The 57,671-nt window shown below is 39.6% G+C and carries 57 protein-coding genes and 4 tRNA genes (2 of these 61 cut by a window edge); 11 read left to right on the forward strand and 50 right to left on the reverse strand.

The features are described 5' to 3' along the window. From map to KMW37_RS19235, 41 genes are all read right to left on the reverse strand, one after another. Positions 1–87, reverse strand: partial view of a type I methionyl aminopeptidase gene (gene map, locus KMW37_RS19035; protein ID WP_215226242.1) — the 5' end (the start) only. Its footprint begins 687 nt before the window's first position; the window shows 87 of its 774 coding nt (coding positions 1–87); the start codon lies at positions 85–87; the stop codon falls past the left edge of the window. Position 88: 1 nt separating this feature from the next. After that, positions 89–1,405, reverse strand: a complete 1,317-nt coding sequence (gene secY / locus KMW37_RS19040) for a preprotein translocase subunit SecY (protein ID WP_215226243.1) — start codon at positions 1,403–1,405, stop codon at positions 89–91. A 3-nt stretch (positions 1,406–1,408) separates the two neighbouring features. Beyond that, entirely contained in the window at positions 1,409–1,855 is a 447-nt protein-coding gene (gene rplO, locus KMW37_RS19045; protein ID WP_215226244.1) for a 50S ribosomal protein L15, read from the reverse strand. 2 nt (positions 1,856–1,857) lie between these two features. Continuing rightward, a complete protein-coding gene (gene rpmD / locus KMW37_RS19050) occupies positions 1,858–2,037 on the reverse strand; it encodes a 50S ribosomal protein L30 (protein ID WP_186754541.1) in 180 nt (59 codons plus the stop codon). 4 nt (positions 2,038–2,041) lie between these two features. Next, positions 2,042–2,560, reverse strand: a complete 519-nt coding sequence (gene rpsE, locus KMW37_RS19055) for a 30S ribosomal protein S5 (protein ID WP_215226245.1) — start codon at positions 2,558–2,560, stop codon at positions 2,042–2,044. Between the two features lie 6 nt (positions 2,561–2,566). Beyond that, positions 2,567–2,917 carry a 50S ribosomal protein L18 gene (gene rplR / locus KMW37_RS19060; RefSeq protein WP_215226246.1) on the reverse strand — a complete coding sequence of 117 codons (351 nt, stop codon included), beginning with the start codon at positions 2,915–2,917 and terminating at the stop codon, positions 2,567–2,569. A gap of 7 nt (positions 2,918–2,924) precedes the next feature. Beyond that, the gene (gene rplF / locus KMW37_RS19065) at positions 2,925–3,482 is read right to left on the reverse strand and encodes a 50S ribosomal protein L6 (RefSeq protein WP_215226247.1); all 558 of its coding nucleotides are present in this window, start codon (positions 3,480–3,482) and stop codon (positions 2,925–2,927) included. Positions 3,483–3,492: 10 nt separating this feature from the next. Continuing rightward, positions 3,493–3,888 (reverse strand): 30S ribosomal protein S8, encoded by a 396-nt coding sequence (gene rpsH, locus KMW37_RS19070; protein ID WP_186754533.1) that lies wholly within the window; start codon positions 3,886–3,888, stop codon positions 3,493–3,495. Positions 3,889–3,969: 81 nt separating this feature from the next. Then, a complete protein-coding gene (gene rpsN, locus KMW37_RS19075) occupies positions 3,970–4,239 on the reverse strand; it encodes a 30S ribosomal protein S14 (RefSeq protein ID WP_186754531.1) in 270 nt (89 codons plus the stop codon). A gap of 2 nt (positions 4,240–4,241) precedes the next feature. Beyond that, on the reverse strand, positions 4,242–4,802 hold the full coding sequence (gene rplE, locus KMW37_RS19080; protein WP_215226248.1) for a 50S ribosomal protein L5: 561 nt from the start codon (positions 4,800–4,802) through the stop codon (positions 4,242–4,244). Next, positions 4,795–5,139, reverse strand: a complete 345-nt coding sequence (gene rplX, locus KMW37_RS19085; protein ID WP_215226249.1) for a 50S ribosomal protein L24 — start codon at positions 5,137–5,139, stop codon at positions 4,795–4,797. The genes rplE and rplX overlap by 8 nt, the downstream gene beginning before the upstream one ends. A gap of 2 nt (positions 5,140–5,141) precedes the next feature. Further along, the gene (gene rplN, locus KMW37_RS19090) at positions 5,142–5,510 is read right to left on the reverse strand and encodes a 50S ribosomal protein L14 (protein WP_015264107.1); all 369 of its coding nucleotides are present in this window, start codon (positions 5,508–5,510) and stop codon (positions 5,142–5,144) included. A gap of 2 nt (positions 5,511–5,512) precedes the next feature. Next, the gene (rpsQ, locus tag KMW37_RS19095; RefSeq protein ID WP_186754520.1) at positions 5,513–5,773 is read right to left on the reverse strand and encodes a 30S ribosomal protein S17; all 261 of its coding nucleotides are present in this window, start codon (positions 5,771–5,773) and stop codon (positions 5,513–5,515) included. A 7-nt stretch (positions 5,774–5,780) separates the two neighbouring features. Beyond that, positions 5,781–5,975, reverse strand: a complete 195-nt coding sequence (gene rpmC / locus KMW37_RS19100) for a 50S ribosomal protein L29 (protein WP_186754518.1) — start codon at positions 5,973–5,975, stop codon at positions 5,781–5,783. Positions 5,976–5,983: 8 nt separating this feature from the next. Next, on the reverse strand, positions 5,984–6,403 hold the full coding sequence (gene rplP / locus KMW37_RS19105; RefSeq protein WP_215226250.1) for a 50S ribosomal protein L16: 420 nt from the start codon (positions 6,401–6,403) through the stop codon (positions 5,984–5,986). 24 nt (positions 6,404–6,427) lie between these two features. Next, positions 6,428–7,156: a 30S ribosomal protein S3 gene (gene rpsC, locus KMW37_RS19110; RefSeq protein ID WP_215226251.1), complete on the reverse strand. Its 729-nt coding sequence runs from the start codon at positions 7,154–7,156 to the stop codon at positions 6,428–6,430. 9 nt (positions 7,157–7,165) lie between these two features. Continuing rightward, positions 7,166–7,555, reverse strand: a complete 390-nt coding sequence (gene rplV / locus KMW37_RS19115) for a 50S ribosomal protein L22 (RefSeq protein WP_215226252.1) — start codon at positions 7,553–7,555, stop codon at positions 7,166–7,168. Between the two features lie 2 nt (positions 7,556–7,557). Then, a complete protein-coding gene (gene rpsS, locus KMW37_RS19120) occupies positions 7,558–7,836 on the reverse strand; it encodes a 30S ribosomal protein S19 (RefSeq protein WP_018475621.1) in 279 nt (92 codons plus the stop codon). A gap of 2 nt (positions 7,837–7,838) precedes the next feature. Next, positions 7,839–8,663: a 50S ribosomal protein L2 gene (gene rplB, locus KMW37_RS19125; RefSeq protein WP_215226253.1), complete on the reverse strand. Its 825-nt coding sequence runs from the start codon at positions 8,661–8,663 to the stop codon at positions 7,839–7,841. A gap of 13 nt (positions 8,664–8,676) precedes the next feature. Further along, positions 8,677–8,964, reverse strand: coding sequence for a 50S ribosomal protein L23 (rplW, locus tag KMW37_RS19130; RefSeq protein WP_186754500.1), 288 nt, complete (start codon positions 8,962–8,964; stop codon positions 8,677–8,679). A 4-nt stretch (positions 8,965–8,968) separates the two neighbouring features. Beyond that, on the reverse strand, positions 8,969–9,598 hold the full coding sequence (gene rplD / locus KMW37_RS19135; protein ID WP_215226254.1) for a 50S ribosomal protein L4: 630 nt from the start codon (positions 9,596–9,598) through the stop codon (positions 8,969–8,971). Between the two features lie 4 nt (positions 9,599–9,602). Beyond that, the gene (gene rplC, locus KMW37_RS19140) at positions 9,603–10,235 is read right to left on the reverse strand and encodes a 50S ribosomal protein L3 (protein ID WP_215226255.1); all 633 of its coding nucleotides are present in this window, start codon (positions 10,233–10,235) and stop codon (positions 9,603–9,605) included. Positions 10,236–10,485: 250 nt separating this feature from the next. Beyond that, on the reverse strand, positions 10,486–10,791 hold the full coding sequence (gene rpsJ / locus KMW37_RS19145; RefSeq protein ID WP_015264118.1) for a 30S ribosomal protein S10: 306 nt from the start codon (positions 10,789–10,791) through the stop codon (positions 10,486–10,488). A gap of 12 nt (positions 10,792–10,803) precedes the next feature. Continuing rightward, a complete protein-coding gene (gene fusA / locus KMW37_RS19150) occupies positions 10,804–12,924 on the reverse strand; it encodes an elongation factor G (RefSeq protein WP_215226256.1) in 2,121 nt (706 codons plus the stop codon). 6 nt (positions 12,925–12,930) lie between these two features. Beyond that, on the reverse strand, positions 12,931–13,398 hold the full coding sequence (gene rpsG / locus KMW37_RS19155) for a 30S ribosomal protein S7 (protein ID WP_215226257.1): 468 nt from the start codon (positions 13,396–13,398) through the stop codon (positions 12,931–12,933). Between the two features lie 21 nt (positions 13,399–13,419). Then, entirely contained in the window at positions 13,420–13,800 is a 381-nt protein-coding gene (gene rpsL, locus KMW37_RS19160) for a 30S ribosomal protein S12 (protein WP_186754486.1), read from the reverse strand. 96 nt (positions 13,801–13,896) lie between these two features. Further along, a complete protein-coding gene (locus tag KMW37_RS19165; protein ID WP_215226258.1) occupies positions 13,897–14,226 on the reverse strand; it encodes a DUF3467 domain-containing protein in 330 nt (109 codons plus the stop codon). A 62-nt stretch (positions 14,227–14,288) separates the two neighbouring features. Further along, complete coding sequence (gene rpoC, locus KMW37_RS19170) at positions 14,289–18,602, reverse strand: DNA-directed RNA polymerase subunit beta' (protein WP_215226259.1); 4,314 nt, start codon at positions 18,600–18,602, stop codon at positions 14,289–14,291. Positions 18,603–18,653: 51 nt separating this feature from the next. Next, positions 18,654–22,529, reverse strand: coding sequence for a DNA-directed RNA polymerase subunit beta (gene rpoB, locus KMW37_RS19175; RefSeq protein WP_215226260.1), 3,876 nt, complete (start codon positions 22,527–22,529; stop codon positions 18,654–18,656). A gap of 154 nt (positions 22,530–22,683) precedes the next feature. Continuing rightward, the gene (gene rplL, locus KMW37_RS19180) at positions 22,684–23,061 is read right to left on the reverse strand and encodes a 50S ribosomal protein L7/L12 (protein ID WP_186754478.1); all 378 of its coding nucleotides are present in this window, start codon (positions 23,059–23,061) and stop codon (positions 22,684–22,686) included. Between the two features lie 51 nt (positions 23,062–23,112). Beyond that, a complete protein-coding gene (gene rplJ, locus KMW37_RS19185; protein WP_215226261.1) occupies positions 23,113–23,649 on the reverse strand; it encodes a 50S ribosomal protein L10 in 537 nt (178 codons plus the stop codon). A 2-nt stretch (positions 23,650–23,651) separates the two neighbouring features. Next, positions 23,652–24,350: a 50S ribosomal protein L1 gene (gene rplA / locus KMW37_RS19190; RefSeq protein WP_215226262.1), complete on the reverse strand. Its 699-nt coding sequence runs from the start codon at positions 24,348–24,350 to the stop codon at positions 23,652–23,654. Positions 24,351–24,360: 10 nt separating this feature from the next. After that, positions 24,361–24,804, reverse strand: a complete 444-nt coding sequence (gene rplK, locus KMW37_RS19195; RefSeq protein WP_215226263.1) for a 50S ribosomal protein L11 — start codon at positions 24,802–24,804, stop codon at positions 24,361–24,363. Positions 24,805–24,807: 3 nt separating this feature from the next. Then, a complete protein-coding gene (gene nusG, locus KMW37_RS19200; RefSeq protein ID WP_186754470.1) occupies positions 24,808–25,365 on the reverse strand; it encodes a transcription termination/antitermination protein NusG in 558 nt (185 codons plus the stop codon). 18 nt (positions 25,366–25,383) lie between these two features. Beyond that, positions 25,384–25,572, reverse strand: coding sequence for a preprotein translocase subunit SecE (secE, locus tag KMW37_RS19205; protein ID WP_215226264.1), 189 nt, complete (start codon positions 25,570–25,572; stop codon positions 25,384–25,386). Between the two features lie 18 nt (positions 25,573–25,590). Continuing rightward, a tRNA-Trp gene (locus KMW37_RS19210) sits at positions 25,591–25,661 on the reverse strand. 111 nt (positions 25,662–25,772) lie between these two features. Beyond that, positions 25,773–26,960: an elongation factor Tu gene (gene tuf, locus KMW37_RS19215; protein WP_215226265.1), complete on the reverse strand. Its 1,188-nt coding sequence runs from the start codon at positions 26,958–26,960 to the stop codon at positions 25,773–25,775. A 60-nt stretch (positions 26,961–27,020) separates the two neighbouring features. After that, positions 27,021–27,092 (reverse strand) — tRNA-Thr (locus KMW37_RS19220). 36 nt (positions 27,093–27,128) lie between these two features. Beyond that, positions 27,129–27,201: transfer RNA gene (locus tag KMW37_RS19225), tRNA-Gly, on the reverse strand. A 225-nt stretch (positions 27,202–27,426) separates the two neighbouring features. Further along, a tRNA-Tyr gene (locus KMW37_RS19230) sits at positions 27,427–27,509 on the reverse strand. A gap of 167 nt (positions 27,510–27,676) precedes the next feature. Continuing rightward, the gene (locus KMW37_RS19235; protein WP_215226266.1) at positions 27,677–30,259 is read right to left on the reverse strand and encodes a M1 family aminopeptidase; all 2,583 of its coding nucleotides are present in this window, start codon (positions 30,257–30,259) and stop codon (positions 27,677–27,679) included. A gap of 49 nt (positions 30,260–30,308) precedes the next feature. Here KMW37_RS19235 and KMW37_RS19240 point away from each other — a divergent pair, with 49 nt between their 5' ends. From KMW37_RS19240 to frr, 3 genes are all read left to right on the forward strand, one after another. Beyond that, complete coding sequence (locus KMW37_RS19240; RefSeq protein ID WP_215226267.1) at positions 30,309–30,803, forward strand: acetyl-CoA carboxylase biotin carboxyl carrier protein subunit; 495 nt, start codon at positions 30,309–30,311, stop codon at positions 30,801–30,803. A 100-nt stretch (positions 30,804–30,903) separates the two neighbouring features. Beyond that, positions 30,904–31,614, forward strand: coding sequence for a UMP kinase (gene pyrH / locus KMW37_RS19245; protein WP_215226268.1), 711 nt, complete (start codon positions 30,904–30,906; stop codon positions 31,612–31,614). Positions 31,615–31,627: 13 nt separating this feature from the next. Then, positions 31,628–32,188 (forward strand): ribosome recycling factor, encoded by a 561-nt coding sequence (frr, locus tag KMW37_RS19250; protein WP_215226269.1) that lies wholly within the window; start codon positions 31,628–31,630, stop codon positions 32,186–32,188. Between the two features lie 52 nt (positions 32,189–32,240). Here frr and KMW37_RS19255 read toward each other — a convergent pair whose 3' ends face one another. Continuing rightward, the gene (locus tag KMW37_RS19255; RefSeq protein WP_215226270.1) at positions 32,241–34,871 is read right to left on the reverse strand and encodes a DUF5686 and carboxypeptidase regulatory-like domain-containing protein; all 2,631 of its coding nucleotides are present in this window, start codon (positions 34,869–34,871) and stop codon (positions 32,241–32,243) included. 705 nt (positions 34,872–35,576) lie between these two features. Between KMW37_RS19255 and KMW37_RS19260 the strand changes: the two genes are divergently transcribed. The 4 genes from KMW37_RS19260 to KMW37_RS19275 all read left to right on the forward strand — a co-directional run bounded on the left by KMW37_RS19260 (position 35,577) and on the right by KMW37_RS19275 (position 45,409). Next, positions 35,577–38,750: a SusC/RagA family TonB-linked outer membrane protein gene (locus tag KMW37_RS19260; protein ID WP_215226271.1), complete on the forward strand. Its 3,174-nt coding sequence runs from the start codon at positions 35,577–35,579 to the stop codon at positions 38,748–38,750. An 18-nt stretch (positions 38,751–38,768) separates the two neighbouring features. Then, the gene (locus KMW37_RS19265) at positions 38,769–40,634 is read left to right on the forward strand and encodes a RagB/SusD family nutrient uptake outer membrane protein (protein ID WP_215226272.1); all 1,866 of its coding nucleotides are present in this window, start codon (positions 38,769–38,771) and stop codon (positions 40,632–40,634) included. Between the two features lie 99 nt (positions 40,635–40,733). Next, positions 40,734–44,063 (forward strand): VCBS repeat-containing protein, encoded by a 3,330-nt coding sequence (locus KMW37_RS19270; RefSeq protein WP_215226273.1) that lies wholly within the window; start codon positions 40,734–40,736, stop codon positions 44,061–44,063. Positions 44,064–44,095: 32 nt separating this feature from the next. Then, the gene (locus KMW37_RS19275; RefSeq protein WP_215226274.1) at positions 44,096–45,409 is read left to right on the forward strand and encodes a vanadium-dependent haloperoxidase; all 1,314 of its coding nucleotides are present in this window, start codon (positions 44,096–44,098) and stop codon (positions 45,407–45,409) included. Positions 45,410–45,463: 54 nt separating this feature from the next. Here KMW37_RS19275 and nadD read toward each other — a convergent pair whose 3' ends face one another. The 4 genes from nadD to KMW37_RS19295 are packed head-to-tail and all read right to left on the reverse strand — an operon-like array spanning position 45,464 to position 47,512. Next, a complete protein-coding gene (gene nadD, locus KMW37_RS19280) occupies positions 45,464–46,030 on the reverse strand; it encodes a nicotinate (nicotinamide) nucleotide adenylyltransferase (RefSeq protein WP_215226275.1) in 567 nt (188 codons plus the stop codon). A gap of 6 nt (positions 46,031–46,036) precedes the next feature. Further along, on the reverse strand, positions 46,037–46,606 hold the full coding sequence (gene gmk, locus KMW37_RS19285; RefSeq protein WP_215226276.1) for a guanylate kinase: 570 nt from the start codon (positions 46,604–46,606) through the stop codon (positions 46,037–46,039). Between the two features lie 12 nt (positions 46,607–46,618). After that, on the reverse strand, positions 46,619–46,891 hold the full coding sequence (locus KMW37_RS19290; protein ID WP_215226277.1) for an anti-sigma factor: 273 nt from the start codon (positions 46,889–46,891) through the stop codon (positions 46,619–46,621). Positions 46,892–46,921: 30 nt separating this feature from the next. Then, on the reverse strand, positions 46,922–47,512 hold the full coding sequence (locus KMW37_RS19295) for a sigma-70 family RNA polymerase sigma factor (protein WP_215226278.1): 591 nt from the start codon (positions 47,510–47,512) through the stop codon (positions 46,922–46,924). 136 nt (positions 47,513–47,648) lie between these two features. Between KMW37_RS19295 and KMW37_RS19300 the strand changes: the two genes are divergently transcribed. From KMW37_RS19300 to murA, 4 genes are all read left to right on the forward strand, one after another. Next, complete coding sequence (locus tag KMW37_RS19300; RefSeq protein ID WP_215226279.1) at positions 47,649–48,488, forward strand: lysophospholipid acyltransferase family protein; 840 nt, start codon at positions 47,649–47,651, stop codon at positions 48,486–48,488. Positions 48,489–48,553: 65 nt separating this feature from the next. After that, positions 48,554–50,815, forward strand: coding sequence for an ATP-dependent helicase (locus KMW37_RS19305; RefSeq protein ID WP_215226280.1), 2,262 nt, complete (start codon positions 48,554–48,556; stop codon positions 50,813–50,815). A 121-nt stretch (positions 50,816–50,936) separates the two neighbouring features. After that, positions 50,937–51,605, forward strand: coding sequence for a DUF4290 domain-containing protein (locus tag KMW37_RS19310; protein WP_215226281.1), 669 nt, complete (start codon positions 50,937–50,939; stop codon positions 51,603–51,605). After that, complete coding sequence (gene murA, locus KMW37_RS19315) at positions 51,605–52,912, forward strand: UDP-N-acetylglucosamine 1-carboxyvinyltransferase (RefSeq protein WP_215226282.1); 1,308 nt, start codon at positions 51,605–51,607, stop codon at positions 52,910–52,912. Before KMW37_RS19310 ends, murA begins: the two co-directional genes overlap by 1 nt. A 74-nt stretch (positions 52,913–52,986) precedes the next feature. On the opposite strand, the gene KMW37_RS19320 is transcribed toward murA, so the two are convergent. The 4 genes from KMW37_RS19320 to gldF form a co-directional block, all read right to left on the reverse strand. Continuing rightward, the gene (locus tag KMW37_RS19320) at positions 52,987–53,805 is read right to left on the reverse strand and encodes a hypothetical protein (protein WP_215226283.1); all 819 of its coding nucleotides are present in this window, start codon (positions 53,803–53,805) and stop codon (positions 52,987–52,989) included. A 176-nt stretch (positions 53,806–53,981) separates the two neighbouring features. Beyond that, the gene (gene dnaN / locus KMW37_RS19325; RefSeq protein WP_215226284.1) at positions 53,982–55,106 is read right to left on the reverse strand and encodes a DNA polymerase III subunit beta; all 1,125 of its coding nucleotides are present in this window, start codon (positions 55,104–55,106) and stop codon (positions 53,982–53,984) included. A gap of 225 nt (positions 55,107–55,331) precedes the next feature. Next, positions 55,332–57,041, reverse strand: coding sequence for a gliding motility-associated ABC transporter substrate-binding protein GldG (gene gldG, locus KMW37_RS19330; protein ID WP_215226285.1), 1,710 nt, complete (start codon positions 57,039–57,041; stop codon positions 55,332–55,334). Then, positions 57,038–57,671: the 3' portion of a gliding motility-associated ABC transporter permease subunit GldF gene (gene gldF, locus KMW37_RS19335; protein ID WP_215226286.1), read on the reverse strand. Its footprint extends 89 nt past the window's final position; 634 of the gene's 723 nt are visible here — the last part of the coding sequence; its start codon lies beyond the right edge, outside the window — the gene reads right to left on this strand; its stop codon occupies positions 57,038–57,040. Before gldF ends, gldG begins: the two co-directional genes overlap by 4 nt.

Here is a 57,671-nt window from a genome sequence, read left to right on the forward strand (position 1 = left end):
TTTGGCCACTTCTCCGTGAGCCTTACCTAATATTTGAGCACTTTCTTTTATTAACTGGACTTCCTCTGAAGTCTTATAATGTATCATATTATGCTACTGCGTAATTTGAAGGATTGTTTTTCATGTTGCCACTCTTCATCATTCCTTCATAGTGCCTCATCAGTAGATAGCTTTCTATTTGTCTCAAGGTATCCATGATCACACCCACCATAATCAGTAAAGATGTACCACCATAGAAACCTGAGAACTGATTACTAACTCCAGCCATCATAGCGAAAGCAGGCATAATAGCCACAGCTGCCAATAATACAGATCCTGGTAAGGTAATCCTTGAAATTATATTATCTATAAAATCTGCTGTTGGCGCTCCAGGCTTAACACCAGGAACAAATCCTCCATTCCTTTTCATATCCTCAGCAATTTGTTCTGGATTAACAGTAATTGCAGTGTAGAAAAAGGTAAACAGAATAATCATGATAGCAAATACCAAGTTGTACTGCCAAGATGTAGGACTACTGAATGTGTTACCAATATAATTGGCAATGTCACTTTCCGAAGCCCAAATTTGAGCTACCAATGCAGGCACAAACATTAATGACTGTGCAAAGATGATAGGCATCACACCAGAGGCATTTACCTTTATAGGGATATACTGACGTTGACCTCCGTATACTTTACCTCCAACAACTTGCTTGGCGTATTGTACAGGTATTCTTCTAGTCGCTTCTGTCAAGGCTACTACGCCTACAACAACGAAGAACAACACAAAGAATTCAATGATCAACAACAATGCCCCAGATGTACCTTTTGATACTACCTCACCCAAAATTGCTCCTGGGAATCTAGAGATAATACCGATCATGATCAGCATTGAAATACCATTACCAATTCCTTTCTCAGTGATTTTCTCTCCAAGCCACATGCAGAACATGGTACCTGAAGCCAATAGTACAAGAGAGCTAAAGGTAAATAATGTCTTACTAACCATGATGGCTTCATTAGGAATAGTAGCGGTAATATACCCCACACCTTGAGCCAAGGTAATCAAGATGGTCAACACTCTTGTAATTTGGTTGATTCTCTTCCTTCCAGACTCACCTTCCTTTTGAAGCTTTTGAAAATAAGGTACTCCAACAGTTAATAATTGCAATACAATAGATGCAGAGATATAAGGCATAATACCTAATCCAAAGATAGAAGCATTACTAAATGCCCCCCCCAGGAAAGTGTCTATCAAACCGAAAATACCCTCAGAGGATTCTTTCAGTTGGCTAGGATCCACACCTGGTAATACGATATAAGAACCCAATCTGAATACAATCAGAAAACCGATTGTATTCAGGATACGGATCCTTAAATCTTCAATAGAAAAGATATTCTTAACTGTTGAGATAAATTTTTTCATTGGTTAAATCTTGTTAACAGTCCCGCCCAATTTTTCAATAGTTTCTATAGCAGAAGCTGAGAAATAATGAGCACTTACGTTTAATTTCGCCGTAAGTTCGCCTCTTCCTAGGACTTTTACAACATCTTTTTTAGAAACCAATCCATTTTCTACCAAAGTATCAAACGTAACAGTGTCAGTATTAAGCTTTTCAGCTACTGATTGTAATACGTCTAAATTAATTGGTTTGCATTCGATTCTATTAAGACTCTTGAAGCCAAACTTAGGAACTCTTCTTTGAAGTGGCATCTGACCACCTTCAAAGCCCAATTTCCGGCTATATCCAGATCTTGATTGAGCACCTTTATGACCTCTTGTTGAAGTTCCTCCTCTTCCAGATCCTGTACCACGACCGATTCTCTTTCGGCTTTTTACAGAACCTTTTGCAGGTTGTAATGTATGTAGTTTCATAATTAGGCTTCCTCCACTTTTACAAGGTGACTAACTTTTCTTATCATTCCAGCAATCTGGGGAGTATTCTCTACTTCCACAGATTTATTGATCTTACCAAGACCCAAAGCAACAATGGTTGCTTTTTGATTCTTTGGTCTGTTGATCGTGCTTTTAACTTGCGTTACTTTTACCTTCGCCATGTTCTTACCCGTTAAATACTTTAGACAATTTAACACCACGTTGTTGTGAAACCGCGATAGCATCTCTCATTTGAGACAAGGCATCGATGGTAGCTTTCACCACATTGTGAGGGTTTGAAGATCCTTTGGACTTAGCCAATACATCTGTAACACCAGCACTTTCCAATACAGCACGCATCGCACCACCCGCAATAACACCGGTACCTGGAGCAGCTGGCTTGATCAAAACCAATCCACCGCCGAATTTACCAATAGCTTCGTGAGGAATAGTTCCTTTCAAGATTGGCACTTGTACCAAACTCTTTTTAGCGTCCTCTATACCTTTGGTAATTGCATCGGTCACCTCATTAGCTTTACCTAATCCGTATCCCACGACACCGTTACCATCTCCTACAACTACTATAGCAGAAAAAGAGAACCTTCTACCACCTTTCACTACTTTAGCTACTCGGTTAATAGCTACTACTTTTTCCTTAAGCTCTGTATCTGTTGCCCTAATGGGTTTTTTTCTTAATTGGGACATAATTAATTAAAATTTAAGGCCACCTTCTCTCGCACCATCGGCAAGAGCTTTTACATTACCATGATATAAGTAGCCACTTCTATCAAAAACTACTTCTGTGAATCCGCCTGCTACTGCACGCTCGGCTATTTTTTTTCCCACTTCCTTAGAAACAGAAATATTAGCGTTCTTAGTAGCACCAAGCTCCTTAGAAGAAGCTTGTGCTAGCGTGTGACCCTTAAGGTCGTCAATTAGTTGAGCGTATATTCCCGTATTGCTTTTAAATACGGACAAACGAGGTCTTTTATCAGTACCGGAAATCTTCTTCCGGATACTTCTCTTGATCCTAAGTCTTCTTGAATTCTTATTAAAAGCCATCTCTCAATTATTTTTTAGCGGCAGTTTTACCAGCCTTACGTCTAACAATCTCACCTACGAAACGGATACCTTTACCTTTGTAAGGCTCAACCTTACGTAGAGACTTGATTTTAGCGGCTATTTGCCCGATCAATTCTTTATCAATACCCTCTAGGGTTACCAATGGGTTTTTACCCTTTGGAGTCTCAGCATTCACTTTAATCTCTGCTGGAAGTGCAAAAAAGATACTGTGAGAGTAACCTAAAGAAAGTTCTAAAACTTGACCTTGGTTGGCGGCTTTATAACCCACACCCACTAGTTCCAATTCCTTTTTGTAACCTTCGCTAACACCAACAACCATATTGTTGATCAAAGAACGATACAGGCCGTGAAGTGACTTATGTCTCTTCGATTCGGTAGGACGAGTCAAAACAACTTGATTGTCTTCCACCGCAACGGCAATGTCGGGATTCACATCCTGAGATAGCGTACCTTTGGGACCTTTAACAGTAACAACATTACCTGTTGCCACGTCTACAGTAACACCCGCTGGTAGATTTATTGGTTTTTTACCTATTCTTGACATAACGGTATTATTAATATACGTAACAAAGTACTTCCCCGCCGATACCTTCGGTACGGGCTTCCTTATCAGTCATCACTCCTCTAGAAGTGGAGATAATCGCAATTCCTAGGCCGTTGATTACTCTAGGAAGTTCATCTTTCGGTGCGTATTTTCTTAGACCTGGCTTACTTACTCTAGAAAGATTAACGATAGCATTCTGCTTAGTAGATGGGTTGTACTTCAGGGCAATTTTAATCGTTCCCTGAGGTCCATTCTCCTCGAACTTATAGTTCTGGATATATCCCTTATCGTGAAGCACTTTCGTAATCTCCTTCTTGATATTAGAAGCAGGTATCTCAACGATACGGTGAGATGCCTTAATGGCATTTCTCAACCTGGTCAAATAATCAGCTATTGGATCAGTCATATTATTATAAGTCTAACTGCATGCGCTTTAAGGCGTGCAAAGTTACACATTGATTCTTAGAATAAAAACTTTTTCTGATTTTTACCAGCTCGCTTTAGTTATACCAGGAATTTTTCCCGCAGAAGCCATTTCTCTAAAGGTAACCCTGTTGATACCAAACTTCCTCATATAACCTTTAGGACGGCCAGTCAATTTACATCTGTTGTGAAGTCTTACTGGAGATGCATTTTTAGGCAGTTTATCCAGTGCTTCAAAATCACCGGCTGCTTTTAATTCAGCTCTCTTCTTAGCATACTTTGCAACAAGACGCTCTCTTTTTCTTTCACGAGCTTTGATCGCTTCTCTTGCCATAATTATTCTTCTTTATTATTATTTACAAAAGGCATCCCGAAAGCTTTCAACAAGGCATAGCTCTCTTCATCTGTTTCAGCAGTAGTCACAAACGTGATGTCCATACCTGAGATTCTGTTCACTTTCTCAATGCTGATTTCTGGGAAGATAATCTGCTCCGTGACACCCAAGGTGTAGTTTCCTCTTCCGTCAAAACCTTTGTCGCTGATTCCTTTGAAGTCCCTTACACGTGGCAGAGCCACAGTAGTAAGACGATCAAGGAATTCCCACATTTTGTCTCCACGAAGGGTAACTTTTGCACCAATTGGCATACCGTCTCTCAACTTAAAGTTAGAGATAGAGTTTTTAGCTTTAGTAGCTACAGCTCTTTGACCAGTGATCAAAGTAAGCTCTTCAACTCCTTGGTCTACCAATTTTTTATCAGCAACAGCTGCACCAATACCTTTGTTGATCACGATTTTGGTCAACTTAGGCACCTGCATTACTGTTTTATATTGGAATTTCTCCTTAAGTGCAGGAGAAATTTCCTTAACGTATTTTTCTTTTACTCTAGGATTAGCCATTGATCACCTCCCCGGTTTTCTTAGAATATCTAACTAATTTTCCATTTTCACCTGGCTTTCTTCCTGTTCTGGTAGCTTCACCAGTTTTAGGGTCTACAAGCATCAAGTTACTTACATGAATGGCAGCCTCTTTCTTTTCGATACCTCCTTGAGGGTTGGTAGCTGTAGGCTTTACGTGCTTGGTTACCATGTTAAGGCCTTCAACGATAGCTCTGCTCTTCTCCAAGTTTACCGAAAGTACTTTACCAGTCTTACCTTTGTCATCACCAGACAATACTTTTACAGTATCGCCAGTTTTGATGTGCAATTTTGGTTGCTTATTCTTTTTTCTTTCCATGATTACAATACTTCTGGTGCCAAAGATACGATCTTCATAAATTGCTTCTCTCTCAGCTCTCTTGCTACCGGACCAAAGATACGTGTACCTCTTGGCTCGTCGTTATTGTTCAAAAGAACTGCTGCGTTATCTTCAAAACGGATATAAGATCCATCTTTTCTTCTAACTTCTTTTCGAGTTCTTACGATCACCGCTTTAGAAACGGTACCTTTTTTCATATTGCTGGAAGAAAGAGCAGACTTTACCGTCACGACAACTTTATCTCCGATAGAGGCATATCTCTTACCGGTTCCTCCCAGTACTCGGATAACAAGCACTTCCTTGGCACCTGAATTATCCGCTACACTTAATCTGGATTCTGACTGTATCATGATTATTTAGCTCTTTCTAATATTTCTACTAATCTCCAACGCTTATTCTTACTCAGCGGACGAGTTTCACTAATTTTAACGAGGTCTCCTTTGCCACACTCGTTTTTCTCGTCATGAACCATAAATTTGGTAGTCTTAGCAACAAACTTACCGTAAATCGGGTGCTTAACCCTTCTCTCTACGGCTACAGTGATGGATTTATCCATTTTGCTGCTGACTACTTTTCCTATTCTTTCTTTACGTAGATTTCTCTCAGTAGCCATCTTCTTATTATTTAGCTAGTTGTTTTGCGCTCAAAAAAGTCTTCAATCTTGCGATAAGCTTTCTTGTCTCGCTAATTCTATTGGGATTCTCAATCGGAGAAATTGCATGGGCAAAACGTAACTTAGTTAGTTTTTCTTGCTCAGAGGCAATACGCTCAATGATTTCACTCTCGGAGAGTGCTTTGATTTCAGAGTTTTTCATAGTTCCTATTATCCTACGTAATCTCTACGCACTACAAATTTTGTACTCACTGGAAGCTTTTGCTGAGCTAAACGAAGGGCCTCTTGGGCCAATTCCTTACTTACACCTGTAGCTTCAAAAAGGATGGTTCCCGGCTTGATTACTGCAACCCAGTACTCAGGAGCACCTTTACCCTTACCCATACGAACCTCTGCAGGCTTCTTAGTGATAGGCTTGTCAGGGAAAATCCTGATCCATACCTGACCTTCCCTCTTCATTGCTCTAGTCATCGCAATACGAGCTGCTTCAATTTGACGGGAGGTAATCCATCCTGCTTCTAAGGACTTGATACCAAAGTTACCGAAAGCGAGCGTATGCCCTCTTTGCGCGATCCCTTTGATACGCCCTTTTTGCATTTTTCTAAATTTCGTTCTTCTTGGCTGTAACATGATTTCTCACTTATGGGGTGAAAATTAGTTATTTCTCTTTCTTCTCTTTGGTCCGCCTTCTCTTCTTCTACGACCGGCACCACTTGATTTTTCGTTAGCTATTCCGGCATTTGGAGAAAGATCTCTCTTACCGTAAACTTCACCTTTGAAAATCCATACTTTGATACCGATGATACCGTAGATGGTGTTCGCTTCAGAAATAGCATAATCGATGTCAGCTCTCAATGTATGCAAAGGAATTCTTCCTTCTTTGTACATTTCAGATCTAGCCATCTCAGCACCTCCAAGACGTCCTGATAATTTGATTTTAATTCCTTCAGCACCTACTCTCATAGTAGCAGCAATTGATTGCTTCATTGCCCTTCTAAATGATATCCTTGCTTGAAGTTGTTGAGCTATAGACTCTCCTACCAACTTGGCGTCCAACTCAGGACGTTTGATTTCAAAAATGTTGATTTGAACATCCTTGCTGGTAAGCTTTTTCAGCTCTTCTTTTAGTTTATCGACTTCAGCACCACCTTTACCGATTACTACTCCTGGACGGGCAGTATGGATAGTAAGCGTGATTCTTTTTAGCGTTCTTTCGATAATAACCTTTGCAATGCCTCCCTTAGGGATCCTAGCATATACATATTTTCTGATCTTTTGATCTTCGTATAGTTTGTCGGCAAAATCTCTGCCGCCATACCAGTTAGAATCCCAGCCCTTAACGATACCTAGTCTAAGACCAATAGGGTTAACTTTTTGTCCCATATTCTAATCTTAATTAGCGTTTTCTTTTGTTTCTACTTCATCAGCGGTAACCTCAGTGTTGAAAGCATCAACTACTAAGATCACATGATTTGATCTTTTACGAATTCTGTGGGCCCTACCTTGGGGAGCAGGTCTAAGTCTTTTAAGCATTCGACCACCATCTACTTGAATGGTCTTCACATAAAGATCAGCCTCTTCAAGTTTTACATCTGGATTTTTTGCCTGCCAGTTTGCAATGGCAGAAAGCAAAAGTTTTTCCAATTTGATCGCACCATGGTTAGGTGTGAATTTCAATATACTCAAGGCGTTACCTACACGTAGCCCTCTTACAAGGTCTGCTACAAGACGCATCTTACGAGGCGAAGTAGGAACATTATTTAGTCTTGCTATTGCTTCCATGATTATCTCTTTCCTTTATCTTTTTTGGCAATGTGACCTCTAAAGTTTCTTGTAGGAGCAAATTCACCAAGCTTGTGACCTACCATGTTGTCTGTTACAAAAACTGGAATAAACTTGTTTCCGTTATGCACAGCAAAGGTATGGCCAACAAAATCCGGAGAGATCATAGATCTTCTTGACCAAGTCTTGATGACAGACTTTTTGCCGGATTCGTTCATTGCATCTACTTTTTTGGCCAAGTGATGAGCTATATAAGGCCCTTTTTTTAATGAACGTGCCATAATTATTTAGATCTTTTACTAACGATAAACTTATTTGAATACTTTTTAGGACTTCTGGTCTTTTTACCTTTAGCTAGCAAACCAGTCCTAGATCTTGGGTGTCCACCTGAAGAACGGCCTTCACCACCACCCATTGGGTGATCAACAGGGTTCATCGCTACACCTCTTACTCTAGGTCTCTTTCCTAACCAACGGTTTCTACCAGCCTTTCCAAGTACCACGTTCATATGATCCGCATTAGACACTGAACCTATAGTAGCTGTACAAACAGCAAGTACCAATCTCATTTCCCCTGAAGGAAGTTTGATAGTTACATACTTGCCTTCTTTAGCAACTAGTTGGGCATAACCACCAGCACTTCTTGCCATAGCACCACCTTTTCCAGGCTTCAATTCCACATTGTGGATGATGGTACCTAAAGGAATGTTCTTCATTGGAAGGTTATTACCTACTTCTGGAGCTACATTCTCACCGGATACTACAGTTTGGCCTACTTCCAAACCTTCCGGAGCAATGATGTATGCTTTAGCACCGTCAGCATAGTATAACAACGCTAGACGAGCAGTTCTGTTAGGATCATATTCGATCGCCTTAACAGTTGCAGGAACATCAAATTTATTACGCTTAAAATCTACAATTCTAAGTCTTCTCTTATGACCGCCACCTAAGTAGCGCGCAGTCATTTTTCCAGAGTTATTTCTACCACCTGATTTCTTCAACGGAGCCAATAAAGACTTTTCTGGCTTTGATTTAGTGATCTCATCAAAAGCCGGAGCCATCCTAAATCTGGTACCGGGGGTTACAGGCTTTAATTTTTTAACTGCCATGATTCTGATTCAATTAAATTTCTCCGTAAAAGTCAATTACTTCTCCTTCGGCTACTTGTACAATAGCTTTCTTGAAAGCATTGGTATAACCGGATACTACTTTACTTTTTGTGTAACGTGTCTTCTGCTTCGCTGCATAACGCATCGTTCTAACAGACACCACCTTTACATCAAACATTTTCTCTACGGCTGCTTTGATTTCTGGTTTCTTTGCAGTTTTCTCAACTACAAATCCATAAACACCACTTTCGTTCAAGGCAGAAATCTTTTCCGTAATCAAAGGCTTCTTTAGTATATCCATTGTATTACTTCGATAAAAGGGTTTCTAACTTACTTACTGAACCTTCACAAAGCACCAATGTATCAGCGTGAAGCAAATCATAAGTATTTACATCACTTACTGTTTTTACCTGTGCCTTTGGTAGGTTTCTACTTGACAAATAAACATTCTTGTTAGCTTCTGGAAGCACAAACAATGTTTTCTTATCCGCCAAAGAAAGACCTGACAATAACGATACAAAGTTTTTGGTTTTGATAGAATCAAAGTTCACATCTTCCAAAACTGTAAGGCTATTATCCTGTACTTTGTAAGTAAGGGCAGACTTTCTTGCCAATTGTTTTACTTTCTTGTTCAATTTGAAAGAATAGTTTCTTGGTCTAGGACCGAATACTCTTCCTCCACCTCTGAACAATGGAGATTTTATAGAACCAGCTCTGGCACCACCTGTACCTTTTTGTTTCTTGATTTTCTTAGTTGAGCCGGCTATCTCAGCCCTCTCTTTGCTCTTGTGCGTACCCTGTCTTTGGTTGGCCAAAAACTGCTTCACATCCAGGTAGATCGCATGATCATTAGGCTCGATCGCGAAAATTTCGTCAGAAAGACTAACCTTTCTACCTGTCTCTTCACCGTTATGTTTTAATACTGCTAATTCCATTTGATTACTTCTCTAAAATAACGAAAGAATTTTTTGGACCAGGGACAGAGCCACTTACCAAGATCAAGTTCTTTTCAGGATAGACTTTCAATACCTTAAGGTTCAAAACCTTCACGCGGCTACCACCCATTCTACCTGCCATTCTCAAGCCTTTGAATACTCTTGAAGGCCATGAACAAGCACCGATGGAACCTGGGTGTCTTTGACGGTTATGCTGACCGTGAGTCGCACCACCTACACCTGCAAATCCGTGACGTTTTACTACACCTTGGAAACCTTTACCTTTAGAAGTACCGATAGCATCAACAAAGTCACCTTCACCGAATACCTCACCAGCTTTTACGGTTTTCCCCAAATCCACCTGACCTTCAAATTCAACTCTGAAGTCTCTGAATTCTACAACTTTCTGCTTAGGAGTAGTACCGGCCTTTTTGAAATGGCCTAAAAGTGGCTTAGGAGTGTTTTTCTCCTTACGCTCACCGTACCCCAACTGAACAGCGCTGTACCCGTCTGTTTCAACATTTTTTACTTGCGTCACTACGCAAGGACCAGCTTCTATTAACGTGCATGCGACATTACGCCCATCGGCACTGAAAATGCTAGTCATTCCTACTTTTTTACCTATTATTCCAGACATCTTCTGTTATATAATACAATTATGCACAAGTATTTACACACTTGTGCCTTTTTAAGGACTGCAAAGTTAGTAATTTATAAACACCTTACAAATTACAACTTATATATTTTCAAACATTTACAAAAATATTGTTCTATAAGTCACCAACTTACATCACATCAAACCGAATAATCTATGAGAAAAGAGCGGATAAAAGAAAAACCTGTCCACCAAAGCGAACAGGTTTTTCATATCTTAGATAGTATCCAGATCAAACTTTGATCTCAACATCTACACCACTAGGAAGTTCAATTTTCATCAAAGCATCCACAGTTTTAGAACTGTTAGAGTAGATATCAACCAATCTTTTGTAAGTACATAATTGGTACTGATCTCTAGCCTTCTTATTTACGTGTGGAGATTTCAACACAGTAAATTTTTCCTTTTTAGTAGGCAATGGAATTGGACCAACTACCACAGCACCTGTAGTTTTCACAGCTTTTACGATTTTCTCAGATGACTTGTCCACCAAAGTATGATCGTAAGACTTAAGTTTTATTCTAATTTTCTGATTCATTTTCTTTTAGTTTTAGGCTTTAGCTCCTTTAACTTCGGCAATAACACCTTCAGCTATGTTATTAGGAACAGGCTCATAATGAGAGAATGTCAATGAGGCAGTAGCTCTACCTGATGAAATTGTTCTTAGGTCAGTGATATAACCAAACAATTCTGACAATGGAACTGCAGCTTTGATTACAGATGAAGTACCTTTGGTATCCATACCTTTCATCAAACCTCTTCTTCTGTTCAAGTCACCTGTGATAGGACCAGTATATTCATCAGGAGTTACCACGTCAACAGACATTACTGGCTCCAACAACTGTGGCTTGGCTTTCTTAGCAGCTTCCTTGAAACCTATTCTTGCAGCTAGTTCAAAAGAAAGTGCATCTGAATCGACATCGTGGAAAGATCCATGGAACAACCTAACTTTCATGGCTTCAACTGGATACCCAGCCAAAGGACCATTCTTCATTGCCTCTTGGAAACCCTTCTGAATAGCAGGGATAAATTCCTTAGGAATAACACCACCAACGATTCCGTTTACAAATTCCAAACCTGGCTTAACTTCTCCAGTCTCAGCATCAGCCTCTTTTGGTCCAAGTTCGAATACGATATCGGCAAACTTACCTTTACCACCTGACTGCTTCTTATAAACTTCTTTGTGCTCTACGTTACCAAACAAAGCTTCCTTATAAGCAACCTGTGGAGCACCTTGGTTCACCTCTACCTTAAACTCTCTTTTCAGACGGTCCATGATGATATCAAGGTGAAGTTCACCCATACCTCTAAGGATAGTCTGTCCAGTTTCATGATCCGTATTTACCTGCAAGGTAGGATCTTCTTCCACCAATTTGGCAACAGCCATACCTAACTTATCAACGTCAGCTTGAGTCTTAGGCTCGATAGCATAACCGATAACAGGCTCAGGGAAGATCATGGATTCCAACACTACTTTACGGTTTTCAGCGCAAAGCGTATCTCCAGTTTTAATATCTTTAAATCCAACAACAGCTCCGATATCACCGGCCTCTAGTCGTTCGATCTGATTTTGCTTATTAGCGTGCATTTGGAACACACGAGAAATACGCTCTTTGTTACCAGAACGGCTATTGAATACATAAGAACCAGACTCAAGAACACCTGAGTAAGCCCTTACGAAACAAAGACGTCCTACGAATGGGTCAGTTGCAATCTTAAACGCAAGACCTGCAAAAGGCTCATCAGTATTTGGTGCAATAGAAACTTCCTTCTCTTCATCTTCAAGGTCATGACCGATGATATTATCTTTATCCAGTGGAGAAGGTAGCAATTCCATAACTAGATCTAGCATGGTCTGTACACCTTTGTTTTTGAAAGAAGATCCACATACCATCGGAACAATTTTCATATCGATGGTTGCTTTTCTAAGAGCAGAAAGAATCTCTTCTTCAGTGATTGAATTAGAATCTTCGAAGAATTTCTCCATCAAAGTCTCATCATATTCAGCCACAGCTTCAAGTAAATACTCTCTGTATTCCTCTACCTCATCTTTCATATCTTCAGGAATCGGAACTTCTTCGAAAGTCATTCCCATATCCTCTTCATTCCAAACGATCGCACGGTTGTTGATCAAGTCAACAACACCACGGAATTTATCTTCCGCACCGATTGGAATTTGCAAAGGAACTGCATAGCTCCCAAGCATTTCTTTTACTTGCTTACAAACTTCAAGGAAGTTAGCTCCAGCACGGTCCATTTTGTTAACGAAACCGATACGAGCTACTTTATAATTATCAGCTAGTCTCCAGTTAGTTTCAGACTGAGGTTCAACACCATCCACAGCACTAAACAAGAACACCAAACCATCAAGTACCCTTAGAGATCTGTTTACCTCTACAGTAAAGTCAACGTGACCTGGAGTATCGATAATGTTGATTTGGTATTTTTTGTCTCTGTATGGCCAAAAAACGGTAGTCGCAGCAGAAGTAATGGTAATACCTCTTTCTTGCTCCTGAGCCATCCAGTCCATAGTAGCGGCTCCATCGTGAACCTCACCGATTTTGTGAGATACACCAGAGTAAAAAAGGATACGCTCTGTGGTGGTAGTCTTCCCGGCATCGATGTGGGCAGCGATACCGATATTTCTTGTTAATTTTAAATCTCTTGCCATCTTGTATTAGAATCTAAAATGTGAGAATGCTTTGTTGGCTTCTGCCATTCTGTGGGTATCGTCCTTCTTCTTAACAGCAGCGCCTTCACCCTTAGAAGCAGCTATGATTTCTCCAGCCAGTCTATCCATCATGGTCTTCTCACCTCTTTTTCTAGAAAAAGTGATCATCCACTTGATACCCAGTGACATTTTTCTTTCTGGCCTTACTTCCATTGGAACCTGGAATGTTGCACCACCAACTCTACGACTCTTCACCTCTACAGATGGAGTGATATTGTTAAGCGCTTTTTTCCAAACCTCAAGACCATTCTCACCCAATTTTTCTTCTACTTTGTCTACTGCATCGTAGAAAATTTTGTAAGCAATACTCTTCTTCCCATCAACCATAAGACAGTTAACAAACTTGGTCACCAAAGTATCATTAAACTTTGGATCAGGAAGAATATATCTCTTTTTTGGTTTCGCTTTTCTCATTGTTCAGTTTTTTTCAATTGATTATTTCTTGTCCTTAGGACGTTTCGCACCGTACTTAGAGCGACCTTGCTTACGGTCTTTAACCCCTGCAGTATCTAGTGCACCACGGATGATGTGATAACGTACACCTGGCAAATCTTTCACACGACCACCTCTGATCAATACGATAGAGTGCTCTTGCAAATTGTGACCTTCACCTGGAATGTAAGCATTCACTTCTTTTCCATTTGTCAATCTAACCCTGGCTACTTTTCTCATAGCCGAGTTAGGCTTCTTTGGTGTAGTAGTATACACCCTGGTACAAACACCCCTTCTTTGAGGACAAGCATCCAAAGCTCTAGACTTTGATTTTGACTCAAGGGTAGTTCTACCTTTTCTAACTAACTGTTGTATAGTAGGCATTAACTGATAATTTTAATACTCCTTTAACATATGAAATTTGGACTGCAAAGGTAATCAAATAGGTAAAACAAACAAAATTAAAGGGTTATATTTTATTTAAGCCTCTCCTAATGTTCCACCAAAATTCATCGGGAATTCTGGTGTCTCAGATCCTGATTCAATTTTCCCAAATGCACTCTCGTACTTATCTATATTATCCTTCAGTGCAGACAATAACCTTTTAGCGTGATCAGGGGTCATTATGATCCTTGACTTAACCCTTGCCTTAGGTACTCCAGGCATCAAACGAATAAAATCAATCACAAACTCAGAATTGGAATGCGCAATCATTGCCAGATTGGAATAAATCCCTTCTGCAATTTCATCAGTCAATTCCACATTGATCTGCTGATTATTGTGCTTTTTCTCGTCTTTGTTATCTTCCATTTCCCTTTTAATTAAAAAAAGGCCTGCGATTTACAGGCCTTTTATATAAAGTTAAACTCTAATTACTTTACGGCTTCCTTAGTCTTACGCGAGCCTTTTTCCTTTTCAGAAGTGGAAAGTTTTTCCAGATCATCCTTGGATCCAACGATAATATCTTTGAAATATCGTTGACCTGTACCTGCAGGAATCAAGTGACCTACGATCACATTCTCTTTTAGACCAAGTAGCTCATCACGCTTACCTCTGATAGCAGCCTCACTCAATACTTTGGTTGTTTCCTGGAAGGAAGCAGCCGAGATAAAGCTTTCAGTACCCAATGAAGAGGCAGTGATACCTTGAAGGGTTGGCTTAGAAACTGCAGTTTCTGCATCTCTTACTTGTACCAGTTTCAAGTCTTTACGCTTCAAGCTTGAATTCTCATCTCTAAGTCTTCTAGCAGTGATGATCATACCTGCTTTAAGCGTGGCAGAATCCCCAGGCTCCATAACAACTTTCTTATCAAGAATATTGTCATTTTCCTCACGGAAAGCCCATTTATCTACTACTTGTCCTTGAAGGAATCCAGTATCACCAGCATCAAGGATTTCAACTTTTTGCATCATCTGGCTAACAATAACCTCAATGTGCTTATCATTGATTTTCACACCTTGTAGACGGTATACTTCCTGAATTTCATTCACCAAGTATTCCTGAACAGCAGTTGGTCCCTTAATGGAAAGGATATCATTAGGAGTAATAGCACCATCAGAAAGTGCTTCACCAGCTCTAATAAAGTCATTTTCCTGAACCAAAATGTGCTTAGACAATGATACCATATAACGCTTCTTCACTCCATCTTTAGATTCAATAAAGATTTCACGGTTACCACGCTTGATACCACCATAAGTCACCACACCGTCAATTTCAGAAACCACAGCAGGGTTAGAAGGGTTACGCGCTTCGAAAAGCTCGGTTACCCTTGGAAGACCACCGGTAATATCTCTTGTCTTACCTACAGAACGAGGAATTTTTACAAGAATCTGACCAGCTTTAACTTTGTCTCCTTCTTCCACTGCAAGGTGAGCACCTACAGGTATATTGTATCCTTTGGTCTCATCTCCATAGTTTACAACTACAGCAGGGTTTTTAGTTTTATCTTTAGTATCGATGATTACTTTCTCTCTATAACCAGTTTGGTCATCGGCTACTTCTTTGAAAGTAATGCCTTCAATAATGGAATCAAATGATACCTCACCGTCAAACTCAGACAAGATCACGGCGTTATATGGATCCCAAGTACACAAGGAATCACCTTTACCGATTTTCTGACCATCCTTAACATTAAGGATCGCACCATAAGGTACGTGGTTTGAAACTAGGGTTTTACCTGATTTAACATCATTGATCTTAATCTCACCTGATCTACCCATAACGATCGCTACAGGATCTCCTTCTTTGTTAGTGGTATTGATCCATCTCATTTCCTCTTCAAATTCAACAACGCCTTCAAACTTGGCATTGATGCTTGCTTCAACGGAAATGTTAGATGCAGTACCCCCAACGTGGAAAGTTCTCAAGGTAAGCTGCGTACCTGGCTCACCAATAGACTGGGCAGCAATTACCCCTACTGATTCACCACTTTGTACTATATTTCCAGTAGTCAAGTTTCTACCATAACACTTGGTACAAACTCCTCTTCTGGACTCACAAGTCAATACTGACCTGATCTCAACTTCTTCAACTGCAGACTCATCTACTTTCTTCGCCAATTCGTCTGAGATCTCCTCACCAGATTGGATAATTACCTCATCAGTAATCGGATCAATCACATCGTGAACAGATACCCTACCCACAATACGCTCAGATAGAGGTTCTACTATCTCATCATTATCTTTCAATGCCTGAACTACTAGACCTCTTAAGGTTCCGCAATCCTCTTCAGATACAATTACATCCTGAGCAACATCCACCAATCTTCTGGTCAAGTAACCAGCATCGGCAGTTTTCAAGGCTGTATCGGCAAGACCTTTACGAGCACCGTGAGTAGAGATAAAGTACTCCAATACATCTAGACCTTCCTTAAAGTTAGAAAGAATCGGGTTTTCGATAATCTCACCTACAGAACCTTGAAGGTTTTTCTGCGGCTTGGCCATCAATCCCCTCATACCACCTAGCTGACGAATCTGTTCTCTTGAACCCCTTGCACCTGAGTGCATCATCATATAGATAGCATTGAATCCTTGCTTATCCTCTTCCATCTGCTTCATCAAGATGTTAGTCAGATTGGAGTTGGTTCTGGTCCAGATATCAATTACTTGGTTATAACGCTCGTTATCTGTGATAAGACCCATTAGGTAGTTATTCCATACTTGATCAACCTCTTCCTTAGCTTTAGTGATCAATGGATCCTTATCTTCAGGAATAATTACATCGTTTAATCCCATGGATAGACCACCTTGGTAGGCCATCTGGAATCCAAGATGCTTGATATCATCCAAGAATTTAGCACTTCGTGCGATACCACATATTTTAACTACCTCAGCAATAATCTGCTGGAGCTTTTTCTTAGTAAGTAGTTCATTTACATAACCTACTTCTTCAGGAACAAACTGGTTAAAGATCAATCGACCAGCAACAGTCTCTATCACTTTTTCAACCAAAGATCCGTCTTCTTCCCTAACAGTAACCTTACAATTTATATAAGCATGCTGAGAAATAACTCCTTCGTTCAAGGCAATTACCACATCTTCCTCACCGTAGAAAGTCATACCCTCACCAGCAACAGGCTCTTCAGGAGTAGATCTTCTACCTTTGGTTACATAATAAAGACCCAATACCATATCCTGGGATGGAACGGTAATAGGAGCTCCATTGGCAGGGTTAAGGATGTTATGTGATGAAAGCATTAAAGTAGATGCTTCCAAAATCGCTTCATGGCCAAGTGGCACGTGAACCGCCATCTGATCACCATCAAAATCGGCGTTGAAGGCAGTACATACCAATGGGTGAAGCTGAATAGCTTTTCCTTCTATCAATTTAGGTTGGAAAGCCTGAATACCCAATCTGTGAAGCGTAGGAGCACGGTTTAGCAATACAGGGTGTCCTTTCAATACATTTTCAAGGATATCCCATACCACAGGATCTTTTCTGTCTACAATCTTCTTGGCAGATTTTACAGTCTTAACAATACCTCTTTCAATCAGTTTTCTGATGATAAAAGGTTTGAAAAGTTCTGCTGCCATGTTCTTAGGCAAACCACACTCGTGTAGTTTCAATTCAGGACCTACCACGATTACAGAACGACCAGAGTAATCCACACGCTTACCAAGCAAGTTTTGACGGAAACGTCCTTGCTTACCTTTAAGCATGTCAGATAATGACTTCAATGCTCTGTTACCGTCTGATCTTACAGCGTTAACCTTTCTTGAGTTGTCAAATAAGGAATCAACTGCTTCTTGAAGCATCCTTTTCTCATTTCTAAGAATTACTTCAGGAGCTTTAATATCGATCAATCTTTTCAGACGGTTGTTTCTAATGATCACCCTTCTGTAAAGATCATTCAAATCAGAGGTTGCAAAACGACCACCATCCAAAGGAACCAAAGGTCTCAATTCTGGTGGAATCACAGGAACCATTCTTACTACCATCCACTCAGGGCGGTTTTCAATCCTGGTTCTCGCATCCCTGAATGCTTCAACTACTTTCAGACGCTTCAAAGCTTCTGCCTTTCTTTGCTGAGAAGTATCCGTTGCTGCCTGGTGACGTAAGCTGTAAGAAAGATCATCAAGATCTAGTCTTGACAATAGCATTTCAATAGCTTCAGCACCCATTTTTGCGATGAACTTATTAGGATCATCATCATCAAGCATTTGGTTCTCTTTTGGAAGCTTGTCCATGATATCCAAATACTCATCTTCTGTCAAGAAATCTAGGTATTGAAGACCGTCCTCAGCCTTGATACCAGGATTAATTACAGCATATCTTTCATAGTATACAATTTGATCAAGTTTCTTGGTAGGAAGTCCTAGCAAGTAACCGATTTTGTTAGGAAGAGATTTGAAGTACCAAATATGCGCCACTGGAACCACCAATTCGATATGTCCCATTCTTTCTCTACGTACTTTCTTTTCAGTAACCTCTACCCCACATCTGTCACAAATGATACCTTTATATCTTATGCGCTTATACTTACCACAATGACATTCCCAGTCCTTTACAGGCCCGAAAATTCGCTCACAGAAAAGACCGCCCATCTCAGGCTTGTAAGTTCTGTAATTGATGGTTTCAGGTTGGGTAACCTCACCATGAGAGCTATCCAGGATGGATTCCGGAGAAGCCAAACTAATAGTGACTCTGGAAAAGTCGTTGTTTAGTTTTTTATTTTTTCTGAACGCCATAATTCGTTTTGTGAGTATGTGAAGGGCCTTTCGGCCCAAATTGATCTAATTTTAGTCTAAGGTAATTTCCAATGCCAAACCTCTTAATTCGTGAACCAATACGTTGAATGATTCTGGAATATTTGGTTTTGGAAGGTTTTCACCTTTTACAATAGACTCATAAGCTTTGGCCCTACCAATCACGTCATCTGACTTCACAGTAAGGATTTCTTGAAGCACGTGAGATGCGCCGAATGCCTCTAGTGCCCAAACCTCCATCTCTCCGAAACGCTGACCACCAAACTGTGCTTTACCACCCAATGGCTGTTGCGTAATCAATGAGTATGGTCCAATAGATCTAGCGTGCATCTTATCATCCACCAAGTGACCAAGTTTCAACATATAGGCAATACCTACGGTTACCGGTTGGTCAAACTTCTTACCGGACAAACCATCATATAGATAGGTTCTACCGAAAGATGGAAGACCCGCTTTATCCAATTCAGCAGCTACTTCTTCAGTTGTAGCTCCATCAAAGATTGGAGTAGCATACTTTTTATTAAGTTTCTGTCCGGCCCAAGCCAATACAGTTTCAAAGATCTGACCAATGTTCATACGAGAAGGTACCCCAAGTGGGTTAAGAACAATATCCATTGGAGTTCCATCTTCCAAGAATGGCATATCCTCATCACGTACGATTTTGGCTACAATACCTTTGTTACCGTGACGACCCGCCATCTTATCACCTACTTTTAGTTTACGCTTCTTAGCCACATAAACTTTAGCAAGCTGAACAATACCTGCAGGAAGCTCATCCCCAACTTCAAGAGTGAATTTATCTCTCTTAAATCTACCTGAAATTTCATTCCTGGTATTGGTATAATTTTTAACCAATTGCTGGATCAAGCTATTAGTGTGCTCATCATCTGTCCAATCATCCAAGATAATGTCAGAAACTAAATTAGCCTCTTCAGGAACATTGTAGTTACTTTCATCTCTGTAAGGATTCTTAGCAGGGAACAAGTTCTGCTCAATATTCTGAGCATTGAACTTCACGCCTTTGCTGATGATTTCATCACCAAACTTGTGCTTCACACCTTGAGAAGTTTTACCCTCAAGAATACCTAGCAATTTATTGATCATTTTAGCTCTTACACCAAGTAGTTCCTTAGTATAAGTCTGCTTCAATTTCTCAACTTCAGCTTTAGCCTTAGCTCTTAAATCTTTATCTTTTTTAGGTCTTGAGAACAATTTGGTCTCGATAACCACACCGTTCAATGAAGGAGAAGCTTTCAATGAAGCATCTTTCACATCACCTGCTTTATCCCCGAAGATCGCTCGAAGCAATTTCTCTTCTGGGGTAGGATCAGTCTCTCCTTTTGGAGTGATTTTACCGATAATGATATCTCCTTCTTTCAGCTCAGCACCGATTCTGATAATACCATTCTCATCCAAATTCTTAACAGCCTCTTCAGATACGTTAGGGATTTCAGAGGTTAATTCCTCTTCACCACGTTTGGTATCCCTTACTTCGAGTTGGAACTCTTCTACGTGAATAGAAGTAAAGATATCTTCTCTTACAACTCTTTCAGATATTACAATCGCATCCTCAAAGTTATATCCTTGCCATGGCATATAAGCCACTTTCAAGTTTTTACCTAAAGCAAGTTCGCCTTGGTTGGTCGAGTAACCTTCTACCAATACTTGGCCTTTCTTAACACGCTGACCTTTCAGTACAAGCGGGGTCAAGTTGATAGTGGTATCTTGGTTTGTTCTTCTGAACTTGATCAAGTCATAAGACTTGTACTCGTCACTGAAGTTAACCAATAACTCATCATCGCTTAGATCATATTTGATAACGATCTTCTTGGCATCAACAAAGTCAACCACACCATCAGCCTCTGCAATGATCAATGAGCGAGAATCAACGGCAGCTTTTGCTTCTAGACCGGTACCCACAATTGGAGATTCGGCTTTCAACAAAGGAACCGCCTGACGCTGCATGTTTGATCCCATCAGGGCACGGTTGGCATCATCATGTTCCAAGAAAGGAATCAAGGAAGCTGCAACAGATACAATCTGGTTTGGAGCAACGTCCATATAACTGATTTCCTTAGGCTCCAATACAGGGAAGTCACCTTCAAACCTTGCTTTTACCCTGTCATTAACGAATGTACCATCATCTTCCAACGGTGCATTTGCCTGGGCAATATTATTATTATCTTCTTCTTCAGCAGTAAGGAACACGATATCCTCTGATTCCATGCCTGCTTTACCATCCTTCACTTTTCTATATGGAGTTTCCAAGAAGCCCATAGAGTTCACTTTGGCGTGAACGCAAAGAGAAGAAATCAGACCAATATTTGGTCCCTCAGGAGTTTCAATAGTACAAAGACGACCATAGTGAGTATAGTGAACATCTCGCACCTCGAAACCGGCTCTTTCTCTAGATAGACCACCTGGACCCAAAGCAGAAAGTCTACGCTTGTGCGTCAATTCCGCCAATGGATTGGTTTGATCCATAAACTGAGAAAGCTGGTTGGTACCAAAGAATGAATTGATGACAGAAGAAAGCGTTCTAGCGTTGATCAAATCAACTGGCTTGAAGTCTTCATTGTCCCTTACGTTCATTCTCTCACGGATAGTTCTGGCCATTCTAGCAAGACCTACACCGAACTGGCTATATAATTGTTCCCCAACTGTTCTAACCCTTCTGTTGCTTAAGTGGTCAATATCATCAACCACAGCCTTAGAATTGATTAGACCGATTAGGTACTTAACAATGCTAATAATATCTTGGGTGGTAAGAACGATCTTCTCAGCTTCGATCTCCAATCCCAATTTCTTATTAATTCTATATCTACCTACTTCTCCTAGATCATAACGCTTGTCAGAGAAGAACAAACCATGAATCACCTCTCTTGCAGTAGCTTCATCAGGTGCTTCAGTGTTTCTCAATTGACGGTAAATTACCTCAACCGCTTCTTTCTCTGAGTTAGAGTTATCCTTCTGTAGGGTATTATAAATAATAGAGTAGTCAGCAATATTGACATCATCTCTATGCAGAATAATACTCTTAGCTCCAGAATCCAGGATCAATTCGATATCCTCTTCCGTCAGCACATAGTCTCTTTCTAAGAGTACTTCATTTCTATCGATTGAAACTACCTCTCCGGTATCTTCATCCACAAAATCCTCTACCCATGTTCTCAAAACACGGGCTGCTAATTTCCTTCCTACTACCTTTTCAAGTTTGGTTTTGCTTGATTCTACCTCTTCAGAAAGGCCAAACAAATCCAAAATGGCTTTATCAGAACCATAACCAATGGCTCTCAACAAGGTAGTTACAGGGAATTTCTTCTTTCTGTCAATATAAGCATACATGACATTATTGATATCTGTAGCAAATTCAATCCAAGATCCCTTGAAAGGAATGATCCTGGCAGAATAAAGCTTAGTACCATTTGTATGCTTACTTTGGGCAAAGAATACCCCAGGGGAACGGTGTAACTGGGAAACGATGACTCTTTCAGCTCCATTGATCACAAAAGAGCCCTTTTCAGTCATATAAGGTAGGTTTCCAAGAAATACTTCTTGTTCGATGGTTTCGAAATCTTCATTGTCTTCATCTGAACACAATAGACGAAGTTTCGCTTTCAACGGAACAGAGTAAGTCAAGCCCCTGTCAATACATTCACCGACACTATATTTAGGCGGGTCGACTGCATAGTCAATAAATTCAAGGGTAAAGTTTTCTCTTGAGTCACTTATAGGGAAGTTCTCAGAAAACACCTTGAAAAGCCCATCCTGTCTCCTCTTTTCAGCGGGAGTATCCAATTGGAAAAAATCCTTAAATGATTGCAATTGGATATCAAGGAAATCCGGATAGTCTTTGACTACCTTAATAGATGAGAAACTTTTCCTTTCGGTTTGATTCTGGATAGCCAAGGCAGTATATGTTTATAGTGATAATTAATAACTGAATGCGGCAATTTCCGCTTAGAATAGTGCAATTTTCAAACTGTGCACAAACAGGAAAAGACCTGACTAAAAAGTCAGGTCTATTGCAATAACCATCACCTATTAGATGAGGTTATTCAAATTACTTAAGCTCTACTTCAGCACCAGCTTCCTCAAGTTGCTTCTTAAGTGCTTCAGCTTCGTCTTTTGCGATTCCTTCTTTGATAGCCTTAGGAGCTCCGTCAACTACTTCTTTAGCTTCCTTAAGACCTAGACCGGTTAATTCTTTAACCAATTTCACAACTGCCAACTTCTGTCCACCAGCAGCTTTCAAGATCACGTCGAAAGAAGATTTTTCTTCTTCACCAGCACCTTCACCAGCACCACCAGCTACCATTACTGGAGCAGCTGCAGCAGCAGGTTCGATACCGTACTCGTCCTTCAATATTTCGGCTAATTCACTAACCTCTTTAACAGTCAAGTTAACTAACTGCTCAGCGAATGCTTTAAGATCTGCCATTGTATTATTATTTTAAATTAACTGATTTTTTTCTAATTGATTTGTATGATATTATGATTCTCTTTCAGAAAGAGTTTTAACAAGTCCAGCCAATGTATCCTGACCGCTCTTAAGCGCAGAGATAACGTTTTTGGCAGGAGACTGAAGCAATCCGATAACTTCGCCCAATAGTTCTTCTTTGGACTTCAAAGATGACAACACGTCCAAGTTGGCTTCGCCGATGAAAATGTCGCTGTCAATTGAAGCTCCTTTGAATACCGGTCTTGTTTCTTTAGATCCAGCCTTTTTTCTGTATTCCTTAAGGACTTTTGCAGGCAAGCTTGCAGTCTCTGTAGCAAACAAAACACCTGAAAAACCTTTAAGAGTTCCTTCTAATTCTGTAAAATCTGCGTCAAGATTTTCTAGCGCCTTTTTGATAAAGGTGTTTTTGTACACACGATATTCAACGCCCTTCTCGAAACACAGTCTTCTGAAAGCGTTTACCTGAGCAACATTGAAACCTGATGCATCTGCGATATAGAAATGCGGAGTTTCTTTAAACTTCTCGGTAAGACTTTCGATTATTGATTTTTTTTCCTCTCTAGTCATAATTAAATACCTTGAATACTCCCCTTATCAATTGCAATACCAGGAGACATTGTGCTAGATAAATGTATACTCTTGAAGTAAGTACCTTTAGAAGATGCAGGCTTCAACTTAGAGATAGTATTGATAAGCTCCTGAGCATTCTCTTGGATCTTAGCAGGTTCGAAAGAAACCTTTCCAACACTTGCATGTACTATACCGAACTTATCTACTTTAAAGTCGATCTTACCACCTTTTACTTCTTTAACTGCTTTACCTACTTCTAGGGTTACAGTTCCAGATTTAGGGTTAGGCATCAAACCTCTTGGTCCTAATACTCTACCTAATCTACCTACTTTAGCCATAACGTTAGGCATAGTGATGATGACATCAATGTCAGTCCATCCACCTTCAATTTTGGCAATATAGTCATCTAAGCCAACATAGTCAGCTCCAGCTTCCTTAGCTTCTTCTTCCTTATCAGGTGTGCAAAGTACAAGTACTTTAACCTCTTTTCCTGTTCCGTGAGGCAAAGCAACCACACCTCTAACCATTTGATCAGCTTTTCTAGGATCAACACCCAAACGGATGTCAACGTCTACAGAAGCATCAAATTTAGTAGTCGTGATTTCTTTGACAATTGAAGAAGCCTCAGTAAGGGAGTACTGCTGGCTTGGGTCGTACTTAGAAAGAGCTTCTTTTTGCTTTTTTGTTAACTTAGCCATTGTTTTTTATTTATTCCTCCCAAGGAGCTTTTCCTGAAACTGTGATTCCCATACTTCTCGCCGTACCTGCAACCATTTTCATTGCAGATTCCACTTTAAAGGCATTCAAGTCAGGCATCTTCACCTCAGCAATTTCTTTAACTTGATCCCAGGTAACTGAGCCTACTTTCTTTCTGTTTGGTTCAGGAGAACCTCCTTTGAGTTTGGCAGCCTCAAGCAACATATTAGATGCTGGAGGAGTTTTTACTACAAAATCAAAAGACTTGTCCGAATAAATCGTAACAAGAACAGGTAGAACTTGACCCATTTTATCCTGAGTTCTAGCATTGAACTGCTTACAGAACTCCATGATGTTCAAACCCTTTGAACCAAGGGCCGGACCAACAGGAGGAGATGGATTTGCCTGGCCACCTTTCACCTGTAATTTCAGATAACCAGTAATTTCCTTAGCCATTTCCTAGTCTTGTTTTTCTACTTGCATAAAGTTTAATTCGACAGGTGTATTTCGACCGAAGATCTTAACCATAACATTAAGCTTCTTCTTGTCTTCAAACACCTCTTCTATTGTTCCCGAGAAACCACTGAATGGACCGTCCATTACCTTAACGCTCTCTCCAACTATATATGGCGTATCAAGCTTCTCAGCAAATTCATCAATCCCTTCAACCCTACCTAAGATACGGTTGACTTCTGATTGTCGTAATGGCTCAGGAGTCTTGGAAGCTCCTCCTGCATTTGCACCTAAGAAACCGATAACACCCGGGATACTCGTAATTACGTGATTAGCTTCACCATGGGACAAATCCGCATTAACCAAAACATAGCCAGGAAAGAAGTTTCTCTCTCTGACTCTCTTTTTGCCATTGCGCATTTCGTATACTTTTTCAGAAGGTATCAAAACCTCAGGAATAAAATCCTCAAGCTTCTGCCTAGCAATTTCATTGTCCAAATAAGATTTGGCCTTTTTCTCTTGCCCGGCTACCACCCTAAGTACATACCATTTATGTTCTGCCATCAGTAACTATTGATTCAATTAAAATAAATCGTAAAACCATTTCATAATGTTCTCGAAGCTCAGATCTATTAAGCCGATAACTATGGCAAATATCAAAGAGGCAACAAGAACCAATACCGCATTGCTCTGCAACGTGGCATATTTTGGCCATGTAACCTTGTTCTTCATTTCGTCAATTGACTCGATAACAAAGTTCTTTACGTTCATGGTATATGATTTTAATTGCACGGGCAGAGAGATTCGAACTCCCATCAACGGTTTTGGAGACCGCTATTCTGCCATTGAACTATGCCCGTGTACACATTTACATTCCAAAAGGAATGCAAAAGTAGGTATTATTCTATAAAGAAACAAATGCGATTCTGAAAATTTCAGAACCGCATTTGAATTTATATCTTGATTATGTATTAGTCAAGAATTTCAGTTACCTGTCCAGCACCTACAGTTCTACCACCCTCACGGATAGCGAAACGAAGTCCTTTCTCTAGAGCAACAGGGTTGATCAAAGTCACGTCCATAGATACGTTATCACCTGGCATTACCATTTCAACGTTTTCAGGAAGTTTGATCTCTCCAGTAACGTCTGTTGTTCTCAAGTAGAACTGAGGACGGTACTTGTTAAAGAATGGAGTGTGACGTCCACCTTCTTCTTTTGACAATACGTAAACTTCTGCAGTAAAGTGAGCGTGAGGAGTTACAGATCCAGGCTTACAGATAATCATACCTCTCTTGATCTGAGATTTCTCAATACCTCTTAGCAATAGACCTACGTTATCACCAGCTTCACCTCTGTCCAAAATCTTACGGAACATTTCAACTCCTGTTACAGTAGACTTAAGACCTTCAGCACCCATACCGATGATATCTACAGGATCACCAGAGTTGATAACACCTCTTTCAATTCTACCAGTAGCTACAGTACCACGACCAGTGATCGAGAATACGTCCTCTACAGGCATCAAGAAGTCTTTGTCAACAAGACGCTCAGGAAGTGGAATGTGGTTATCAACCGCATCCATCAATTCCATTACTTTTTCTTCCCACTCAGGCTCACCGTTAAGTGCACCAAGAGCAGAACCAGCAATAACTGGAATGTTGTCACCGTCGAAGTCGTAGAAAGAAAGCAATTCTCTTACTTCCATGTCAACTAGCTCAAGAAGCTCAGCATCATCTACCAAATCAACTTTGTTCAAAAATACTACTAGAGCTGGTACACCTACCTGACGAGCAAGAAGAATGTGCTCTCTAGTTTGAGGCATTGGACCGTCAGTGGCAGCAACTACTAGAATAGCACCGTCCATCTGCGCAGCACCAGTTACCATGTTTTTCACGTAATCTGCGTGACCAGGACAATCTACGTGAGCATAGTGTCTTGATTCAGTTTGATATTCTACGTGAGAAGTGTTAATGGTGATACCTCTTTCTTTCTCTTCTGGAGCATTATCGATAGAAGAGAAATCTCTTAATTCAGAAAGACCCTTTCTGGCCAATACAGTAGTAATGGCAGCTGTCAAGGTAGTCTTACCATGATCGACGTGACCAATAGTACCGATATTTACGTGCGGTTTGGAACGGTCAAAGGTTGCTTTTGCCATGCGTGAAAATCCTCTGTTTAGTTAATGATATGAATTAGTTAAATTTTGCTAATGTCACTGAGCCAACGACGGGATTTGAACCCGTGACCTCTTCCTTACCAAGGAAGCACTCTACCCCTGAGCTACGTCGGCTGATAACATTTATTGTCTACGCTATAAATAGCATAGAGCGGGAGACGAGGCTCGAACCCGCGACCTGCAGCTTGGAAGGCTGCCGCTCTACCAACTGAGCTACTCCCGCTTATACTCTAATACTTTTATGCTATTCCTAAATTGCTTCCCGAACGAAGGGAAACTCTCTAGAATTCCTTCGTGAAAAATCCACTCAGGATTAATTTTATACATACCAAAATCTTGCAAAAGAATATCAACTATTGACAATAATTTCAATCGTCGTGTTCCTTTATGAAGAACTTTTGCTGTATAGTTTCCACAAATTTAATAATAAATGTGAAAATATAAAGTGTGGGGGAAACAGGATTCGAACCTGTGAAGACATAAGTCAACGGATTTACAGTCCGTCCCAGTTGGCCGCTTTGGTATTCCCCCATTCATCAATATTTCAAACTTCGTTTCGACTGTCGAACTCTTTTGTTCTTTTTTGTTTGTCTTAACGGATGGCAAAGGTATACCCTTTCCTGAAACATTCAAAACTTTGGCTAAAAATTTCTAAACTTTTTCACACCTTTTTTATTAAGCTTTTCGTAATCAGCGAATTAATTTTCATCTAAATATGGAAGCAAAAAGTACTCTTCTGCTTTCTGTGTTTCCAAATCCTTTTCCTTGAGATAAACATTCTTCAACTTTCCCTGTATTCCTGGGTCATCGACAAATCCAAAAAGCGCCTGAAATGCCGCAAGCCTAACATAGTTGGCATCATGGTTTTCAGCTAAAGCCAATAAATTTTCAATCGCACGATCACTACCTTCTTCTGGCATCCTCACAAAATAATCACTGTAAAAACCTATCAAGTAATATAAAGATTTTCCATTTGTCGCTTCAAATTTCTTATGAAGCCAATCCCCCTTCCCTCCTATGGACTCACGGCTATAATAATCAATCAAAGGCACCAAGATCCGTATATTATCCTCCTTCTCGAATGACTCTGCTACAATTGCTTTTCCTACTCCTTCTTCCACACTTTCCAAATACGCTGTCAACGCTGCACTGGAAACATAATAGGAAGGATCCTCCACCCATTCCAAGAACTTGTTACGGCTGATTTCATCCTCCAGCATTCCTAGCTTTTCTATAGCTGCAGCGCGAACACTATTGTTGGGATCCTCGGCGGCCAATTTCCTCACAATAGCCAGCACACTTTCCAATTCTGATTTATCGGCTAACCTACTAAGGGATATCTCTCTAATCGGCCAATAAGTATCAGTTAATCCCCTTTCTAAAATCCAAAGCACTTCTTTTTCCTCCAAGTCTAAATTACTAAGACTGTCCAAGGCCTCATACCTAGCAACACCGCTTATAGACTTTTCAAATTGACTCATAAACTGTTGCTTGCTCCTACTGGTATTGTTCTTGACAAGCAAGGTCTTATATTCATCAAACAAGACCAAATCCAAAGGCACTTCATTCTCCAATGCAAACTGCTGAAATTGGCGATCAAGAACAAACGCTTTTTCCATACGTCGACCATTCTCATACCAACTTACTGTAAAGGGTAATTTGTATAATGGAACCTCGTTAAGATCTTGAGTTTGTGTTACTGTTAAAAGTATATTCTCTGGAACAGAGTAGTCCATTTTGATCTTTAACTCAGGGTGCCCGGAATCCAAAAACCATTGATCAAAAAACCAGTTTAGATCGCGGCCCGAGACTTTTTCCATGGCCAATCTCAAATCATGGATTTCCACTGAACTAAACTCATTTTCAGTCAAATAGTATTTCAAGCCTTTAAAAAAGGCCTTATCTCCCAAATAGTTCCGTAGCATATGTAGCACTCTCCCCCCTTTTGCATAGGAATGGCTATCAAACATATCCTCATTATCTTCATACTCAAACCGAATCAAGTCTACCTGCTTGGAGCTTGCTTCATAAAAGTAAGTCTCCATTTCACCAATATGGTGGAGATCAGCAGCATCACGCCCTTCTTTATGCTCATACCAAAGGTATTCCCCATAATTTGCAAAGGCTTCATTTAAAGGCAAATTTGACCAGGACTCCGTAGTCACCAAATCACCAAACCACTGATGAAAAAGCTCATGGGCAATGATCCCTTCATACTCATTATCAATTGCTTCTCGGGCATTCATGTTTAACTCCTCCATAAAAATAGAAGCAGTAGTATTTTCCATTGCTCCTGATACAAAATCCCGAACGACTATTTGATCATATTTTTGCCAAGGAAAATCCACTCCCAATAACTCGGAATAAAAGCTCATCATTTCAGGCGTATTTCCAAAGGTTTTGGCCGCCCCCTCCTTGTATTTTTCTTCCACATAGTAGTTTACTGGCTTTCCTCTCCATTCATCTTGCACTTTCGCAAATTCACCGACAGCCAAAGCAACCAAATAAGGCGCATGAGGCAGATTCATTTCCCAATAATCAGTTCTAGTCCCATCTGCGTTTGCAGTCTGACGGATCAATTCTCCATTACTGATAGTCGTATACTTGTTTTCAACAGTCAGTTTGATATCATGCGTAGCACGTTCATTTGGAGAATCTATGGTCGGAAACCATTTGGAATTATGCTCCGTCTCCCCTTGTGTCCAAATTTGTTTTGGCTTATTCTCTTTCCCTTGAGGATTAATAAAATATAAACCCTTATTGTCCTTTATGGCTTCACTTCCCAAACCGCTATTTTTACTCGGATGTGCAATGTACTTTATCCTAAGATTTAAGGTATCTTCTGCAGAGAAGACCTTAGGCAAATAAACTTTCAATACTTTTCCATTATAACTCATTCCCAAAGGCTGTTCTTCCTGATTTTCCAGCAAGTTTATCACAAGGATATCAAAATCCTTTGCGTCTAGTTCTAGCTCCTTCTGCCCATAGAAATAAGGTTTCAGTTGAAGAATGGCATCTCCGTACACCAGCTCTTTATCCCAGTCAAAACTCAATTCCAAGCTGGTGTGCAGCAAATCGAACTTTCTTTCTCTACTTTCCCTGTAATTGGAGAGCGCATTCTCCTTGGACTTAATCAATTCCTGATAGTCCGATTTACCAACTTCCTCCAATGGCGGCTGAACCATTTCTGGAACCTTGGGAACAACTACTTGTTTTTGGGACTGGCAGGCCCCAATCCCCAAGCCCACAGTGAGAAGTACGAAAGAGAATTTTAAATTCATAAAGGCTTCTTAAAGATAAATAGTATATTGTATTGCTAAATTAAATCAAATGTACTCAGTATCCATAAACGAAGAAAACTTTAGTATTGAGCATGATGGCGAAGATTTTTTGATTAATGGTAAAGCCTTACACTGGGACCTTTACCAATTCAATGAAAGGCATTTCAACATTATTTATAATCACAAATCATATAATATAGAACTGGTCAGGCTCGACCCCAAGAAAAAATCCCTTACACTAAAACTGAACAACAAACAGGCTGAAATACAAATTCGAGACAAATTTGACCTCCTCTTGGAAAAGCTGGGAATCAATGGAAGAGAAGACCATAAACCAAAATCTGTCACTGCGCCCATGCCAGGTCTAATCTTGGAAATCCAAGTCACAGCTGGTGAACAGGTCACTAAAAACCAACCTCTGCTCATCCTCGAAGCCATGAAAATGGAGAATATCCTTAAGGCTCCAGGAGATGGATTGGTCAAGGAAATCAGGGTAAAAAAAGGTGATAGTGTAGAAAAAAATCAAGTATTGATACAATTTTAGAATCCCAGATTTATTTTTCTGGGCTCAAGAATTTATATTTGTCGAGTTTATCTATTCTATAATCAATCTAGTATTTAGCACTCTGCTAACCGAACACATTATGAAATACAAAAGAATTCTGCTTAAACTCAGTGGTGAAGCTTTGATGGGGGAAAATGGATATGGTATCGACTCCAACAAACTCAAGCAATATACCCAGGAGATCAAAAAAGTTAAGGAACTGGGAGTTGAAATCGCCATTGTAATTGGAGGCGGAAATATTTTCAGAGGGGTACAGGGTGAAAAAGTGGGAATTGACCGTGTACAGGGAGACTACATGGGAATGCTAGCAACCTTGATCAATGCCATGGCATTACAAAGTTCTCTTGAGCAAAACGGCATGTACACCAGATTGATGTCCGGAATAAAAATCGAAAGTGTTTGCGAGCCTTTTATCAGAAGAAGAGCTATCAGGCACCTTGAAAAAGGCCGTATTGTAATATTTGGAGCTGGAATAGGTAATCCTTATTTTACTACTGACTCTACAGCAAGTTTAAGGGCCATCGAGACAGAAGCAGAAGTGGTGCTCAAAGGAACAAGAGTCGACGGTGTATATACAGCCGACCCCGAAAAAGACAAAAATGCAGAAAGATATACCCATATTTCTTTCCAAGAAGTTTATGAAAAAAACCTCAATGTCATGGATATGACAGCTTTTACACTTTGTCAGGAAAACAACCTGCCTATTATCGTGTTTGACATGAATAAAGAAGGCAATCTTCAGAACTTGGTAAAAGGTGAAGATGTGGGTACTTTAATAAAATCTAATTAAGCAACTAATTACAATGGAAGAGATACAGCTAGAACTCGATGAAGCCAAGGAGTTAATGCAAAAATCAGTGGATCACACTGCAGCTGAGCTACTAAAAATCAGGGCCGGAAAAGCTATGCCCAACCTTTTGGACGGTATCTTGGTCGACTATTACGGAGCCCCTACTCCTATCCAGCAGGTAGCATCCATAAATACTCCAGATGCCAGGACTTTATCCATCAAGCCTTGGGAAAAAAACCTGATCGGAGAAATAGAAAAATCCATCATTAACTCCGATCTCGGACTAGCTCCTCAAAATAATGGAGAAATGGTTATGCTAACCATCCCGCCTTTAACTGAGGAAAGAAGAAAGTCTTTGGTTAAACAAGTTAAAAATGAGTGCGAGAATGGTAAAATCAGCATCAGAACAGTAAGAAAGGATACCAATGATTCTTTGAAAAAACTCCAAAAGGATGGTGCTCCGGAGGATGACATCAAAAGAGCTGAGGACACTGTCCAAAAACTTACAGACCAATACTCTACAAAAATTGACGCTTTATTTACTAAGAAGGAAGCCGAGATTATGACGGTTTAACCCTCAACACATCACCAAAGGCCCTATGAGCAATCATAAGGCCTTTGGTTTTTTAATTGATATTGATAAATGAGGCTACACCAATCCTCACCCCACTTCTTTGGTATTTGCTGTTTTCAAAACCAAGTCCGAATTCTACCCTGAATAAGCGAAATAAATTATCCAAAGAATATCCTACCTCCCAATAATGGGGACTTTCTTCTGTTTTAAGATAATTGACAAACAAGTTTTCCCTAAGCCCAGAGAACCTTAACATAGGAAACTGTGTAAAAAGCAACTTTCTGAATTGGTAATGAACAATAGAACTTAGATAATTTCCCTTTGTACTGTATTTATAGTAATCCAAGAGCCGGTAATTATTCACCGTTCCCATATTGGAAAAAATTGTTCTATTGCCCCCAAAATGTTTGTAATCCATAAAGTAGAGGTTTTCATTATTGATAAACCCACCAGCCTTAATATTGAATTCCAACTTTCCACTTACCCCAAATTTAAAACCATGCTTAGCGCCCAATTCCAGTTGGTCAAAATCAGCAGCTTCCTCTCCCAAACCAATATTGGCCAATCCCTTTCTATAAACAATGCTTATTAGTGGAGCAGTACTATTTATAGCATACCTTTCTTTATTTCTAACATAATATTTCAAACCAGGCCTCAACTCCATCTTCCAATCCAAAATCAATGACTCATTGGAAGCAAATGCCCCATCAGCTGCCTCGATATTTTCTGGTCTATTGGAAGCATACGCTCTTCCCGACTTGTTATAAAAGCTGTAGCTATTGCTGTTTTCCAAAGTGTTCCTGTTTGTGTAGCTCATGGATAGCTGATAACTAAACGCTTCACTAGGCTTATGTTCAAAGTATAGCTGAATGAATTTTTGGTCATATAGCTTCATATAGTTTTGTCTGAAAAAGAGGGAATAAAAAGCATTTACCTGCTCATTAATAGGATCCTCAGAATTAAATTGATATATATAACTCCCCCCTTTCATACCATAAGACATCACCCTTTGCTTACTGCTCCATGATTTTTTGAAGTCCACCATCCCATAAAATTGATTACTTGAAAAACCATAACGCAATTCAGGGCTAACACTCCAAGAGCTGGAACTTAGCGAAACGCTATCCATACTTTCAACCTTAAAATATCCACCAAAACCAACTTTTACTCCCTCCACAGTATTAAAAGACACCTTACTCCAATTCGGCTTAAAACCCACCGATACCCCATTACCAAAAAAATATCTCCCACCTATTAGGATATCAAGAGGCTTAAATTTTCTTTTCACCTCATTTGCAAGGGAATCTACATTTGATTTCTTTGCTGATTCTACTTTAGCCAAACTATCATCTCTTTGATAACCCAATATTTCTTTTTGAGTTAGTTTTACCGGCCTGATACTATCCCAATAAGATTTGTTTCTTTTCTCCGCTAATGAATCTATTGAATATTCCCTCTTAACAATCACCTCTGCATCCTTCCTTTCCTTTAGGCTTTGCTTTTCATATTGGCTGATTACTTTTCTAAAGTCCTTCCTGCTCAGCTGCTCCATATCTCCTAGATCCTCCACCGAGGTTTCTTTTGCACTTATTTGCTCCACATCTTCAGGAATAATTTCTACATGCTCATCTAAAATCTCAGTATCAACTATCAAGTCCGGGTTGAGTTTAATCTCATAATCTCTTGTAGACGCCAAATATTTATAGTGGCCTTTAAAACCAAAAAATTTACCTGAGAAAGAATAGAGATGTGTCAAAGGCATCCAAACATCCTTGGCCACCATAGCATATTGCTGACGGACCCCAATATCAAAGCCCATAAATGAAGTTCTCAATTCCAAACTGTGGATGGCCCAGATATCTTCGATAATATAAACATGACCTTCGAATACCTGCTCGCCCCTTGACCTGGGCACGACACGGATCTTATTGATCAAAACCCCATTTTCATAGAATGTGCCCTCATGCTTGAATCTATAATAAGCAAAGGCTGACTTGGATAATGGGGATACCACTTCGTTGATTTTGTCTGCATAAAAACTTGCTCCTATATAAGGTGCTGGACTTGTTTGATTACTTTCCCCCGTGGTCCTTATGCTAATTACTTTTTCTGAAATTTCATTAGGCTGCTTGAAAGTAATCTCCGAAACGGATTCTGAAGTATACGCCTCATTAAGAGCAACCCCTTCCTCTTTGAGCTTCTTTCTTAGAAAAAACGGAGCATCTGTCAATTCCCCGGTCCCCTTGATATAAACTTTCATGCTGTATTCGTCAACCTGAAGTCTATGGTATTTTGCCTTAGCAATTGCCTTCCTCATCACCGTCAAGGCAGGATCTTCAGCGTCATCCCTGATCTCCACTTCCTCCAAAGCATACATCTGAGGTTCCAAAACAAATTCTATTTCCTCCCATAGATCATTTACCACTACAGTTTTTTGAGAAAATTTATAACCTAAATGCTGTACAATGACATCATAATACCCAGGAGCCAGCTCAATCTCAAACGCTCCCTCTTGGTTAGCAGGAACACCGTCATTGAGATTTCTTATAAATATTGATGCATACGCCAGTGGCTCTCCAGCCTCATTCATCACTTTTCCTTTAATCCCTTGCCCTAAAGCCAAAATACTTAAAAAGAATGTGGTAAATAGACAGATAAATATGAAGTAAAAAGTTTTTAGCATACTAAAGCAACGATATCGCACGGAGAAAATTAATCATATCCTAGAAATAAAAATAGATGGCAAGTATCTTTTGTGTACGAACTCAAAAAAATCTAGAAGAACCTGTAAAAAAGGCACAAAAAAAGCTTCCAAAAGAAGCTGTTAAATAAAGAAGGGACAGCCAATAGCTGCCAATTCTTTTCCATTATTTAAACCTTACGCCTTAAATATACTTTGGCTTATTTCAAAATCAAAATTTTGGCAAAAGTAATTCCTCACAGTGGGCCAAAGGGGAGTTTTATACCACAGCAACAAGAAAAATTTAGTGAAGGCAAATTTAAGTGTATGTTTTACACAAAAAAATTTTATTTGGATTTCATTATCAAAAAACTCGCAAACTAGCACAACTGTCATAAATACAATTAAAAATAAGTATAAAATACGTTTTTCATATTATATACAAAATTAAATTACGCAAGACATGTGTATAACATCATGTTTTTAGTAGATTTTAATGATTTGAACACAACAACCGATTCCGATTAATAAATCAGCACTTTTAGCATCATTAAATAAAATTATCACAAACAAAAACCAATATAACTAAACAAAACATAATGTATTGCTACCAATTTAAAAAATTAGATATTGCTTTTTTCCTATTAAACAGTCATTTTTATATTAATAAATATTATAGCCTTTTAACAAATTTTAACAATAACCCACATGAGAAAAACTCTACAAAAGTTGAGGGTTCTGTTGTTATGCACTGTCTTTTTAACAGCGGTGCAATCGATAACATACGGACAAAGTAGAGAGATAACCGGTTCGGTTATTTCCTCCGAAGACAATCAGCCTTTACCGGGCGTCTCTGTTTTAGTACAGGGCACTACGAGAGGTACCATCACAGATTTAGATGGAAATTTTAAAATCACATTAAATCAAGGTGAAAATGTTTTGACTTTTTCTTTCATCGGATTTGAAACTCAAGATGTAACCATCGGAAATCAGACCAGTCTTACAATTACCATGAACGAAGACCTAAAATCACTAGGTGAAGTGGTCGTGGTTGGTTATGGTGAGCAAAAAAAGGAAACCGTAACGGGTTCCGTTGCATCCGTAAAGGGTACAGAACTGGCCAAATCCCCCGCTACCAACATCTCCAACTCCATAGCAGGTAGAATGCCTGGTGTTGTTGCTGTAAACCGTAGTGGCGAGCCAGGTTATGACGGATCAGGTATCCGTATCCGTGGATCAAACACGTTAGGTAATAATGATGCCCTAATTGTAATTGACGGAATTCCAGCAAGAGCCGGTGGTTTTGAAAGACTTAATCCAAATGACATCGAAAGTATCTCCGTATTGAAAGATGCTTCTGCTGCCATTTATGGTTCAAGAGCTGCAAACGGTGTAATCTTGGTAACTACCAAAAGAGGTAAAAGTGGAAAACCTGAACTATCCTACCAGTTCAACCAAGGATGGGCTCAGCCAACTGTCCTTCCGGACATGGCCAATGCAGCCCAGTACACTGAAATGCTTAACGACCTTAGTGTCTATGAACTACCTGTAGAAGAATGGCAAGCTGCCAATGACGCCTACAAAACCTCTGGTGTCTATACCCGTCCAAACGGCCAAGAAAGAGCCGCTCCGTTTACTCCAGAAGATATTGCAGCCTATCGTGCAGGCGGAGATCCTTGGAACTATCCCAACACAGATTGGTATGGCGAAACCCTTAAAACCTGGTCTCCTCAGGTAAAACACAACCTACAACTTAACGGTGGTAGCGAAAATGTAAAGTACTTGGCTTCCCTAGGATATCAAAACCAGGATGCTTACTATAAAAACGCTGCAACAGGTTATAAGCAATATGACATGAGAATTAATCTTGATGCGAAAATCAACGATTATATCAGTGTCAAACTAGGTGTTCTTGGACGTGAAGAATATAGATTCTTCCCTACAAGAAGTGCTGGAGCTATTTTCCGTATGCAGGTTAGGGGTAAACCTCATCAACCAGCCTATTGGCCAAACGGTCTTCCAGGACCTGATATTGAAAATGGAGAGAACCCTGTAGTAATTACAACCAATGCTACTGGATATGACAGAGACAAAAGGGATTATTTCCAATCCAACGGTGAATTGACCATCAAGATTCCTGGAGTAGAAGGACTTAAATTCATTGGTACTGCTGCTGTGGATAAACTTTCTAGAGACCTTAAGAGATGGGAAACCCCTTGGACACTTTATGAAAGAGGCAATGGCTTTGAGGATGATGGAGTAACACCAGTATTGGTTCCAAGTAAAAGAGGTCCAGCTGAACCAAGGCTTCGTCAGCAACACTACAACCAGTTAAATATACTTTTAGGTGGTGTTTTCTCCTATGACAAGACATTCAATGAGGACCACACCCTTAATATACTAGCTGGTACTAACCGTGAAACCGAGGAAGGTGACAACTTCTTTGCATTTAGAAGATATTTTATCTCCCCGGCAATTGACCAGATGTTTGCAGGTGGTGACCTGGAAAAAGACAATGGCGGTGGAGCTTATGAAAGAGCAAGATTGAATTACTTCGGTCGTGTTTCCTACAACTACAAAGAAAAATACCTTGCTGAGTTCCTTTGGAGATATGATGCTTCTTATATCTTCCCTGAAGACACTAGATTTGGTTTCTTCCCAGGCATAATGTTAGGCTGGGTAGCTTCAGAAGAAGACTTCTTTAAGAATGCCATTCCAGCACTGGAATACTTCAAGATCCGTGGTAGCTGGGGACAGATGGGTAATGACCAGATTTACTTTGAAAACACCCTTCAAGAATACCAATTCCTTTCTACCTATGGATTCAACAGTTATATCATAGATGGTGCTGAGACCAAAACTTTGTTTGAAACAAGAGTGCCAAATACTGCCATTACCTGGGAAGTTGCCAACAACTCCAATATTGGTATTGAAGGTCAATTGTTTGATGGAAAAATATTCTTCGAATTGGATTATTTCTATAATAAGCGAACCAATATCCTTTGGAGAAAAAATGCCTCTGTACCGGAAAGTACAGGTCTTTCCTTACCCGCTGAAAACATTGGTGAAGTGGCCAACTCTGGTTTTGACTTCCTAATGGGTTATAGAGGTCGCTCTGGTGATTTCAATTATAGTGCCAGTGTGAATGGTGGCTATGCCAAAAACGAAATCCTTTTCTGGGATGAAGCTCCAGGAGCTCCAGAATGGCAAAGATCGACTGGAAAGCCTATGAATACCTTCTTGGTTTACCAATATGATGGCGTATTCCCTGACCAAGCTTCCATTGATGCTGAAACCTTGGATTATTCAGCTATCACCAATGAATTGAGACCTGGTGATATGAAATATGTAGATTATAATAATGACGGTGCGATCACTCCTGATGACCAGGTAAGAATGGATCAAAATGACATCCCTATGTTCCAGGGTGGCTTGAACCTAACTGCTTCTTATAAAAACTTCGACCTTTCGATTTTATTCCAAGGAGCATTTGGTGCACGTCAATACATCAGTGCTGGTGAATCTGGTAATATCGGGAACTACTTCTTGGACATCTATCAAAACAGATGGACTGTTGACAACCCAAGTACTGAGCACCCAAGAATTGCCAACAGAAGTGACCAATATTATTCTAATGGAAACACTTACTGGTTCAGAAAAACAGATTATATCCGTTTGAAAAACTTTGAAATTGGATATACGCTACCAGCAGAGATTGGACAGAAAGTAGGTATCAGTAATCTAAGAATTTTCGCCAACGGATTGAACTTGGCCAATATCATGAACAAATCCGGCATCTTGGACCCTGAATCGAACAGTTCTACGGGTCAATACTACCCACAAGCGAGAGTAATTAACACTGGCCTTTCTCTCACCTTCTAATTATTAACCGACACGAAGATGAATAAACTTAAAAATATAAGCTACATAGTCTTGGTTACGCTGTCGTCTTGGATGATGAGCAGTTGTAATGCAGATTTTGTTAACACAGATCCTTTGGGAGAAGTATCGGAATCCGATGTTTGGTCTGATGCTGCTCTTGCTGAAGCTGCTGTAACAGATATATACCGAGGAATACAAGATGGTGGTTTTGATGAGCAAATGTTGGCCTCTTTAACTGATGAAGCTATTTTCACCCACCCAGGACGTGGTATCACCACGATTACCGAATCAAGGTCAAACCCAGCAGATAGAGGATGGACAAACAATACCCTTGCTTGGGAAAATATGTACAGTTTTATCCGTTCTGCGAACGTGGCCATTAAAAATTTAACGGAACCTCAATTCCCTAATGATAATGGAATTGTAGACCGCTTAATGGGAGAGGCCAAATTCATGAGGGCTTATTATAGCCATCAGTTGCTGAGATATTATGGTGCATTTCCTATTGTGGATAGACCTTATGAGCTAGGTGAGGAATCTTATGATGCAGCTAGAAATACCTTTGAAGAATGTGTAGATTTCATTATTTCTGATTTGGATGATGCTGCTTCGCTATTGGATGGTAAAGCTATGGTTTCTGGCCGTACGAATAGAATTGCAGCCTTAGCGCTGAAGTCCAGGGTATTGCTTTATGCAGCCAGTGATTTGCACGATATCCCAACTGCATCAGCCAATTCTTCGGTAATCTCTGGTTTCTCTAACAAAGAATTATTAGGGTATACTTCTGGTGACAGGACTCAAAGATGGCAAGCAGCCCAAGCAGCTGCCAAAGCTGTTTTGGACAATGCTGACGGTAATTTATTAAACTTATCTGCTCCTGTTCCTCACGAAGAAGGAATTCAAAACTATATCAACAACTCTCTTTCCAGAAATGGTGGTGAGAATGAATTGATCTTTGCTAGGTACTTTATCAATGCCAAGCAAGAAACTGGTGGTCGTCAAGGCCTATTCAATGGTCCTAATGGCTATAACAACTGGGCTGGTAATACTCCAATCCAACATTTTGTAGATGATTATGAAATGATGGATGGTTCTGAGTTTGACTGGGATAATCCTGAGCATGCTTCAGCACCTTATGATAACAGGGATGCCAGATTCTATGCTTCTATCCTATATGATGGTGCTCAATGGAAGCCTAGATCTTCAGCTAACCAACCAAGAGATCCACTGGGACAAATCCAAACTGGTCAATACGAAATCATGTCTGGCGGCTCTACCGTAATTCACTTTGGATTGGATACCAGAAATGGCCCTATTGAAGACTGGAATGGTAGTTATACTGGATACTATATGAGAAAATTCATTGATCCAGACCCAGCTGTAGTCGACCAAAACACTTGGCAAGAAGTTCCATGGCCTATTCTTAGATACACAGAAGCTGTGCTAAACTATGTTGAAACTTGTATCGAATTGGGTCAGGAAGACGAAGCCAGAAATTGGTTGAACAAAATCCGTTACAGAGTAGGTATGCCAGCCATTACAGATTCAGGCGATGCTTTGATGGATAGATACCGTAATGAAAGAAGAATCGAAATGGCCTACGAGGAGCAACGTTACCATGATTGTAGAAGATGGATGATTCCTGAAGAAACTTTAGGAAGAAAAGCCAATGGAATTAACATCGTGGGTACATTTAAGGCTGGACAATCATTGGATCTTTACAGATATGATCCAAACATCTATAACTATTCTTACCAGCCGGTTGAAATTGACCCAGGTAAGGAAAATAGGACTTGGTTGGACAAAATGTACTTCTTACCAATTCGCAGGGATGAAATGAACAGAAATGGAGCTCTCATCCAAAATCCAGGCTATACAGAATAAGCTGCAGCCTATTGTTATTTTTTGATAAAGAATCTATACCGAACCTCAGTGTTTGGTATAGATTTTTTTATATTTAGTTCTCCACAATAATTACCCAATATGCTCAAACTATACACCGGAATAACTTTATCATTTATTAGTTTAATTGTTTCTTGTACCCCCAAAGAGGACCAGGAAAGCTCGAAATTAAACTCCTCTCCCCTATTTGAATTAGTAGCTCCAGAAAAATCCCATATTACCTTCCAAAACACACTCACCGAAGGACTTAACACCAATGTCCTTATGTATGAGTATTTCTATAATGGAGGTGGTGTAGCCATAGGAGACCTTAATAATGATGGCCTCGATGATATTTATTTCACCGCAAACATGACTGACAACAAGCTCTACCTTAACCGTGGTGAAATGGAATTTGAGGACATTACCGCCCATTCAGGCACCAAGGGAAGAAAAGGGCCTTGGAAAACGGGAGTGACCATGGCTGATATAAACGGAGATGGATTGCTGGATATTTACGTTTGCTATTCGGGTAATTTGAGACCTGAAAAGCGAAAAAATGAACTATTTATTAATCAGGGCCCTGATAAAAACGGCCTACCTAAATTTACTGAGGAAGCTGAAAAATATGGTATTGCCAGTTCTGCAACCAGTACCCAAGGGACATTTTTCGATTATGACAAAGATGGAGACTTGGACTTGTACCTGCTTAACCACAATCACAAATCCCTTCCTGTCCTAGATGAATCAAGCACAGCCGAAATACTGAAATCTAAATCACCAGCTGGATCTCAATTTTTCAGAAACGACAACGGAAAATTTATTGAAGTTACTGAGAAAGCTGGGATAAGAAACTCAGCCCTCTCTTATGGATTGGGATTGGGTGTTGCAGACATTAATGGTGATGGATGGCCTGATATTTATGAAAGTAATGATTACACCGCACCTGATTACCTCTATATCAATAATGGAGATGGTACATTTACGGATGTCATAGGTGGTGAAATGGGACATACCTCCCACTTCTCAATGGGCAGTGATGTAGCAGACATCAATAATGATGGATTGCCAGATATTTTCACCCTGGACATGTTACCAGAAGATAACAACCGTCAAAAACTACTTATGGCTCCTGATAACTATGAGAAATTTGATTTTAAGGTAAAGGTAGGCTTTCACCACCAATACATGCGTAATATGTTGCAAGTCAATAACGGCAACCAATCCTTCAGTGAAATTGGACAAATGGCAGGAATATCTAATACAGATTGGAGTTGGGCAGCATTATTTGCAGACTTTGACAATGATGGCTGGAAGGATTTATACATCACAAACGGATATTTACGTGATTATACCAATATGGACTTCCTTAAGTTTATGGGAGATTATGTCCAAAATAATGATGGCAATATCAGAAGACAAAATGTATTGGATTTGGTAAAACAGATCCCTTCTTCAAATCTCCACAACTATATGTTCAAGAACAATGGAGACCTTACGTTTGACAAAGTCAGTAAGGATTGGGGACTAGATTTTTCATCTAATAGCAATGGTGCCGCTTATGCCGATCTGGACAATGATGGCGATTTAGACTTGGTTGTTAACAATATTAATCTGGAAGCTTTTGTATTTAAAAACCTAAGTGAGCAGCAATCTGAGAATGGATATTTGAAAATACAATTAAAAGGAGAAGGTAAAAACAAATTTGGTTTGGGCACCAAGCTATGGATTTACAGTGGCAGTGAAATGTATTATCAAGAACAAATGCCTACTCGCGGCTATCAGTCCAGCATTTCTCCGATTATGCATTTTGGAATCGGAAAGACCAAGACAATAGATTCCATCAAAATAGAATGGCAAAGCGGTAAAATCCAAATGCTTAAAAATATTCAAGCCAATCAATCATTAACCCTTTCTGAGACTGATGCAGCAGAGAAACAACAAGTACGCAATGCTCGCAAACCTTTATTTGTCGCATCTCAGGCACCTGTGTCAGCCAATCTTAGCAGCAATAATATTAATGATTTCAAAAGACAACCCCTGATCGTTAATCCATTATCATTCAACAGTCCAATTATGTCAAAAGCTGATGTAAATGGAGATGGATTGGAAGACCTTTTTGTGGGAGGAGGACTTGGAGATCCTGCCAGCTTATTTATTCAAAATAAAAATGGAAGTTTCATCAAAACTAAAGGAGAAGCTTTTTTGGAGGACAAGGCCTGTGAAGATACAGATGCCATTTTTGTCGACATCAATGGAAATGGCCATTTGGATCTTTATGTGGCCAGTGGTGGCTATGCTAATTTTATGCCTGAGGACAAAAAACTTCAGGACAGACTGTATATCAATGACGGTAATGGCAATTTTAAAAAATCTAATGAGGCATTGCCAAGTATGTTGGTAAGTTCTGGCACTGTAAGTTCTTCAGACATCAATTCAGATGGCGCTCCTGATTTATTTGTAGGGGGAAGAGTTATACCTGGAATGTACCCTGCCGCTCCTAGAAGCTATATTCTCATCAATGATGGCAAGGGACAGTTCTCCGACCAAACCAAGGAAATGGCTAGTGAGCTTGAAAGCCCCGGAATGATAACTGATGCCAAATGGGCTGATTTAAATACTGATGGAAAGGACGAACTGATCATTATAGGCGAATGGATGCCCGTTAGCATTTATGAGCAAGTAAATGGAAAACTTTCCAAGGCGACTAACAAATACCTTGATGGCGATTATAGCGGTTGGTGGAACACCTTAGAAATAGCTGATCTTAATGGAGATGGCCAAATGGACCTTATAATAGGAAACCAAGGCACCAATACCCAGATACACGCCAATCAAGAAAAGCCTACAGAAATGCTCTATAAAGACTTCGATGAAAATGGTTCTATTGACCCTATTTTGACCTGTTATATCCAAGGCGAGAAATTCCCTTACCTTACCAGAGATGAGCTTTTGGATCAAATGGCCAGTATGAGAACCCGTTTTCCAAGTTATAAAAGTTATGCAGAAGCAAAAATAGCTGATATCTTTACAGATGAAGAACTAAAAGGCGCTAAAGAACTATCTGCCAAGTATTTAAAAACAGCCGTATTCCTAAGTAATGGGAATGGGAAATACACAACAGCAACTTTGCCATTAGAGGCACAAGCTTCTCCAGTAATGGCCATCGCTTGTGATGATTTCGATGGGGATGGGCTCAATGATATCCTATTATGCGGAAATATTGAACGAGCAAGATTACGGTTTGGAAAATACGATGCTAACTATGGAACACTTCTTAAAGGAAACGGCAAAGGTGGCTTTACCTATATCCCCCAACATCAATCTGGGTTCAATCTAAAAGGGGATGTTCGTAGTATTTCCAAGTTAAATGACCAATGGCTATTTGGCATTAACCAGCAGGGCATTGTGGCATATAGCCCTGCCCAATAAATTTATCAAAGTATTAAATTCGATTACCAATCATGAAATATATCAATCAGTTTATAGTTCTTGGCCTAATTACCATAATACTATGCAGTTGTAGCGATAGGGATAAAAAAAGTATAGAAATACCTACATCCTATATTGAAGAGGTGACTATCCAAATGACTGAATTAATGATCCATGATGTCACCAATCCACCCTTGGCAGCAAGGTTCTTTTCCTATGCATGTCTTACAGGTTATGAGATCACTTCCCAAAATGACCCCAGTCTAGAAGATCTCCATGGTGTACTTAATGAATATCCTGAAATAAATAAACCATCGGATTACCCTGACCAATCTTATCAACTTAGTGCCGTATTGGGCATGCTCCAAACTGCTAAAAAAATACAGCCTTCAGGATCTGAACTTCAATCATTGGAGGATGCCATACTAGACAGCTGTAGAAATATGGGAATGGATGAAAGAACCATCGAACAATCTCTTGACTATGCAAAATCCATCAGCATGGAAATCCTCAAATACGCCAAGGCAGATGGTTACAACTTGATAAGTAATTACCCTAGGTATTCTCCCTTAGAAACTCCCGGCAGTTGGTATCCAACACCTCCAGGATATTTTGCTCCGGTAGAACCTTATTTCAATACAGTAAGGCCATTCTTCCTTGACTCAGCTCAACAGTTCAAACCAGCTCCTCCTGTTGCATTTTCGCCTAACAAAACTTCTGAGTTCTATAAGATTACTGAAGAAGTGTATAAGGTAGATCTTAATGAAGAAAACAGAGAAATTGCAGCATTTTGGGATTGTAACCCATTTGCTCTGCAAGATAACGGCCACCTAATGGTTGGAATGAAAAAGATATCACCCGGCGCTCACTGGATGGGCATCACCAATATTGCCTGCCAAAAAGCGGGACTCTCTTTTGCCAAAACTATGGAAATTCACACAATGGTTGCTGTAAGCCTGATGGATGGATTTATAGCATGTTGGGACGAAAAATACAGGAGTAATAGAATCAGACCAGAAACAGCCATAAGAAAGTATATCGATCCTACTTGGACTCCTTTCCTACAGACTCCTCCATTCCCAGAATATTTGAGCGGACATTCTACCGTTTCCACTGCTGCATCTGTAATCCTCACCCATTATTTAGGTGATAACTTTGAATATTCAGACACAGTAGAGGAGCGATATGGACTTAAGGCAAGAACCTATGCATCCTTTACCCAAGCAGCCAATGAAGCGGCGATCTCTAGACTTTATGGAGGAATACATTTTATGGATGCCATCACAAGGGGACAAACCCAAGGAAGAAATGTTGGTAATTGGATAGTTAACAAAATAAGTTCCTGATAGAGTCAAGCATAAAAAAGCCCTGACAATAAAAATTGCCAGGGCTTTTTTATGCTATTGAAAGAATTTCTTCCCTTTTATATAATCTTCCACTAAGGAAGGTAAGAGGTATTTTACAGACTTCCCCTCTTCTATGGATTTCCGGATAAATGTTGCCGATATGTCAATCAGTGGAGCCTCTACAAACCTGACATTTTTGTGTTCAAATTCAATTGACTCCCCCGGTCTTGGATAAACATACAGACCATAATTTTCTAAAATCTGCTCTGAGTTTTTCCATTTATGGAAATGGGTTAGGTTATCTCCTCCAATAATCAATTTGAATTCATTTTGAGGATATTTATCAGAAAGATAGGTCAAGGTATCTACCGTATAGCTCGGTTTGGGCATATGAAATTCCACATCCTTGGCCCTAAAGTTAAAATTCCCCTCTATGGCGAGCTCCACCATTCTCAGCCTGTCAAATTCATGCAATAAGGCCTTTCTCTTTTTGAAAGGGTTCTGAGGAGAAACTACAAACCAAACTTCATCCAAATCTGTTCTGTCCTGCATGACATTGGCAATGATCAAATGCCCGATATGAATGGGGTTAAACGAACCGAAAAATAATCCTACTTTCAATTTCCTTTATTTATCAATGAACTCATTGACTAATTCCTCAGCTTTGTCAAATGATCTTTCCATATCATCATTGACCAGTACAGCATCAAATTGATCTGCAAAAGACATTTCGTATTTGGCTTTGCTGATCCTTTTTTCAAGATTTTCCTGGGATTCAGTACCTCTATCTTTCAATCGTTCAGCTAAGATTTCTAATGAAGGCACTTTCACAAAGACAGCCAAGGCCCGCTTACCAAAATATTCTTTGATTTTCAAACCTCCCTTTACGTCCACATCAAAGACAACATGCTTCCCACTATCCCAAATTCTTTGCATCTCTGATTTCAAGGTACCATAGAAATTCCCTTCATAGACCTCTTCCCACTCTATGAAAGCATCCTCTTCAATTTTCTTTTTAAATTCATCAAGGCTCAAAAAATAATAATCTTTGCCATCCTCTTCTTTTCCTCGCTTACCTCTAGTACAAGCAGAAATAGAAAAATCCAAATTATCGTGGTTAGAAAGAAGGTGGTGGACAATAGTAGTTTTTCCGGAACCTGAAGGTGCCGAAAAAATAAAAGCTTTTCCAAAAGACATGGTGGTGATTTCTTATTTGATATCTTCTATTTTCTGGCGGATACTATTTGCCAATTCGCCTGGTACAGATTGTTTTGTGCACTTATTTTTAAGTACTTCGCGAATAGCTTGTTCCAGATGGTAATGCTCAAAACAAGGCTGGCATTTTGAAAGTTTTTCTTTCAAAACCTCTTTAGAAGCATCTTTATCCTCCCCATCTAATATACTCTCCAAAAGCTGGAAGCACTTGCTTACATCACTACACTTAAGTTTCTTTTCTCCGGACGAGTCTAATTTTTTCTCCATGTTCCTTTATTTTTCACTTTCTAACTCAAATCACTCTTCCTCAGTATCATACCCCATATTCTTTGCATAAGAATGCAATTTCTCCTTCAATAAGTTCCTTGCTCTGTGTAATCTAGATCTTACTGTACCGATAGGAATATCCAATATCTTTGCCATCTCTTCATAGGTAAAGCCTTCGAGGTCACATAAGATGATGACTGTTCTAAAATCAACAGCCAAACTGTTAAGGGCATTGGAAATCTCATCTCCCAACATATCCTTTACTGCATCTATCCTAAGATCAGAGGTAATATTGTAATCAACACTATCTGAGTTATAATAAGTTTCAACCTCTTGATAATCAACCTTAGATGGCTGTTTGCTCTTTTTCCTATACTCGTTGATAAAACTGTTCTTCAAAATCCTAAACAACCAAGCCTTGGCATTAGTGCCCTGTTCGAACGAGTTTATGAATCGGTATGCCTTTAAATAAGTATCTTGCACCAAATCTTTGGCATCATCCTCGTCAAAAGTTAGCCTGAAGGCAAAATTATACATCGAGTCAATGTGGGGCATAAACTCATGATCGAATATATTATTCTTATCTTTATCGGAATATTTTTTCTTCTGTACCTCAGACATAAGCTTCAAAAATAATCATTGACTTAATTTATCACTAATTTTTTGAAAGAATTCGCTTGATTTGATTTATTTTGAGTTCCCAAAACCACGCATTTTCACCTTTCAATAGGTCGAGTTTAACGTAACACAGCACTTAATGTTTGCATTTCGCTTAATTTCTTATCTACCCCTCTGGTGTTTATACATTATATCGGATATTTTCTACCTCATTGCGTATCATATCATTGGATATAGGAAAAAAGTGGTCAGCCAAAACCTCTTATTTGCCTTTCCTGAAAAAAGCGCCCAAGAGAGAAAAGAAATCATGCGGGAATTTTACAGAAATCTAACGGATTCCTTTGCTGAAACCATTAAATTGATGACCATGGATAAGGCTGAATTAGAAAAGAGATTTCAGCTGGAAAACATGGATATTTTAAGAGGACTCTTAAAAAAAGAACAGGTGATCGTTGGATTGACCGCTCATTTCTTCAATTGGGAGGCACATCCCTTGGCTGTAAGGGCATTGGTGGATGAAAGAATCGAGATTGTCTATCAAAAAGTCAGTAGCCCATTCTTCGAAAAACTAATGAAAACCATAAGAAGCAGATTCGGCGGTTATTTAGTGGAAAAAAGTAACTTTCAAAGACACTTTGTAAAACACCGGCATCACCCAAGGCTTATAGGATTAGCAGCTGACCAACGCCCAAACAGGGAAGACAAGCGGTACCATGCCAACTTCATGCACCGAGAGACAGGTTTTTTTGAAGGAGCAGAGAAATTAGCTAAACGATTTGACCTTACTGTCATATTTGCTGAAGTTCATAAAATTAAAAGAGGCCATTACAGATTCACATATCACTTTGTTACTGCTCCCCCACATGATACCAAGGAACATAGTATCACGGATAAATTTATTGAATTGACGGAAAAAAACATTCGGGAGGAACCAGCATTGTACTTATGGTCACACAATAGATGGAAAAACAGTAAGTGATGTCTGCTTACTTCCATTTTTCCATTTATAAACATTAACTTTGAAGCTTATAGGAGGTTAGAAGTATGGATTATTTAGAAGGGTTAAATCCCCCACAGAGACAAGCAGTAGAACACACAGAAGGACCATTAATGATCATTGCGGGTGCAGGATCAGGTAAAACCAGGGTATTGACCTACAGGATTGCCCATTTGATACATGCTAAGGGTGTGGACCCATTTCAAATTCTCTCCTTGACCTTTACCAACAAGGCTGCCAGTGAAATGAGAAGTAGGATTGAAAATCTTATCGGACTGGAAGCTCGCAACACATGGATGGGGACTTTCCACTCCATCTTTGCCAAAATTCTAAGGGTGGAATCTGAAAAATTGGGTTTCCCTTCCAACTTTACCATTTACGATACTGATGATAGTAAATCCTTAATCAAAAGTATTGTCAAGGAGATGAAGCTGGATGATAAGGTATACAAACCCAACACTGTTTTATCAAGGATTTCCGGAGCGAAAAACAGATTGATTTCATGGGAAAACTATCTTAACGATCCATACATCAAAGCAGATGATGAAACGGCCATGAAGCCTAGAATGGGTGAAATCTACAGGGCCTATCAAAAAAGATTGTTCAAATCCTCAGCAATGGATTTTGACGACCTACTTTTTAATACCAATGTCCTTTTCAGGGATCATCCTGATGTTCTTAACAAATACCAGCAACGATTCAGATATGTCTTGGTGGATGAGTTTCAGGACACCAATTTATCACAATACTTAATCACCAAAAAGCTCGCCGCTGTTCACCAAAACATCTGCGTGGTAGGTGACGATGCACAAAGTATATACGCATTCCGAGGAGCAGACATTCAAAACATTCTAAACTTTGAAAAGGACTACCCTGATCTGGAAGTAGTAAAACTAGAACAGAACTACAGGTCAACGAAAAACATTGTCGAAGCAGCCAATTCCATCATCGCCAAAAACAAAGCCCAGCTAAAGAAAAATGTCTGGACCCAAAACAATAGCGGTGACCTTATTGAGCTTATAAAATCAGCCTCAGACAATGAGGAAGGCCGAATGGTTGCCTCCACCATCTTTGAGGAGAAAAATAATAAAAAGCTCCAAAACAGTGATTTTGCCATTCTCTATAGGACCAATTCCCAATCAAGAGCGATAGAGGAAGCCTTGCGAAAAATGAACATTACTTACAAGATTGTAGGTGGACTTTCATTTTACCAAAGGAAAGAAATCAAAGACCTGATGGCTTACCTTCGCTATGTGGTCAATCTTGATGATGAGGAAGCTTTCAAACGTATCATCAATTATCCTAAGAGAGGCATTGGGCTAAGTAGTGTGGAAAAAATGCTGGTTGCAGCATATGAACATGACATTCCTCTCTGGCAAGTGGTAGACAATTCCAGTTCGTTCTTGAGCGGCAGAGCGGCCAATTCAGTGTCAGACTTTGCCACAATGGTCAAAAGTTTCCGAATGGAATGCGAACGAAAGGACGCTTATGAGGCTGCTTCCACCATTGCAAAACAATCTGGTCTGCTAAGAGAACTCTATGAAGACAAAACCATAGAAGGCCTCAACAGATATGAAAACGTCCAAGAATTGTTAAATGCCATCAAAGAATATGTCGACAATAAGGACAATGAAGACAAAAGTCTAGGTGCATTTTTGCAGGAAATTGCATTACTTACAGACAATGACAGAGATCAAGACGATACCGATGCGGTAACTTTGATGACGATTCACTCTTCAAAGGGTTTGGAATTCCGTCAGGTTTTTGTTGTAGGGATGGAAGAGGATCTTTTCCCTTCACAAATGATGATGCAGAGCAGAGAGGATCTTGAAGAAGAGAGAAGGCTTTTCTATGTAGCTTCTACCCGAGCAATGGAAAAACTATACTTAAGTTATGCCATTACGCGTTATCGATTTGGAAGATTGCTGAATTGCGAGCCAAGCCGCTTCCTCGAGGAGGTCGACCCCAATTGTATGAGGGTCACCAAAAGAAAGGGAATACAAATGGGGCATTCCTATAGGGATCAAACCAACAGCAGTGAAGGAAAATCTGGATTTATCGGTATCAAGCGACCAACAGTAAGGGCTAACACCACTGCCAAGATCCATACACCGAGTCCAGACTTCAGGCCTTCCAACACTAATAACCTTGCTGCAGGCATGAAAGTTGAGCATCCTAAGTTCGGATATGGAAAAGTTTTGAAGGTGGAAGTAGAAGGCATGAATAAAAAAGCCACTATAGGCTTCGACAATTTTGGAGATAAGACATTATTACTTAGCTTTGCTAAGCTTCGAATTGTGGAATCCTAGGAGAGAGCAACTTATATTAAATTGCCCCAAGAAAAATTTTCTAGGTAACCTATTCCCTTTTCCCCTTGTAACGACATTTTTTCGTAACTTGAAACAATCGTTAATTAAACTGGGGAAAGATATGAAAGAAACAGAAAAGCATAAACACTCAGTAATTTTGAAAGAATACGGAAAAAACATTCAGAAACTGGTGGACTATATCTCCACCGTTCCTGATAAAGCCAAGCGTACTGAACAATCCTATACCTTGGTGGAATTGATGAAGCAGCTAAATCCACAGCTTAAAAGTGAAAACGATCAAAAACTTTGGGATGACCTGTTCATCATGTCCGATTTTAAATTAGATGTGGATAGCCCATTCCCTATGCCTGAGAAGGAATTGTTGGGTAAAAAGCCTCAAGTAGTGGGTTATCCGGAAGGAGAAGTAAAATTCAAACACTACGGGAGAAACATAGAAAAGCTAATCGAAAAGGCTATTGAAATTGAAAATGATGAAGACCAAGAAACTGCCATCATTTATATCGGCCAGTTGATGAGAAGCTTTCACTCTACTTGGAATAGAGAAAACTTTGATGATGGTATAATCATCGATGATATCAAAACTCTTTCAAAAGGCAAACTTCATATAGACCTTGAAAAGGTCAAAGAAAATTCTCTTTTTGAAACCAACACAAGAAGGGATTTCAAAACACCATCCCAATCTAACGAGCACTCCAACAATAATGGTGGTGGCCGTAGAAACAACAAAAGAAGAAATAACGGGGGCAACTACAAAAAACGCAGAAATTAATGTCTTCATTCCGAGTAAAAGGGGGATTAAAACTTAAAGGCGAAATCACCCCTCAAGGTGCTAAAAACGAGGCACTCCAAATTCTTTGCGCCGTTCTATTAACCAAGGAAGACATTACTATCCACAAAATCCCTAATATCAGGGATGTCAACAAACTCATAGAGTTATTGGCTGACATGGGTGTAAAAGTCGATAAAGTCGGACCTGAAAGTTACAAGTTCAATGCTGGAAAGGTAGACTTAGACTATCTTGACTCAGAAAAATTCCTTACTAAAGCTTCAGCATTAAGAGGTTCTGTCATGATCCTCGGCCCACTCTTGGCGAGGTTTGGTAAAGGCAAAATTTCTAAACCAGGAGGCGATAAAATCGGCCGAAGAAGGTTAGACACCCACTTTGTCGGATTCCAAAAACTGGGTGCCAAATTCCACTATGACGACAAGCAGGAAATATATAATATAGACGGCAAAAAGCTTAAAGGAGCTTATATGCTATTGGATGAGGCTTCTGTAACCGGAACCGCCAATATTCTTATGGCTGCTGTAATGGCTGAAGGAAAAACGAGCATCTATAATGCTGCCTGCGAACCTTATCTGCAGCAGTTATGTGATATGCTTGTCCGTATGGGGGCAAAAATCACGGGTATTGGCTCCAACCTTTTACATATAGAAGGAGTCCAGGAGCTAGGAGGCACAGAGCACACCCTTCTTCCTGATATGATTGAAATTGGATCTTTTATTGGCCTTGCTGCCATGACCCAATCTGAAATCACCATTAAAAATGCCCAAATCCATAGATTAGGGATTATCCCTGATACCTTTAGGCGAATGGGAATCAAGCTTGAGTTCAGAGGTGACGACATCCATATTCCAGCACAAAAACATTATGAAATAGAAACCTTCATTGATGGTTCTATTCTAACAGTTGCAGATGCTATCTGGCCTGGATTTACTCCAGATCTACTGAGCATTGTTTTAGTTACTGCCACGCAAGCGAAAGGCACCGTTTTAGTACATCAAAAGATGTTTGAAAGCCGCCTTTTCTTTGTAGATAAATTGATTGACATGGGAGCGCAGATCATTCTTTGCGACCCCCACCGCGCTACTGTTATTGGCTTGGATAGAAAATACCCATTAAAAGGCATTCGCATGACTTCTCCGGATATTCGTGCTGGCGTTTCCTTGCTGATTGCCGCATTATCGGCTGAAGGCACTTCAGTAATTGATAACGTGGAACAGATCGACAGAGGCTATCAGTATATAGATCAAAGACTTAACGCTTTGGGTGCAGATATTGTACGAATCGATTAACAGAAAATAGCTAAAAATAAAAGAGGCCGAAAGTAATTTATACCTTCGGCCTTTTTTGATTGAAAAAATTAAGGTTATCTCCCTGCTAAGTTCTTATCACTATTATTACTTTCAGACAAATATTCATAAAAAGCCATTATCCTTTCTGAGGGATAAATCTGCTTCGCCTTTATCAATTGTTTTTCAGCCGTATCTGCCTTGCCTTGATTGAAATGATGGATTGCATCATTGTAATACTGCAAGCCTGCCAATTCTCTTAGTGAAATGGAAGAATAGATGGTTTTACCTTTTTCACTAGCATCAGACAAACCAGCCAATTCAGACATTATATTTCTCTTGGGACTTACCCTAGGCTTAAAAGAGGCTATATATGCTTTTACTTCTTTTTGGTCTTTTATGAACCCTGCTCTTGGCTCGGTGCTTTCCAACACATAAGTTTTATCCTGATCATTGACCAATACAAAAACATGAAAATCGGTTTCTATAATGTCATATGAAAAACCATATCTTTCCAAGAGTAGTGCATACAGGGCAGAACCACTCACGCAATCATAATCTCCCGATTCTATCAATTGATTAAAACTACTGTGCTTGGTATAGTTCTTTAATAAGTATTGATGGGCCTTATAAAACACCTCTCCAAGAAACCATTCCGTATAATTCTTTCTTTTGGCTTTTGTGTCAAGCTTATTCAGCAACTTATCAAAACGTTCCGTATTTAGGTCCTCCTCAGCATGCAATGCCTGGAATAACTGAATAGGCTCAGATGAGCTCATCAAATAGGATTGCTCTTTTAGATTTTCAAAAACAGACTTCTCTTCATCCCATTCTTGGGACATTCCGTGAGAAACAACTAACACCAATCCTAATATTATAAATAATATCCTTTTCAACTTTCCTCCCTTCTAATGTTAACTTAATATAAACAATTTAACAATTTGTTAACATTAGGACAATATCAAGCCTAAAAATCTTATGTTAAGTTTTTCTCTAAAAGTAAATTGGTTTAAAAACAAAAAAACCCGAGTCTTACGACCCGGGTTTCAAAATCTTTATAACTGGTGCTTACTTATACGTAATTGTTAAGCATTACTGGCATCACTAGCATTAGGATATCTTCATTCTCACCTTTTTCGCTTGGAACGATCAAACCAGCGCGGTTTGGAGCGCTAAACTTCAAAGTAACCTGCTTAGCAGAAATATTATTCAACATCTCTACCAAGAACTTGGCATTGAAGCCAATTTCAATATCCTCTCCTTCATGCTCACATGACAATCTTTCATTTGCCTCATTGGAGAAATCAAGGTCCTCTGCTGAAATCTGCAGTTCACTACCAGTCAACTTAAGTCTTACCTGATGGGTAGTTTTATTGGCATATATGGCAATCCTCTTCAATGAACTTAAGAATTCCACCTTATCGATGGTCATGTCATTGTTATTGTCCACAGGGATTACATTTTCATAATCTGGGAAACGCTCATCAATTAAACGACAGATCATTTGGATATTCCCAAACTTGAAGTATGCATTGGAATTATTGAACTCCACAGTAACCGGCACATTCTCAGCCGGCAAAGTAGACTTCAATAGGTTAAGTGCCTTCCTTGGAATGATAATGCTCGCAGCATCTTGGGCAGCGATATCCACTCTTCTGTAACGAATAAGACGATGACCATCAGTAGCAACAAAAGTAGCATTGGTATTACTCAAATTCACATATACCCCAGTCATTGCAGGACGAAGCTCATCATTACTCGTAGCAAAAATGGTGTTATTGATCGCACTGCTCAAAACCTCTGTAGACATATCCACCGCTGTCGCATTGGTAACAGAAGGGATCTTAGGAAAATCTGTTGCATTTTCACCTGCTAATTTATAACGACCGTTATCGGAACTGATTTCAACACTATAGGTATCATGATCAATGCTGAAAGTTACTGGCTGTTCTGGAAGGTTTTTCAAGGTTTCAATCAAGATTCTTGCAGGTACAGCAATATTTCCATCTTCTTTGGCCTCTACATCAATCTCGGTCATCATGGATGTCTGCAAGTCGGATGCCGTAATGGTCAGCTTTCCTTCTTTGATTTCAAAAAGGAAGTTTTCTAAAATCGGCACGACAGGATTGGTGGTCACCACCCCATTGATTCCGGATAGTTGCTTCAAAAGAGCAGAAGAAGAAACAATAAATTTCATGTGAATATGATTTAGTTTTTACTGGAATTTAATTGAAAATAAGTTTTGATCATCCACAATCCTATCAGAAAGACCAAAACTTTTCAATCAAAATACCAACGCTTTTATTCCAATTGGTTTTCAACAGGGTAAATTTATAAATAAAATCATAAAAGCCTGTATGGCTAGGGGATTTCTCAAGAAAAAAATTTCACACCAAAACATTAGGCCTTTTTTCTCAATAAATTACCCCCCATATCGCCTTTTTCGCATATAGACCTTAACCAGTCCAATCAGCATTATCAAGCCCACAGGCAAGGCTACGTTAACCAACTGCCATTTCAACTTCTCTTCCTTAACCTTCTTCTTATCCAGTGGACGGATTTTAAGCACTTTACTCCGTGTTGCCATTATACCCTCTGGATCTATCAGGTATTTTAAACTATTTTGTAAAAATGTCCTATTGGCGTAACTGTTACTTGTAAATGGACTTAAGCCCAAAGGCAGAGGATCCCCAGACGCTACTTCATGCTCACTTTGAATCCAATCACTATCTCCAATTATGATCACAGCTCCATCTGAAGTAGAATTAATAAAATCAGCATCATCATCAAATTCCTCAGGCAGGAATCGATTATTGAAATAAGACTCAAACTGACCTTCCAATAAGTACACTAATGGAAGTTGTTTCTGATTATACAAGTTTATGTCAGGCTCCTTTGACATATCCTCAAAAGCAACCTTCACTGGCTGAGCCAATGTCCGGCTGTAATTCCCACTAAACACCAACGGAGTCTTCTTTACCCCATCTGCCTTTACTGTATCCAAAGAACTGATAAATCTAAATTTCATTTGATCCAGTCCTTTAGTGATAACATGTTCGCTCATATTATTGGCGATAACATAAAAAGGCCAAGGCAAAGGGGCTATCTGAGGCTGATCACCAAACTCACCTGCCACTACCGGATAATACCCGAAATTCATATCCTGAACCAAATCCCTATTGATCCGAATACCATATTTAAACAACAACCTATCCAGTCCAGTATCAAAGCCTAAGGCCAAGGTACCTTCTCCACCAGCATCCTCCATATTGACCGTTAATGGATCAACGCAAAACATCAATTTGCCCCCACTCATCAGATACTGGTCCAACAAATACACTTCCCTTTCCCAAAAAGCAGATTTTGGTCCTGCAACGATTACTGCATCAAAACTCAGTAGGTCTTCTACACTTTGTGCCTGGCCCAAAGGAACTTTATATACTTCATATTCCTCAGACAAAGCCTCTACGATCCCATAGCCCTCATCTTCTTGCAATTCTCCATGATTGGTAATCATGGCTACCTTTTGCATTTCCTTTCTGGTGAGCTTTTTGATCATATTAATCAACTCAAACTCCAAATTCTCAACAGATAGATTAAGAATCTGGTCAGGTGTCATCCCTTTTTCCCCCTTTAGCAATAGTCCTCCAGTTTCGAATTCTTCATTTCGAATCACCACTCCAGGGAAAATCATTCTCGAAGTTTGGGCCCCACCTTCTGTGGCAAAAAGATTGGTTGGATTTATACCAAATTCAGCCAGATAAACAATATAGTCTTCCTTTTCCTTCTCTCCTTCTATGCTTAAGGGGTCAAATCTTTTCAGGTTAATAGATACAGAACTATAGTCATTGAAGGTTTTGACCATTTCTTCAATATTCTTTTGGAAACGACGCATCCCCCCTGGCAGATCACCATATAGAAGCATTTCTACTTCCAAAGGATCCTCCAAACTCTCTAAAACGTCCTTAGTTGATTCATGCAAAGAATACCTTTTCTCTTCAGTAAGATCTATACGGAAAGGGAAAAAATTATTCATGATTCCAAGAACCCCAATCAACAAGAGAATAAGAATTCCTCCTTTTAGGATTCTCATCCTTATCATCAGGCCAAAATTCATTTTCTTCTTACTCATTTTCTCCTGACCATTAGTGTGGTAAAAACAATCAATACAACTATCCAAGTCATGAAAAAATATAAATCTCCCGAATCTATCACTCCCCTACTCAAGTTTTCATAGTGATAGCTGAGACTAAACTGTTCTATTAAAACAGCCCATTGACTAGCATCAAAAAGACTTGCAAGCCCCATAAAACCAAAATGGAGTAAAAAACACAAAAACACGCCAAGGATAAAAGCGGTGATCTGATTATCCGTTAAAGAGGAACTAAAAAGTCCTATACCTGTAAAAACAGCACCAATCATGATGATTCCGAAAATGGACCCAAAAAACCCTGCACTATCAATATTTCCTACTGGAGCCCCCAATTGATAGATACTGAAGTAGTACAATAAGCTAGGCAACAAGGCAAAGACAAGCACCAACAGTCCTGCGAAATATTTAGCAAGCACCAACTGATGAGGCTTTAAGGGAGAGGTCATCAATAACTCCCAAGTACCCGTTTTCTTTTCTTCTGCTATCATCCTCATAGTGATAGCAGGTACCAAAAAGGCAAAAACATAAGGGGTATATACAAAAAGTGCCTCCAAATCTGCAAAGCCATATTCCAAAACACTTGTATTGGGAAACACCCAAACAACCATA

This window comes from Echinicola shivajiensis, assembly GCF_018642165.1.
GTDB classification, from domain to species: domain Bacteria; phylum Bacteroidota; class Bacteroidia; order Cytophagales; family Cyclobacteriaceae; genus Echinicola; species Echinicola shivajiensis.

What these genes read in the sequence shown, in the direction of transcription:
- rplV (WP_215226252.1), bottom strand. Translation starts at nt 7,555, where the DNA reads ATGGAAGCAATAGCAAGACTAAATAATGTTCCTACTTCGCCTCGTAAG.
- KMW37_RS19305 (WP_215226280.1), top strand. Translation starts at nt 48,554, where the DNA reads ATGGATTATTTAGAAGGGTTAAATCCCCCACAGAGACAAGCAGTAGAA.
- rplD (WP_215226254.1), bottom strand. Translation starts at nt 9,598, where the DNA reads ATGGAATTAGCAGTATTAAAACATAACGGTGAAGAGACAGGTAGAAAG.
- KMW37_RS19235 (WP_215226266.1), bottom strand. Translation starts at nt 30,259, where the DNA reads ATGAATTTAAAATTCTCTTTCGTACTTCTCACTGTGGGCTTGGGGATT.
- nusG (WP_186754470.1), bottom strand. Translation starts at nt 25,365, where the DNA reads ATGGCAGAACATAAATGGTATGTACTTAGGGTGGTAGCCGGGCAAGAG.
- KMW37_RS19255 (WP_215226270.1), bottom strand. Translation starts at nt 34,871, where the DNA reads ATGCTAAAAACTTTTTACTTCATATTTATCTGTCTATTTACCACATTC.
- murA (WP_215226282.1), top strand. Translation starts at nt 51,605, where the DNA reads ATGTCTTCATTCCGAGTAAAAGGGGGATTAAAACTTAAAGGCGAAATC.
- KMW37_RS19275 (WP_215226274.1), top strand. Translation starts at nt 44,096, where the DNA reads ATGAAATATATCAATCAGTTTATAGTTCTTGGCCTAATTACCATAATA.
- dnaN (WP_215226284.1), bottom strand. Translation starts at nt 55,106, where the DNA reads ATGAAATTTATTGTTTCTTCTTCTGCTCTTTTGAAGCAACTATCCGGA.
- rpsQ (WP_186754520.1), bottom strand. Translation starts at nt 5,773, where the DNA reads ATGGCTACTGAGAGAAATCTACGTAAAGAAAGAATAGGAAAAGTAGTC.
- KMW37_RS19290 (WP_215226277.1), bottom strand. Translation starts at nt 46,891, where the DNA reads ATGGAGAAAAAATTAGACTCGTCCGGAGAAAAGAAACTTAAGTGTAGT.
- rplF (WP_215226247.1), bottom strand. Translation starts at nt 3,482, where the DNA reads ATGTCAAGAATAGGTAAAAAACCAATAAATCTACCAGCGGGTGTTACT.
- rpmC (WP_186754518.1), bottom strand. Translation starts at nt 5,975, where the DNA reads ATGAAAAACTCTGAAATCAAAGCACTCTCCGAGAGTGAAATCATTGAG.
- fusA (WP_215226256.1), bottom strand. Translation starts at nt 12,924, where the DNA reads ATGGCAAGAGATTTAAAATTAACAAGAAATATCGGTATCGCTGCCCAC.
- rplR (WP_215226246.1), bottom strand. Translation starts at nt 2,917, where the DNA reads ATGGCTTTTAATAAGAATTCAAGAAGACTTAGGATCAAGAGAAGTATC.
- rpmD (WP_186754541.1), bottom strand. Translation starts at nt 2,037, where the DNA reads ATGGCGAAGGTAAAAGTAACGCAAGTTAAAAGCACGATCAACAGACCA.
- KMW37_RS19310 (WP_215226281.1), top strand. Translation starts at nt 50,937, where the DNA reads ATGAAAGAAACAGAAAAGCATAAACACTCAGTAATTTTGAAAGAATAC.
- rpsG (WP_215226257.1), bottom strand. Translation starts at nt 13,398, where the DNA reads ATGAGAAAAGCGAAACCAAAAAAGAGATATATTCTTCCTGATCCAAAG.
- rpsL (WP_186754486.1), bottom strand. Translation starts at nt 13,800, where the DNA reads ATGCCTACTATACAACAGTTAGTTAGAAAAGGTAGAACTACCCTTGAG.
- KMW37_RS19265 (WP_215226272.1), top strand. Translation starts at nt 38,769, where the DNA reads ATGAATAAACTTAAAAATATAAGCTACATAGTCTTGGTTACGCTGTCG.
- rplJ (WP_215226261.1), bottom strand. Translation starts at nt 23,649, where the DNA reads ATGACTAGAGAGGAAAAAAAATCAATAATCGAAAGTCTTACCGAGAAG.
- KMW37_RS19165 (WP_215226258.1), bottom strand. Translation starts at nt 14,226, where the DNA reads ATGGAAGATAACAAAGACGAGAAAAAGCACAATAATCAGCAGATCAAT.
- rpsS (WP_018475621.1), bottom strand. Translation starts at nt 7,836, where the DNA reads ATGGCACGTTCATTAAAAAAAGGGCCTTATATAGCTCATCACTTGGCC.
- secE (WP_215226264.1), bottom strand. Translation starts at nt 25,572, where the DNA reads ATGAACGTAAAGAACTTTGTTATCGAGTCAATTGACGAAATGAAGAAC.
- KMW37_RS19295 (WP_215226278.1), bottom strand. Translation starts at nt 47,512, where the DNA reads ATGTCTGAGGTACAGAAGAAAAAATATTCCGATAAAGATAAGAATAAT.
- gmk (WP_215226276.1), bottom strand. Translation starts at nt 46,606, where the DNA reads ATGTCTTTTGGAAAAGCTTTTATTTTTTCGGCACCTTCAGGTTCCGGA.
- secY (WP_215226243.1), bottom strand. Translation starts at nt 1,405, where the DNA reads ATGAAAAAATTTATCTCAACAGTTAAGAATATCTTTTCTATTGAAGAT.
- rplE (WP_215226248.1), bottom strand. Translation starts at nt 4,802, where the DNA reads ATGGCTAATCCTAGAGTAAAAGAAAAATACGTTAAGGAAATTTCTCCT.
- rpsJ (WP_015264118.1), bottom strand. Translation starts at nt 10,791, where the DNA reads ATGAATCAGAAAATTAGAATAAAACTTAAGTCTTACGATCATACTTTG.
- frr (WP_215226269.1), top strand. Translation starts at nt 31,628, where the DNA reads ATGGAAGAGATACAGCTAGAACTCGATGAAGCCAAGGAGTTAATGCAA.
- rplL (WP_186754478.1), bottom strand. Translation starts at nt 23,061, where the DNA reads ATGGCAGATCTTAAAGCATTCGCTGAGCAGTTAGTTAACTTGACTGTT.
- pyrH (WP_215226268.1), top strand. Translation starts at nt 30,904, where the DNA reads ATGAAATACAAAAGAATTCTGCTTAAACTCAGTGGTGAAGCTTTGATG.
- gldG (WP_215226285.1), bottom strand. Translation starts at nt 57,041, where the DNA reads ATGAGTAAGAAGAAAATGAATTTTGGCCTGATGATAAGGATGAGAATC.
- rpoC (WP_215226259.1), bottom strand. Translation starts at nt 18,602, where the DNA reads ATGGCGTTCAGAAAAAATAAAAAACTAAACAACGACTTTTCCAGAGTC.
- rpsH (WP_186754533.1), bottom strand. Translation starts at nt 3,888, where the DNA reads ATGACTGATCCAATAGCTGATTATTTGACCAGGTTGAGAAATGCCATT.
- rplA (WP_215226262.1), bottom strand. Translation starts at nt 24,350, where the DNA reads ATGGCTAAGTTAACAAAAAAGCAAAAAGAAGCTCTTTCTAAGTACGAC.
- rplB (WP_215226253.1), bottom strand. Translation starts at nt 8,663, where the DNA reads ATGGCAGTTAAAAAATTAAAGCCTGTAACCCCCGGTACCAGATTTAGG.
- KMW37_RS19260 (WP_215226271.1), top strand. Translation starts at nt 35,577, where the DNA reads ATGAGAAAAACTCTACAAAAGTTGAGGGTTCTGTTGTTATGCACTGTC.
- rplP (WP_215226250.1), bottom strand. Translation starts at nt 6,403, where the DNA reads ATGTTACAGCCAAGAAGAACGAAATTTAGAAAAATGCAAAAAGGGCGT.
- rplX (WP_215226249.1), bottom strand. Translation starts at nt 5,139, where the DNA reads ATGGAAAGAAAAAAGAATAAGCAACCAAAATTGCACATCAAAACTGGC.
- KMW37_RS19300 (WP_215226279.1), top strand. Translation starts at nt 47,649, where the DNA reads ATGTTTGCATTTCGCTTAATTTCTTATCTACCCCTCTGGTGTTTATAC.
- rpsC (WP_215226251.1), bottom strand. Translation starts at nt 7,156, where the DNA reads ATGGGACAAAAAGTTAACCCTATTGGTCTTAGACTAGGTATCGTTAAG.
- rplC (WP_215226255.1), bottom strand. Translation starts at nt 10,235, where the DNA reads ATGTCTGGAATAATAGGTAAAAAAGTAGGAATGACTAGCATTTTCAGT.
- rplK (WP_215226263.1), bottom strand. Translation starts at nt 24,804, where the DNA reads ATGGCTAAGGAAATTACTGGTTATCTGAAATTACAGGTGAAAGGTGGC.
- rplN (WP_015264107.1), bottom strand. Translation starts at nt 5,510, where the DNA reads ATGATACAGTCAGAATCCAGATTAAGTGTAGCGGATAATTCAGGTGCC.
- rplW (WP_186754500.1), bottom strand. Translation starts at nt 8,964, where the DNA reads ATGGATATACTAAAGAAGCCTTTGATTACGGAAAAGATTTCTGCCTTG.
- tuf (WP_215226265.1), bottom strand. Translation starts at nt 26,960, where the DNA reads ATGGCAAAAGCAACCTTTGACCGTTCCAAACCGCACGTAAATATCGGT.
- rpsE (WP_215226245.1), bottom strand. Translation starts at nt 2,560, where the DNA reads ATGTCCCAATTAAGAAAAAAACCCATTAGGGCAACAGATACAGAGCTT.
- rplO (WP_215226244.1), bottom strand. Translation starts at nt 1,855, where the DNA reads ATGAAACTACATACATTACAACCTGCAAAAGGTTCTGTAAAAAGCCGA.
- KMW37_RS19240 (WP_215226267.1), top strand. Translation starts at nt 30,309, where the DNA reads ATGTACTCAGTATCCATAAACGAAGAAAACTTTAGTATTGAGCATGAT.
- rpsN (WP_186754531.1), bottom strand. Translation starts at nt 4,239, where the DNA reads ATGGCAAGAGAAGCGATCAAAGCTCGTGAAAGAAAAAGAGAGCGTCTT.
- KMW37_RS19270 (WP_215226273.1), top strand. Translation starts at nt 40,734, where the DNA reads ATGCTCAAACTATACACCGGAATAACTTTATCATTTATTAGTTTAATT.